Here is a 57,671-nt window from a genome sequence, read left to right as displayed (position 1 = left end):
GGCTTTTAAATTGGTGTGATCGATTAATCGGCTTAACTGCGCTAAAGAATATTTTTTCATGTTTTTTATGATCCTTCAATTCCAATATGTAAATACATATATTAGAAACAATCTTTCTTTTGTCAATCAATATTGCCACCAATTTGTGATAAACATCCCAAAATCAAACAAATAAAACATAATCTATTTGTTATGCCAAATTCAATATGTAAATATATATTTATACCGATCGTACAATCAATGGAGGAACGATAATGAAGATAGTAGTCACGTCACACGGAAATTTGTGCGAAGGGATTTTATCCAGCTACCAAATGATAGCGGGCGATAGCGCCTGTTTTATTGCGGTCAAACTCGATGAATCCGGCATTGGTGATTTTTCGGCAAGATTAACCCAAACCCTAGACCAATTATTAACGGAGCAAAATGGGGTTATCGTTTTAAGTGACATCGTAGGCGGTACGCCCTATAACGAAACGTTACGTTATGCATTAGCTCATCCGGATCGGGTGTTTCTTATTGCCGGTTTGAATTTACCGATGTTGATTCAGGCAGGGACAGCGTTAGAAGAGGCTGGCGATATTCAAGCGGCAGTTCAATCGATTGTCGAGGTAGCACAAAGTGCGGTAACACTTGCTAAAACGGCAATCGATAGTGATGACAGTTTAGATTTTTAATAGGTAATCAGATAGGAGTTTACAGCGATGACAATTACATTAACCCGAGTCGATGATCGTGTTATTCATGGTCAAATTATGACACGTTGGACTAAAGTGAGACCGGTCGACGGCATACTGGTTGTAGGTGACAATATTGCCGCCGATGAGTTACGCAAAAGGGTATTAAAAGCCGCTGCCGGTAATTTGAAAATTGGTATTTATACCGTCGCCCAAGGGGTTGATAAGATTCAGCAAGGCATGGAATCAACGAAAAATTTTTTTCTAATCAGCGATTCGCCGCAAACGTTTGAAAAACTCCTTAAAGCAGGTGCAAAACTCAATCCCACACTCAATATCGGCTGTATGAATACTCGAGCCGGCGCTAAGGTACTCGGTCGAACGGTTGCTATTGATCAAAATGACTACCAAGCTTTTGACTATCTGGAAAGCCACGGTATCACGCTCGAATTTCAACTGTTACCGGATGACGAACCGAAAAGCTGGTCGGTGATGAAAAAACGATATGACACCTTATGAGGCTCCATTTAAGAGGAAAACATCATGGAAACGATACTTTTTATTCCTGCCCTACTAACCGCCATTTTTTGCTACTTAGGCGCCATTGAATCCCCATGGCTTTTTGGGATGTCCGGTGGCTTTTATGTGGTAGGTAGACCACTGGTTGCCGGCTTACTTGTTGGCTTTGCCTTTGGGGATATTCAATCTGGGGTGGCGTGTGGCTTAGCGGTGCAGGCGGTGTTTATTGCTAATCTATCCACCGGCGGCGCCACCAACAGTGAAATTACCTACGCCGCTTATGGCGGTATTGGTTTAGCGTTAGCCACCACGAAAGAGCCGGCGGTTGCCGTCACATTATCGGTACTTATCGGACAGACTTTTGGTTTGATATTTTATAATACCCGCATGGCGCTTTATTCGTTTTGGAACAACAAAGCGCAACAAGCAGCACAAAACAATAATCCTCGAGGTATTGTGCTAAATCATCTTATCTATCCGCAAATTACCACCTTTTTGATTCGAGCCGTGCCGATATTTTTAGCTATTTTTTACGGTTCGGGTTTAGTTGACTGGTTATTAAGTCATGTACCGGAAGTTATCACCAAAATCATCTCAGTTTTAGGTGGCGTATTGCCGGCGCTGGGCATTGCGATGCTGATGAATATCGTCATTAAATCTAAAATTCAGTTAATTTTCTTCTTTGCCGGTTTTGTGTTACTGGCGTTTGCAGGCTTAAGCATGATCGCATTGGTGTTTATTTCCGCTTTGGTCGCTTACCTGTATTACATGGCAACTAACAAGCCAGCGGTTGCCAATAATAACCCAGCAAATGATACAAATTCAGACATATTTGAAGATGATGATCTGTTTTAATAGGAGTTGTACTAATGGATAAAGTCATTAACAATCAATCAAGATTGACAAAAAAAGAGTTACGCCAAATTTGGTACCGCTGGGGATTTACCCATTTATCCTCAATGAGTTATGAAAAGTTACAGGCGCATGCCTGGGCATTTTCTTATATTCCCTTTGCTGAAAAATATTACAAAGACGATCCGGAAGCGAAACGGCGGTTATATATTCGGCATTCAATGTTTTATAACACCGAACCGCAAACCGGGCAGATCATTAATGGTATTGTCGCTTCTATGGAAGAAGAGATAGCCTTAGGCAAAAATGTCCCCGAAGAGCTACCGATCAATATCAAAGCCACCCTTATGGGGCCATTAGCCGGTATCGGTGATTCGCTTATTCAAGGCATTATTGTGCCGATTCTATTATCGATTGCTATGGGTATGGCAGCAAATGGCAATCCGATTGGACCTCTATTTTATATTCTCGCTTATGGGATTTTAGGTCCGCTTATCTCTTATTTAAGTTTCTTTTATGGGTATAAGCTAGGCGTTAACGCGATCGATAATATTATCGGGGATAATGTTAAACGCATTACCGATGCCTTTAATATACTTGGCATTATGGTGGTAGGCGGGCTGGCCGCCGGTAATATTGTACTTAACTCTACGCTGGAAATCCCGATGGGTGAGTCGATGCGATCATTGCAAAGTGTGCTTGATGATATCTTCCCGAAAATATTACCGCTGTCAATGGTGCTTATTGCTTGGTGGTTGGTGTCGGCAAAACAGCTTAGCGCAACGAAAGTTATTCTTATTTTAACAGCGATTACCACTGTTGGGGTGGTGTTGGGGATTTTTTAAGTTCCTTGTAAATAATGGGGATATTTTGAAAATATCTTAAAATTTTTTTTATACTTAAATGTAGGTGTTTTCAGAAGGATCTTGACAAAAATTTGTGTTTTTTGCTTAAACACCTATGTTTTCTGAAACTTCTTGACAAGATTTTACTTTCGCTGAAAGTTTCGAGTTTTTGGTATGCAGGTTTCGGACGCTGTTAATTGATTGATATTTTCATTCCGGTGTCTGCGTCCGAATTAGGGGGATTTTTTGCGAAATCCCCCTAATAACCCCCTCGCAGCACCACTCAAAGCGGTCTTCGACTGACCTTACAACCTGCAATTGATTTAATTAGCTCAAACAACATGATACATTTTCCAACGCAAGAACAGTTAACCAACTATTTCACAATGAAATCAGGGAAAATGGCTGCAATTACAGGCTTTATTAACCATATGAAATTAGATTACAACCGAGAATTAGATATTGATCGAGAAATGATTCAGCAGATGAAAGCGAAGCAACTAAAAAAACGCTATTCTCAATGGTTAATTGAACTCTACAAAAAGCCAAACTTAACCGAAGATGAATAAATGGAACTTATTTGTGTAGTATTGTACAATTTGCATGACATCATGGTAAAAAGTCAAAACGAGATGATGTTGTACGAATTCATGGTATTACCTACTATCGTTGTGAAGATAAGAATTATCTCCAACCACAATATATTTATCATTGTTTAATCTCTAGTTTTTAATGTGGACGGACAATGAAGTTTGCAACTCTAGATCATGTAACTACATGATCTAAAGAATTTAGCACTCAATAAAGTATCATACAAGAATTTACTTCGAATATAGATTATAGAAATAAAACAAATATATGAATATCAGACCATTAAAATTCATCATATTCAAAAGCGTAATTCTCTAGTTGAGGCGTGGGAGATTTACCATTTGGAGCATACTTGCAATTAGGGCTTCTCATTCTTTCTGAAATTAAATGTAAATTTTTTCTTGCTCTAGATGAAAGCACATAGAGTATCTTTTTTGCATTTTCCTCTTTTAGTGAATCATGATCAGCAAAATGCGGTACATAATCATTTAAAAGAGCTATAGCAATAACAACATCATACTCCTCACCTTTTATTCCATGTATCGTAGAAACTGTAATCCCATCTTTTTGTCTAAATATTTTTTTAAAATTATATGTTGTATCAGCATCTGTAATGCCTTCATTACGCAATTTATCCAATCTATTATAAGCACTTTTAATAAATGCTTCTTGTTGCTCCAACAAAATTGGGAATACACTAATATTCAAGCCTAACCTTAAACAAAATTGTTTAAAACTTCTCTCCAAAAAGCTTATTCCTCTAGTCTCAACTATGTCTAGTGAATTACAAACCTTAAGTAATTGCTTTGGGGTTAAATCTACAATATGCATCCCATGTAGATTTAACTGCTCAAGTATTTCTTTAGACCATCTTAAACGCTTCAGATACATATCAGGGGATGGTTCTGTTAAAAAAATTTTTGTTAACTTGTACCAAAAATTTTCAATATCTCTAGAAAATGGGGCTATTCCTGGTCCATTAAAACTATAGTCAGGCATTTTCGCTATTAATTTTCGGGTTAGAGCTGAAACACATACCCATTGTGGAGCAGCAATACAAATCTCTGTAGGTAAGATTTTCTTTTCATTAATATTTAATAAAATCAGTCTTTCTACTTCATCTAATAAATTATCTAGCTTGACTGATTTATTGTAAGTAATTAAGCTCGGGTAGTCTCTATGAATTCCTGCTGCACAAATTGTATTTGAAGAAATTTTATAATTTTCAAAATAATTCACAATCCGTGAAGAAGAACGAAAGTTCATAGTTAAACTAAGTTCTTGAAAATTAATATTAAACAATATATCTAACTCTCTTTTACTTTTACATATCCCACCTAAACCGCCATAAATAGCCTAATTGGGATCTCCAACAATAAATATTTTTGTTTGTTTTGGATCTGATTTTATAATTAGGGCTAAAATATGATATTGAATATCTTTAGTATCTTGATACTCATCAACTAAAATGTATGAGAAAAGCTTATTTAATATCATAAGAATTTTAGGTTCTTGCTCTAATAACTTATAAGAAAACTTCAATATTTGTTCAAAATCAATCTGCTTGCTCTTTTCAAGAATATTGAAATAGTCTTCGTATATTTTATTCAATACATCGTGCTTTCGTGTGTTTGAGCACATAAGTTTATCGCCTGATGTAGTTGCTATATAACCACAATCCCAATAAGTTATCTTAAGTTTTTCAGAGGTATATGTGCTACATAAATCTGTTAAGATTTTTTCAGATTCATAAGAATTTATAACACTGAACCCATATTTTAAATCTGGTAAATATTGATGATATGGTCGTAAGATCCATTCCAAACAAAATGCATGTATTGTTCCAATCCAAAGTTGCTGAGTATCAACTCCTAGCAGTTCAATTCTATCTCTAATTTCATCTGCTGCATTATTGGTATAAGTAATTGCAATAATAAATTTCTTTTCTGAATCTAATTTACTCAGTTCAAGAGCAATTTTATAGGTTAGTGTTCTTGTTTTTCCACTCCCTGGGCAGGCCACCAAAAGAACGTTCTGATCACTTAAAATAGCATTCGATTGCTCCTGTATTAATTCATCTTGGCTCCAACTAAACATTTTTATTTATCTTCTCGAAAAAATTAATCAACTGATCCTCTGGAATAGTAATCTTTAACTTATGAATTATCTTTTTCAAATTATTATCCTCAAGATACGCTGTCAGCAGATTGTTAATATCGTTCTCGGATATCTCTAATTGCTTTAATCTATATCGAATTATTTGTGCTATCACTTTTGGTGAATATTCATCTTTAGCAAAGACTACAGCATCTAATATATAATTTGGAATTATAGTTCTATAGTCTATTATTCCTCCTACCATAATTGCAAACCATCCTTTACCAACTTGATTTGCCATGGTTAGAACTCTTTTTCCATAGACAGCTATTTTACCTGAGGTAATTTCCGTTAGAGACAATTGTTTTGTATCTTCATCAGTATAAATTTGCTCAACCAAACCAGATATTGCCTTTTTATTTAACTCGCTTGCTTTAGTAAAATCCACCTCAAAAGTATGTTCCGCATAATAAGCTCTCAACCAATGATTACCATTAATAAAAGCATCTAATTTTTTTTTACGCTCGATACCTTTCTTTGCTGAGCGCTTTACCCTATTTTTATATTTTTTCTTTTTATCGCTATCATCTTCAATAATATTGACATCACAAATAGCTGCATCTAAATCGGTTATAATTGCACACTTTCTTTGAATACGATCATTGTGAAATAACTGAGCTACATTTTGAAACCCTGTACTACCAATATTGATTAAACTAATTCCTAGCTCATCTAAACTAATACCAAAAACTTGTTTTACTAAAATAGGGATAATGATCTCTTCTGCATCTCCCTCTACTAAAATAACTCCTTTAGCAAACAATAAATTGGAACGGACTATATCTAGATATCTTTGAATCTGAGTAATATTTTTATCTTCTAATTTATGTGATGGTTGATATATCTCTGTTGAAACACCCTTTCTAGACAATATATTCATATTCTTCACATTGCTCACTTCTGATATTTGTGTTGAATGTGTTGAATAAATAATTTGGGTATCGGAATAATTAATACGGTCAAAAAGTGTTTTTTGTATATGGTTATGAATATGTGCTTCAGGCTCTTCTATTATCAAAAAATTAGCCAAAGTCTCTTTGGCTCTCTGATATTTAAATTCTAGTAGCTTCAAAGTCAAAAATATCAGGTTAGCTCCACCTAGGCTTAATTCGTGAATTCCACCTTCAAAATCCTCAGATGTCTCACCAATATACAATTTTAAAGACTGTAACATCTTCTCTGCTTCATCTGAAATACCTGATTTAATTGATAAAGATTTGGGGGTATAAGTTACTCCTGTAGTATCTAATAGTGTAGATTTGATATCTTCTCTAACTTCTTTAACCTTCTCTAACGCTTCAATTTCTTGATTTAACTCTTGTATTTTCCCACTGATTGGAACATATACAGACGTATCTAATTTCTCACTTTGATGCTTCATTAAAGTTAATAATGGATTATTTTTATTACTATGAAAATCACTAACTACATCTCTTAATGCTTGAATAAATGTAAAAGATAAATCCTTAGAGATAGACAGTTGATGTGGAATCTTAGCGCCAAATTTCGAGTCATCAATGTGTTCGGGAAAAATCACATTATAAAAGTCACCAACTAGTTCTAGATAGGTTTCTGGATCATTAAAATCGACAGTGCTTCTGCCCGTAAAATATACTTCATAGTCATTTTCGACTGATATATTATTTAATAATTCTTTAAGTGAATCTTGATCACCTTCTTGCAACTTTGATAATTTATATCTAATACTTTTATTAGGCCTAAAAAATAGATTGTAAGTTGCTCTATCTGGAGAGTCGATATTTTCAGCACCATGAGAAAATAAAGCCTGAATACCTTCATCATTACTCACATCCTTAAATTCAATACTGATAATAATCCAATGCCCACGCCAATCATTTCCTAATTCTCTATTGAAATCATTTTCATTTAATTTATAAGCTGAAGATAATAGCGAATCATCCAATAGTAATCGTATAGCTCTAAATAAATTCGTTTTACCTGATGCATTTTCACCAATTATGGTATTAATTCCTTTATTTAAAATCACCTTAGCATTTTTAAAATTTCTATAATTGACTAAACTTACTTTCGATATATACATTTACTCTTTTCCCACAATTTACTGCTTGATAACACACTTTTAGATTTAGGCTTCAATTTTTATTTTCTAACCATTTCCCCAGTCGTATTATCTATCCAATACTGGTTAATGGTACCATCACTAATAGCTTGCTCTCTTGTTATGTAATCAAGCTAGTTTATGATCATCATATCGCTAGGTTTCTCGCCAAGAAAAGTATACCGTTACAGAAATTCCTTAGAGTTAGTATTTAAAGTAATTTCTTAATACCATTCCAAACCCAGTTATTGTTCGTCTTTTTAGCTTCTACATGTCTAAATAGAGACATTTTTCCATTTTTAGAATCAACGTAATCGCTGCTTACCCCCTCGTTTGATATGATTTCAATAAGTAGCTTGAATAGGTTTTCATCTCGGCGATAAACGTCAAGGAATTGTTGAATATTTTGAGGTTCGTAAACGACACTACTAAAACCTGCATTCTCTTTTTCGTTTCTCACAGGAAAACTAAACACAAAGAATGTTCTTTGTTTAATATCTATACGTAATATCAACACACAAGAAGGATAATATTGATTCAATGACTCACAAACATCTTCCAAAGAAACCAGTGCAAAATCATCAAGTACATTAAAACCACGCTTAGGTGTGTACCAATAAACGTTAGCATCTTGTTCATTGCGTAGGCGTTTAGCATGCTCCCAAATTGTGTCTAGGCGTGACTTACCTTCAATTTCATCTTTATTCAAAATATCGTAAAAACAGTTAGCAATACCTGTATTACCAGTTTTTCCTTCTTTTTCTCCGACACCGTAGTTTTCAGGCTCATCGTAATTTAATAATTTAACATTACCGACTTTTTGAGCTTCTTGAGTAAGTTGAATTCGATTTATTTCTCGTTGTTCTCCAAGCAATTTCAGGTATTCAACAACATCTACTGTTACAAGGTTGTTGACGTTATCTAATGCAATATCAAGTTTTTCAAGTTCATGTTCTCGTTCGTACTTGCGTGTTCTGTATTGAGGTTCGTCATGGACTTGCTTTTTGCCATCTTTACTTACTTTTATTGGAGAATGGTAATAAAGATTAATTGGCTCGCCTTGCGGTTGGCTAATACCTGTAATCTGGCAGCAAAGTACGGAATTTCCTAACTCAATCCCATAGAATGAAAGCTTTATGAGTTGGTCGTGCCAGCAAGGAATAAGATATTTTGGATTTGCTTGACCTTTGGAACTAATGATTTTTTCAGTTACATCTTTCACTACTTTTTTTGTATAAGCATCGTATTTCAAATGATAAAGAAATACGGCATCTTTCGTGGAAAGGTGATTCGGTACAAATACGCCTTTTTCTTTGAAAGATTCGTTCAAACGTAACTTCTGCTCAACCTTGCTCCAGTCATCCGTAATCAATATACGTTTTAATTCGCTAGAATAGCCGTAGTGAGCCATAAAGAAATGTAATGGGTGAACGATATAGGACTTATTTTCGCTTTCAGGTTTGATGACAAGTAATTGATTTCCATCCCCTTTGAATGTATTCAGATAAGACGAATTAACATATTTATCCGCTTCAAAAGGGTGAGATATTTTATCCATCCAAAGAGGCTTATAAGTTAATCCCTCGTTCTTTGAAAAGGTAACTTTGAACTCTTTAAGTTTGAACTTATATTTCGATTCACCATTCTGCCAAATGCTGCCGAATGGAACTTTATGAAGGTAGTTGATAGGTAAAGTAATCTTAAAGAAACTCTGACATTCCTCGCCAGTTTTCGTGTTTATATAGGTGGGATCGGTTAAATTGATAAAAATAACTTCAACGAGTGTTTTAGATTTTTCGAGCGGAAGACGATTTGCATACCAAGTAGCAACATATTTATGGTTTTTATTGTAACGACCGCCAAGTGGTTTACCTTCAAAATACTTCTCTAAATTAAAAGAACAATGCCAGCGAGCTATCTCTAAACTATTATCGTTGAAATATGACATGATCCACTTCCTTTTTAGACCTTTAAGATAGGTAACTGAATTATAAATGATATGGTAGTTATGTGACAATTATTTGTCTGATTTAATAGATATTTGTAACTTTAACACTAAAACGCAGGGGGTTCTGAAAGTTCTTGTCAAGGTTTTGTGTATCTTTTAAGTTATTATTAAAGATAGCAATGTGGATTTTTCGATATTTTTGAAAATATCATGAACAGTTATTTTTATACTAAAACGTAGGTATTCTCTGAAAGTTCTTGACAAGGTCTTTTGTGCTCCTTTTAAGTTATTGCGAAAGATAACGGTTTGGGTTTTGGGATATGTTCAAAAAAATTTTAAAAATTTATTTTTATACTAAAACATAGGTGTTTTCTGAAAGTTCTTGTCAAAATTGGCTATGGTGTTGGGTTTTGTGGGGGGGGGAAAGCCGTCAAGGTTATTGACGGCTTGTTTTTTTTGGTGAATCGTGACTATTTTTTCACTGCTTTGGCATTAGGAAGGTCGGTGACTGTTCCTTCGTAGATTTCTGCCGCTAAGCCTATCGATTCGTGTAAGGTTGGGTGGGCATGGATGGTTAGGGCTATATCTTCTGCATCACAACCCATTTCAACCGCTAGGGTGATTTCACCCAGTAGTTCTCCGCCATTTGCGCCAACAACCGCTCCGCCTAATAGGCGATTGTCTGATTTGTTGAAGATCAGTTTGGTCATCCCTTCTGAACAATCTGAGGCAATTGCTCGTCCGGATGCTGCCCATGGGAAGATCGCTACTTCATAATCGATTCCCTTAGCAATGGCTTCTTTTTCGGTTAATCCAACCCATGCCACTTCCGGCTCGGTGTAAGCAATCGACGGGATAGTTTTTGGATCGAAGTAGTGTTTTTTACCGGCTATCACTTCGGCTGCAACGTGTCCTTCGTGAACACCTTTATGGGCAAGCATTGGTTGACCTACCACATCGCCAATAGCATAAATGTGCGGTACATTGGTGCGCATCTGTTTGTCGACTTCAATAAAGCCACGGTCGGTAACATTGACCCCAGCTTTTTCGGCGCCAATCAATTTTCCGTTTGGTGTGCGTCCAATTGCCACTAATACGGCATCATAAGTATGTGTTTCGCTTGTGCCGTCTTTTTTCTCCATGGTGACGTAAATTGCGTCATGTTTTGCTTCAACGGATGTGACTTTGGTTTCTAGTCTTAAGGTAAACTTCTTCTGAATCTGTTTTGTGAAGACTTTTACCACATCTTTGTCGGCTGCCGGAATGACTTGATCGAACATTTCAACCACGTCCACTTCAGAACCTAGCGCATGGTATACCGTGCCCATTTCCAGACCGATAATTCCGCCACCCATTAACAATAATTTTTTCGGAATGGTGGTTAACGCCAGCGCATCGGTTGAATCCCATATTCTTGGGTCATCGTGCGGTATAAACGGTAGTGTAATAGGACGCGATCCAGCCGCAATGATCGCATTGTCAAACGTAAGTTTAGTAATGCCTTTTGCTGATGTGATATCCATAGTATGGCTACCGGTAAATTGCGCTTCACCTTGAATCACATTGACTTTGCGCATTTTTGCCATGCCGGCAAGGCCATTAGTCAATTGATTGATGACTTTTTCTTTCCATTCACGCACTTTATCAAGTTCGAGTTTTGGCGTGCCAAAATGGATGCCATGAGCGGTTAAGGATTTAGCTTCATCCATCACTTTTGCCACATGAAGTAGAGCTTTTGACGGAATACAGCCCACATTCAAACACACACCACCTAAGGTTGAATAGCGTTCAACTAAAGTGACGTCTAATCCTAAATCGGCTGCTCGGAAGGCTGCGGAGTATCCCGCTGGCCCTGCACCTAATACCACAAGTTGGGTTTTAACTTCTTGACTCATATATGATAGCCTCCTTTACATCACTAAACGACGTAAGTCGGATAATACGTTAGCAATATGGCTTAAGAAGCGTGCACCATCTGCCCCGTCAATCACTCGATGATCGAATGATAGTGATAAAGGTAACATTAAGCGTGGTGTGAATTCTTTTCCATTCCATACCGGTTTCATACTTGAGCGTGATACCCCTAAAATACCGACTTCAGGCGCATTGACAATTGGTGTAAATGAGGTAGTACCAATACCGCCAAGGCTTGAAATGGTGAAGCATCCCCCTTGCATATCTGCGCCGGTTAACTTACCTTCACGGGCTTTTTTCGATACTTCAGCCAGTTCACGTGATAGTTCGATAATGCCTTTTTTGTTGACGTCTTTAAATACCGGTACGACTAAACCATTTGGCGTATCTACCGCAACACCAATATTGATGTATTTTTTAATGATGAGCGTTTGCGCATCTTCCGATAGTGAGCTGTTAAAGCGTGGATAAGCCGTTAAGGCACTAGCGACCGCTTTCATAATAAACACTAACGGAGTGATTTTAACATCAAGTTTCTTTTTGTCCGCTTCGGCGTTTTGTTGCTTACGGAATGCTTCAAGATCAGTGATATCGGTTTCATCAAACTCAGTCACATGCGGGATCATCACCCAATTTCGGTGTAGGTTTGCCCCAGAAACTTTCTGAATTTTGGTTAGCGGTAAGCTTTCCACTTCGCCAAATTTGCTGAAATCAACCTTTGGCCATGGCAGTAAGCCCGGTAATGCGCCGGAAGCTGCGCCGGTTTCCACTTGTTTAACAGCATTTTTAACGTAAGCTTGAATATCTTCACGTAAAATACGATGTTTAGGACCTGTCGGTGGTACTTTTGCTAAATTGACGCCAAATTCACGTGCTAAGCGACGCACAGACGGCGTGGCGTGAGCATAAGCGTCATTTTCAACAAAGTCATCAGCGGTTTTAACCGCAGGTGCCGTCGTTGCCGGAGCGCTGGCTACCGCAACCGGTGCCACATCAGTTTTTGCCGCAGGTGCTGGCGCTGTTGTTGTCGCTGGGCTTGCCGGTGCCGCTGTGGCTGTGACTTCAAACTCCATGATTTTAGAGCCGGTTTTGACTTTGTCACCCACTTTGACTGTAATATTTTTCACAATACCAGCTATTGTTGCCGGTACTTCCATTGACGCTTTATCGCCTTCAACAGTAATTAGCGAGTCATCAACCGCAACACTATCACCGATTTTGACTAAAATTTCAGTTACTTCAACTTCATCACCACCGATATCAGGTACAGTGACATCAACCACTTTGCTGGCTGTCGCTGCGCTGTTTGCCGGGGCAGCCGGTGTTGTAGCTGGCGCATCAGTGGCTTTGGTTTCAGTGCTGGCGGACGCTGCGTTAGCGCCCTCTTCGTCAAATACCATGATATTGACGCCAGTTTTAACTTTGTCGCCCACTTTAACGATGATTGATTTGACGATCCCGGCCTGTGGCGCAGGAATTTCCATTGATGCTTTATCACCTTCAACGGTTAATAACGACTGATCAACTTCAACCCGATCGCCGACTTTAACTAAAATTTCCGTGACTTCAACTTCATCACTACCAATATCAGGTAATTTTATTTCTATACTCATTATTGTTACCTCTTATGCGTTACGTGGGTTAAGTTTGTCGGCATTGATCTCAAACTTTTTGATCGCTTCTTCAACAACACTTGTTTCAATATCACCACGTTTAGCAAGTTCACCCAATGCTGCAACCACAACATAAGATGCATCAACTTCAAAATGATGACGTAAGTTTTCACGACTATCACTGCGTCCAAAGCCGTCGGTACCTAGTACTCGGTAGCTTTCAGCAGGGACAAATCCACGTATTTGCTCGGCATAAAGTTTCATATAATCAGTAGAAACCACAGCTGGATTATTATTCATAATTTGTGCAACATAAGGCACTTTTGGTGTTTCGCTAGGGTGTAACATATTGTAACGTTCACAATCTTGACCGTCTCGTGCAAGTTCAGTAAATGATGTGACGCTGTAGACTTCTGAAGTAATACCATAGTTCTTCGCTAAGATATCAGCCGCTTCTCGTACATGACGTAAAATCGAACCTGAACCTAATAACTGTACAGTTGGTTTACCTTTTTGCCCTTCTACGGTATCAAGTTTGTAGATACCACGGCAGATACCTTCTTCAGCTCCTTCCGGCATAGCAGGTTGTGCATAGTTTTCGTTTAGTGTGGTGATGTAGTAGTAGACATTTTCTTGCTCACCATACATACGACGTAAACCGTCTTGCATAATAACAGCAACTTCATAAGCATATGCCGGATCGTAAGCGATACAATTTGGAATGGTTAATGCTTGGATATGGCTGTGACCGTCTTGGTGTTGTAAACCTTCACCATTTAACGTAGTGCGACCAGATGTACCACCGATCATAAAGCCACGTGCTTGCTGATCACCCGCTGCCCACATTAAATCGCCGACTCGTTGGAAACCAAACATTGAGTAGTAGATATAAAATGGAATCATTGGTAAGTCGTTAGTACTGTATGAAGTTGCCGCTGCCAACCATGAAGCGGTTGCACCACATTCATTGATCCCTTCTTGCAGAATTTGACCTTTTTCATCTTCACGATAGTAAGCCACTTGCTCTCTGTCTTGTGGGGTATATTGTTGACCGTGAGGGTTGTAAATACCGATTTGACGGAATAAACCTTCCATACCAAAGGTACGTGCTTCATCGGCAAGAATTGGCACTAAACGAGGCGCTAGATCTTTATCTTTAAGCATGATATTTAATGCACGCACAAAAGCAATCGTCGTTGAGATCTCTTTAGATTGCGCTTCAAGTAGTGAAGCAAATTCGCTTAATGGCGGAATCGATACACTGCCGGTAAATTTGGTTAATCTTGAAGGTACATAGCCATGTAATGCATCACGGCGTTCATGAATATATTTATATTCCGGTGTATGCTCTTCAAATTTAATGTAAGGCAGTTTTTCAAGGGCTTCATCGGTAACCGGAATGTTGAAGAAATCACGAACATGACGCACGCCGTCCATATTCATTTTTTTCACTTGGTGAGCGATGTTTTTCGCTTCTGCCGCTTCCCCCATACCGTAGCCTTTAATGGTGTGAGCTAAAATGACAGTCGGACGATCTTTAGTCTCTTTTGCTCTTGCAAATGCAGCAAACATCTTAGCCGGGTCTTGACCACCACGATTGAGGCGGAAGATCTCTTCATCGCTCATGTCTTTAACTAATTCGGCTGTTTCCGGATATTTGCCAAAGAAGTGTTCACGGACGTAAGCACCGTCTTTTGATTTTAATGTTTGATAATCACCGTCTAAGGTTTCGTTCATTAAGCGGATTAATTTACCTGAAGTATCTTTCTGTAATAATTTATCCCAGCGATCGCCCCAAAGCACTTTAATCACATTCCAACCCGCACCGGCAAAGACGCCTTCGAGTTCATTGATAATTTTACCATTACCGGTAACAGGACCGTCCAAACGTTGTAAATTACAGTTAACCACAAATACTAAGTTGTCTAATTTTTCACGTGTTGCAACGGTGATTGCGCCTTTTGATTCCGGCTCGTCCATTTCACCGTCACCTAAGAAGGCATAGACAGTTTGTTCAGTAGTATCTTTTAAACCACGATGATTTAAGTATTTTAAGAAACGTGCTTGATAGATTGCACTAATTGGACCTAATCCCATTGATACGGTCGGGAATTGCCAGAATTCAGGCATTAATTTTGGATGAGGGTAAGATGATAATCCTTTACCGTGTACTTCTTGACGGAAATTGTCAAGCTGCTCTTCCGTTAGGCGCCCTTCAATGAAAGCACGTGAGTAGATACCCGGTGAGATATGGCCTTGGAAATAGATTAAATCCCCACCGTCTTTGTCGTTACGAGCACGGAAAAAATGGTTAAAACAGACTTCATAGAAAGTCGCCGCAGATTGGAATGATGCCATGTGTCCGCCAAGCTCTAAATCTTTTTTCGATGCTCTAAGAACCATCATAATGGCATTCCAACGGACAATTGAACGAATGCGCCTTTCAATTTCCCAATCTCCTGGGTATGCTGGTTGTTCTTCTACAGGAATGGTATTGATATAGTTACTGGTTGAAGAGCCGAAAAGTAATGGCACGCCGCCATCTCTTGCTTTGTTGACTATTTGTTCAATAATATATTGCGCACGTTCGACGCCTTCTTCACGTATAATTGACTCAATACTTTTCAGCCAATCTTGCGTTTCGACTGGATCGATATCATTCATTTGCATGTCCGACATATTAAAACCTCTTTTTTGTTTAAAAAAATGCAGTTTTGCTATCCTTAGCTACAACCTATGCCATAACTAACTGTATAAGCTTCAATTCTGCATTATGGAGCTTTATGACTATAAGTCTGCCATTTTCGATAGAAAAGTAAAGCAAACCTAAGCCTAGATGTGCATGTTAATTCCTATCAAATTAATCAACTATTTCAATAGATAATAAGAAAATCGCTGTAATTAATTGATATAAATCAAATTTAACTTGCGGGAGATTATTGAAACCAACTTATTTGGTTATACCTTGAAAGCACTGTAGTTGTCAAGCTATAGTAAAATCTGCTATATATTTGTTAATTAACTGTTAAACGGCGTTGGATTAAAGAATAATCATGATTGTTGATAATATCATCATTAAAGATCTTGGGATCACCCCTTACATGACAGCTTACCATGCTATGCATGAGTTCACGGTTAACCGTGATGCTAACACACCGGATCAAATTTGGTTTGTTGAACATCCTCCGGTTTTCACGCAAGGTAAAGTGGGAAAAGCCGAACATTTGCTAGTTCAATCCGAGATACCGGTTATTCAAACCGATCGGGGTGGGCAGATCACCTATCATGCGCCGGGTCAGCAAATTATGTATGTTTTATTCGATTTAAAAAGAGCAAAAATCGGTATCCGGGATATGGTCAGTTATTTAGAAAATAGTGTCATACAAACCTTAGCACACTATGATATTATAGCTTATGCCAAATCCGACGCGCCCGGTGTATATATTGATGATAAAAAAATCTGTTCGCTAGGCTTACATATCAAACAGGGTTGTACCTTGCATGGGTTGGCACTGAATGTTGATATGGATCTGAAGCCTTTTAATAACATCAATCCTTGTGGTTATGCAGGATTGCAGATGACTCAATTGAAACAATTTAAATCACAAATTGACCGTAATTTAATAAGGAAATTACTCGCTGATAATTTTCTCAGTCAATTACTCAACAAATAAGATATCTAATTATGCAAAATGAAGAAATGACAGTCAGAAGCTCAAAATATCGTGATGCTGACAAAACCCGTTTAATTCCAACAATCACCATAGAAGAAGCAGCACCATTAAAAAAACCCGATTGGATGAGAATTAAACTTTCAGCACATTCCGATAATATTGCGCATATCAAATCCACACTGCGTAAACATGGATTACACTCAGTGTGCGAGGAAGCCTCGTGCCCCAATTTGGCAGAGTGTTTTAACCACGGTACAGCGACTTTTATGATCTTAGGTGATATCTGTACACGGCGCTGTCCATTTTGTGATGTTGCCCACGGTAGACCTTTACCACCCGATCAGCAAGAGCCACTAAAATTGGCTAAAACCATTGAAGAGATGAAATTGCGCTATGTGGTCATTACCTCAGTTGACCGAGATGACCTTAAAGACGGCGGAGCAAGCCATTTTGCAGCTTGTACACAACAGATTCGCGCCTTAAGCCCGAATGTCAAAGTCGAGACCCTTACGCCCGATTTCCGTGGATGTATCGAGCAAGCGGTCGAGGTATTGAGCGAAGCACCACCCGATGTGTTTAACCATAATTTAGAAAACATTCCGCGTTTATACAAAAAAATTCGACCGGGGGCAAACTATCAAGGTTCGTTGAAATTACTGGCAGCATTTAAAGAGAAGCATCCGGATATTCCAACCAAATCCGGGCTAATGGTCGGGTTGGGCGAAACCAATGAAGAGTTAATTCAAGTGTTGAAAGATTTACGTACGCACGGCGTGACCATGCTAACTTTGGGTCAATATTTGCAACCCAGTCAGTACCATTTACCGGTTGAGCGCTATGTCTCGCCGGCTGAATTTGATGAATTGAAACAGATCGCTTTAGATATGGGATTTACTCATGCGGCCTGTGGTCCATTTGTTCGCTCATCGTATCATGCCGATTTGCAAGCTATGGGAAAAGAGGTGAAGTAATCTTCACCTTTTTTTATTTAGTTATCCACCACCATAAAGCGACGGTTTTCAGTCACAATCTGCAAAAATAGCGGTAAACTCATCTTTTCACTTTTTTGTAACTTGCCAGTTAAATTGTAGATTTTTGAACGACCAAAGGCATCAATAACAATCGTTTTATCGTCATACAAGGCTGCAATTGCATTTTCACCCCCAGCCACAACCCATTGCCGTGGGCTTTGATTAAATAAGTTTTTACCTTGACTGTATTGTTGTGGTGGCGTTGTTACATTCAATACGTCTTGCATTAATGTGCGTAAAATATCTGTTTGAGATGTAATATCAGTGATTTTTGCTTTATCTTTATTTGGCCATGCGATAATCAATGGCATTTTAAGCACTTCCCGATTAAAACGATCACCACTTTCACGGAAAACCAATTTTTTGCTTTCATCAATCGAAATATCATTTGAGCCGGTGATAATAATCACCGTGTTATCATAAGCGCCACTTTGTTTCAGATAGGCGATCAAGGATTGTAAATATTGATCTAACTTTTTAGCATCTGACGCTAATTCGGCAATGGTCATCTTTTTGTTTTTCACGCCAAGCGAGTAGTGGATCAATGAGAACAGTGGCGCGTGATTTTCAAGTTTATTTTGCTCATCGTGCCATGCCATCCAATAGTCGGTAGTTTGTTTATTGGACTGTTTTTTCGGTTCCGGCAGCGTAAAGTTAGACAGTAACGCATAACGGTATAAAGGCTCAACAAACCCGCTGGATGAAAACAATCCAAGATTGTAGTGTTGCTTAGCAACAGTATCAAATAAAACCGAAGTCTTATGGCTAGCCAAAATACTGTTGTAATAATTAGGATCTAATCCATAAAACAGTGAAAAGTTATTCAAATAGGCTTGATTGCTAGCACTAAAGTGGTTGTCGAACTGTAGATTGTCTTGTGCAAATTCTTTTAGCCAAGGCATATTGTTGGCTAATAGCTGTTCACTCCAACCGTCAATGACAACCATTAATACATTTTGCTTTGTTTGTGGCTCATCAAATACCACTCGTCCCAGTGGGTATTCGATAGCAATAGCAAATGGGTTGCCTTCTTGAATGGTGCGATTTCGGTAGTCGTTCTCTTCAATAAAGCCATATCGTTCAAGGAAATGACGAGCCGTTAACGGGTAAGATAACGGTAAACTCGAACGTTGCATTGTAATTGGACGATAAAAGTTCGCATCAGCCCAGATATGAATTAGGTGAGATGAAACAAAACAGAGAATAAAGCCGATAACAACTGGTTTTGCATAGCGCTTACGTTTACTTAAACTACGCAGTTTTTTCCAGCTCCATAACGAAAATAGAATTTCAATCAGTAAAATAAACGGAATTAAAATAAATGCTGTGCTTAAAAAAGAGGCTTTATTTGAACTCAGTAACTGCCAAATTGATAAGTTAAGGTGCATTCTGAAATGTGAAAAGACCTCTAAATCAATTAACAGTAAAGTAATTCCTAAAGTGGCAATAATAGTGGCGAAAATCCGCTGCCAACGTGAGGAATGGATAAAAAAACTGAGCGGAAAAATAAGTACCAAATAAGTAATAAATGTCAAATAACTAAAATGCCCCATTACACTAATAATGGCATAAAATCGCCCCATAAATGTACGTGGCCAATCAGCGATCACCAAATATTGACTACCCAGTATAATGACTACAAAAATATTAAACAGCGTGAACCAGTGTCCCCAACTGACAATCTGCGAAGCTTGGTCATCTTTGATGTGATTATTTTTGAGTTTGAGCATATATAATTGTTGATAATGATATTAAATGAAGAAAACGAAACATTAAAAATTCCCGACAGTTTACCCGATTTTGAAAAATCTTTCTGTAATTTTTTTATTTGTTAGCACAAAGATCCCTGTTATCTGTTGGCGTTGTAATCGATACTTGCTATAATTCAAAATATAATTTAGCTGATCAAATAAGATAATAATTTTGGCAATCAAACAACTCAAATCACAACAGATCCAACCCGATACAAATCTAATCGTAGAACTTGAAAAAAAGAACAAAACACAGACCGATTTACCGGATTTTGGATCAACAAATGTGCTCGCTTGGCAACCTCGTGTCGCCTCAGCGGTATCGCTTTTATGCAATAACAAGACATCAAAATATCGCTCTCGTTTTATGTTATTAAAAGCCACCGAAAGCGAGCTATTTTTTGATTTGTTAAAACAATCGGTTAAAACCAACTTAGCTGAGCCAGCGTTAGGGTATAGTTACAATATTAGTGAAAATAAAATCACTTTAACCACGGCCAAAACCCGTCAAGACAACTTTGCTATTGAAGATAATTGCTTAGCGCAAACTAGCGTTGATCTAGAAAAACTCTTTGGCTGTGTCAGGCAGCCGGACAATCGTCCAATCAAATTGCAAGCAGGGTTAGTTCATCACGCTAATGGTGGTGTGCTCATTTTAGGTTTGCGTTCGCTATTATCGCAACCTGCATTGTGGGTTAAATTAAAACAGATGATTAATAATGGCGTGTTTGAATGGTTTTCAGCCGATGATGCCCACCCTTTACCGTTAACCATTCCAGCCATGCCGCTAGATTTACGGTTAATTTTAGTTGGTGACCGGCTAAGTATGACTGAATTGCAGGAGTTTGAACCGGAGTTTTTCAATTCAGCTATCTATGCTGAATTTGAAAACGAATTAACAATATCATCAGACAAGCAAATCGATCTGTGGACGAATTATCTGCAATTTATTGCCCAACAATTACAATTACCGGCTATTGAACCGACTGCTTTTATGACAATATTTAAACAAGCAACCCGTTTTACCGGCGATCAAAACTGTCTTCCGTTATCGGTAGAGTGGGCACAATCGCTACTGCTTGAGGCAAGTTATTTTGCCGAAAATAATCAGATTGATAAACTTGCTGTGGGTAAAGCACTTGAACAAAAAGGATGGCGTGAGAACTATCTCACTGAGCGCTTTCATGATGAGTTTTTTACCGATCAAATCGTGATTAATACTAAAGACCAAGTTGTCGGGCAAATTAATGGGTTATCCGTTCTTGAATACCCCGGCTACCCAAAAGCAATTGGTGAGCCAACCCGAATAAGTTGCCTTGTGCATTATGGCGACGGTGAATTTATTGATATTGAGCGCAAAACCGAACTGGCAGGAAATATCCACTCTAAAGGTATGATGATTATGCAGGCTTTTATTATGTCTGAATTTGCCATTAATCATCAATTGCCCTTTTCTACATCGTTAGTATTTGAACAATCTTATAGCGAGATTGACGGTGACAGTGCATCGCTAGCCGGTTTATGCGCGATTATTAGCGCCCTATCCGGTCAAGCTATCGACCAGCAATTGGCAGTAACCGGCTCAGTGGATCAATTCGGTCATGTTCAATCAATCGGCGGGGTAAATGAAAAAATTGAAGGATTTTTTGCCGTTTGTCAGCATCAAGGCTTAACCGGCCAACAAGGTGTGATTATTCCGGCGAGTAATCAACGCCATTTAAGTTTAAGTGATGAGGTGATAGCTGCGGTTGAGCAAGATAAATTCTCGATTTGGACGGTAGAGCATATCGCTGATGCCCTGTATTTATTAACCGGCATTCCCTACAAAGATGAGGCGAATATCAGCCTATATAAATTGATTCATGCTCGTATGCAGTCACTGCTAGTGCAAGAAAAAAAGCAAGATAGTTGGTTTAGCAGGTGGCAAAAATATTGCAAAAAATAGCAATACACAATAAACTTTACCGCCAGGCGCCATTGATAAATGGCTAAGTAACTCACATTACACCGTTACTATTATGCGTAATATTTTAGTCAATAGTGATGTTTATAATCGTGTATGTAATGACAAAATAAAAGGCTTTTTTATGACATTTGAACGTAAATCTTCGTACGATAAAGCGGATCTCATTAAATCAGGAAACAATGAACTCTTTGGTCATGACGGTCCCCCATTACCTTCTGATTTAATGTTAATGATGGATCGTGTTGTTAACATGGATGAGCAAGGCGGTAACTTTGGCAAAGGTTATGTTGAAGCTGAACTTGATATTAACCCTGACTTATGGTTTTTCAAATGTCATTTTAAAAATGATCCGGTGATGCCCGGTTGCCTTGGGCTTGATGCCATGTGGCAATTAGTTGGCTTTTATTTAGGCTGGATTGGTGGTAAAGGTAAAGGTCGAGCGCTGGGCGTAGGCGAGGTAAAATTCGCTGGTCAAGTATTACCAACCAATAAAAAAGTCACCTATAAAATACATTTTAAACGTGTCATTAACCGTAAATTAATTATGGGTATCGGTGACGGTGAAGTTTATGTTGACGGTAAACTTATCTATCAAGCTTCTGATCTAAAAGTCGGGCTATTTCAAGATACTAACGCTTTTTAATTTTTAGTTAAGCTTACTCAGCCTTACAGTTAATCGGTAAGGCTGATCGATAGTTTAATTTTCCAATCTATCTCGCCACTCTGCCAAATCTGTATTTCTGACTATTTTGATATTACTAACCTATCTTCCATAAGTGATTTTAGTCAATCAATTCGCAATTCAGTGAAAAACGGATAGCTAGCAAACGAATCTAATTGATGAATAACAAGCTATTATTGGCTTGATGCAGCTTTACTCATTTAGTATTTTTGAAATTGCTACCCTCTCTTCCATAAATGATTTAGTCAATCAATCCGCAATTTAGTGAAAAACGGATAGCTAGCAAAGGAATCTAATTGATGAATAACAAGCTAGTATTGGGCTATATACACGCTTTGCGCATTTAGTATTTTTGATATTATCAGTATAATAATTTAAATTTTTGTAATTGTTGCCACTTATGAAATTAGTTAATCGTTTTTTCCTTGCAATTTTATTATTTTGCCTGTCAATTGGTGTAGTTTTTGCCGACTTAAATGGTGCGGTCATTAAGGTGCTCGACGGTGATACGATCGATTTACTGACAATCACAAACCAAAAAGTACGAATCCGTTTGCTGGATATTGATGCACCGGAGAAAGGTCAAGCATATGGTAATGCATCAAGAAAATATTTAGCCTCACTTATTGCCGGCAAATATGTGTTTGTCAAAGCAAACAAAAAAGATATTTACAATAGGACATTAGGCACGATCTTTTATAATAAAATGAATATTAATGCCAAAATGGTTGAAAATGGTTATGCGTGGGCATATCGATATCGAGGTAAAGCAAGCAATAAATTAATGGTTAAACGAGAAAAGCAAGCCAAATTAAACAACAAAGGGCTATGGAAAGACAAAAATCCGATAGCCCCTTGGCAATTTCGTTATCGTAATAAACAATAAACCTTAACTAAATATTATTTTTTAGTAGGCGTAGCTGCTTGAGCTTGTTTAAGTGCTTCAATACCTTGTTTACATGCAGATTCTTGAGTATCAGTAGGCATTGCCGCTACTTGTTGTTTGCTTTGCTCAAGTCCTGATTTCATCATTTCTAATTGTTCTGCTGTTAATCCTGCAGTTGGCATATCTTTGATATATTCATCGATGCTATCAAAGTAAGTTTGACAAGTAGCAGATAAATCAGCCATGGCAAAAGAAGATAAACTTAATAATACAACAGATAATGCTAACTTTTTCATTGTGTTTCCTTATAATCAATTAATTTTCATTAGATTGTTGTCAACATAAAACAACATTGCTTAAAAAGCAGGAATTATAATATAAAACAAAATGGTAAAAGTCTAGAAAAAAGAAGTAAAGAAATACTGAGGTGGGAACTTACCAGTAACAAGTTACTGGTAAGAAAATAATCAAAATTAGATTATTGTTACATCTGCAGCAGAAGGACCACGTGGGCTATCTTGAATTGAAAATTCAACTTGTTGACCTTCGCCTAAAGTTTTGAATCCGTCACCAGTAATCGCTGAGAAGTGAACAAATACATCTTTGCTGCCGTCAGCAGGAGATATAAAACCAAAACCTTTACTTTCGTTGAACCATTTAACTTGACCTGTTTTTTTAGACATAATAATTTTCCTATAAATAAATTTATCTCAGCCATTAAGGGCTATATTCAAATACATAAAACCTAGACTACTTAAGAACACTGAGAAGAAAAGATGAAGAAAACTAATACAAATCTTGATATCAAGTAAACTACAAACTACGCGAATCAAATGTTACAAAATAAATCTGCATGTTATATGCTGGTGACTATTAACGCACAAAATGTTAAACAACGCAAGCAATCTTTCAATTTATTTAGCTATCCTCGCTAAAAAATCATTTATCATAATTGATTAGTGAGGATACCTTGACCCCGATAATAAAATTCAATGATTACTTTTCAGCAAGCGCTTTTGATTTATTGATCGTTGCTTCAACTGCATCAATCACCGCTGCTCTAAAGCCTTTTTCTTCAAGCATCTGCACCCCTTCAATAGTGGTGCCAGCCGGTGAGCAGACCATATCTTTCAACTCGCCGGGATGTTTGCCAGTAGCGAGTAACAGTTTGGCTGATCCCATTACGGCTTGCGCTGCAAATTTATAGGCTTGTTTTCTTGATAATCCGGCTTTGACAGCACCGTCAGCTAGCGCTTCGATAAACATAAAAACAAAAGCCGGTGAAGAACCACTCGCACCAATAACGGCATCAATTAAATATTCGGGGACAACTTCAGTTTCGCCAATACAATTTAATAATCGTTGTACAATCGACAGCTCATCATCTGTCACTTCAGTATTTGGCGTAATGGAGCACATCGCCGCATTAACTAATGCCGGTGTATTTGGCATAACTCGGACAATTTTTTGTTCATAGCCGACACATTTGGCTATGGTTTTAATTGTCACGCCTGCTGCAATTGAGATCACAATAGTATTTTTCTTCAATTCTTTTTGAATATCGTTTAACACATCAACAATGACATTAGGCTTTACCGCAATAAAAACAAGATCGGATTCACGTGCGACATCTCTGGCTGACGCTAAATTATTGATTGCATGTGATGCATTTAATGCTTGCCCTTTTTCAAGGTGAGGATCATAAACATAAATTTGGTTTCCTTGCACAATATTACTGGTTAATATGCCTTGTAATATAGCATTTCCCATATTGCCCAAACCGATAATACCTATACGCTGTTCCATCTATTTTACTCCCCCATTTTTTGAGCTAAATTTGTAACGATTATAGATTACTTTATGCCTAAAACTCAAATCAAAAGCACAGGCATCATGCTCTGTAAATCCCTGCTTCGATGTTGCAATACCGCATCGCCTTTTATCAATATTTTACTCAGTGATTGAATGATGAGTATCAGGCATCAGTTGCATGCCATGTTGTTGTCCGGTCTGTATTAACGATAAAATCTGTTTGGTTTTGCCCTCTTTTATTAAGTTAGCAACTGCCGGAGTGTTAATCAGGACTTCAAAAAGGGCTTTACGCTGGTTATCAACCGTGATTAATTGCTGGCATACAATCGCTTGTAAACTATCGGATAATTGACTACGGATAAAGTTTTGCGCATTGCCTTCAAATACATCTATCAGACGATTTATCGTTTCAATCGCCGAACGGGTATGTAATGTTGCTAAAACTAAATGTCCCGTTTCAGCAACCGACAAAGCCGCTTCGATCGATTGTTTATTGCGTAGTTCGCCAAATAGGATAATATCGGGATCTTGTCTTAAAAGACTTTCCATTGCTTGATCAAATTGCGATAATTCACGTTGTTCAATTAATGACTTGTCATTTTGATAGATATACTCAATAGGATCTTCTAAAGTAATAATATGTTTTGCTTGGGTTTGATTTATATATTGGATTAAGGATGCTAATGTGGTTGATTTACCACTACCGGTTGCGCCGGTAATCAGAATGATTCCCGATTGTTGGTTAACAAGCGTTTTTAAAACAGCAGGGACGCCAATTTCAGACATGTCAGCAATGCGGTCATTGATAATTCGAAATACTGCCGATATGCCACGTTGTTGATAGAAAATATTAACCCGAAAGCGCCCTATTTCATTGTGAAATGCCAAATCAAGTTGGCCATATTGCTGCAACTTATTTACCTGACACATATCGAGCAAGGCAAACAGTTCTGTTTCCAGTTGCGTTGATGATAATTTGTTATCTGATACAAATTGCAATTGTCCGTTAATACGCATACACGGGAAAGCGCCGCTGGAAAGGTGCAAATCCGAGGCATTTTGCGCTACACTAAGTGACAAAATTGATTTTAACATTTACTTTAACCTAAAATTTAATTGAGAATAAACATGAATACTGTAACTGACAATTTAAAGACAATTAAAAATGAAATAATCCAAATCGCTCAACAATGCGATCGTGATCCCAATTCCATTGAGCTTATTGCTGTCAGTAAAACAAAACCTGTCGAATTAATCACACAAGCGATTGAAGCAGGACAATTCTCTTTTGGTGAAAATTATGTGCAAGAAGGTGTTGAAAAGATCCAATATTTCAAACAACATCAGCCAGCTACTGCATTGATTTGGCATTTTATTGGTCCGTTGCAATCGAATAAAACCAAATTAGTTGCGGAAAACTTTGATTGGATGCACACGTTAGATCGTTTCAAAATCGCACAGCGTTTAAATGATCAACGCCCCGATAACATGGCAAAACTTAATGTTCTTATCCAAGTCAATATTAGCCAAGAAGCCAGTAAATCCGGAATATTACCGCAGCAAGTTGAGGATTTAGTTGAGCAGGTTATCACTTTGCCTAAGCTAAATTTAAAAGGGTTAATGGCGATACCGGAAATAGAAAATGATGTTGAAAAGCAATTGGCTGTTTTTCAACAAATGCAACAGCTTTTACAATCATTACAGGTAAAATACCCATTTATGGATCAGTTATCCATGGGCATGAGTGGCGATATGAAAGCAGCCATTATGGCAGGCAGTACCATGGTACGCATTGGCACTGCGATCTTTGGAGCAAGACAATATTTATGATATATTGCTGGCAGATAATATATTAAGGAGTACTAAATGATATCACTTATCTTCCTGGGAAATACTGTTTTAACCGTTTGCTTATATGTCATCATTTTACGCTTGTGGATGCAACGAGTGCGGGTTAATTTCGATTTTCCATTCACACAATTTATTGTTCGCATTACCCAACCGGTAATTGCCCCGCTACGAAGATTGATTCCGTCAATTGGGCGGATAGATACCGCCACATGGGTTATCTTTTATATCGTTGCAATAATTAAAGTTATTTTCTTATTTCGCTTTAAAGTGATAAATGCACCACTGTGGAATTCTGCCTATTTATGGTATGCCGTTGCGGTTATGGCACATGCAATTGGACACTTACTATTTTGGTTACTATTTTTTAGAGCGCTTTTAAGTTGGATAAGTCGTGGTCAATCTTCTGCCGACCAGTTACTTGCTCAATTAACCGAGCCATTGGTTGCACCAATCCGTCGTGTCGTTCCACCGATTGGCATGATCGATATCTCATTTATGATAGTGATGTTTATCTTAATCTTTTTGAATTTATTCGCTATTGATATTTTTGGTAATTTTTGGTTAATGCTATAAGCATTTAAAAAAAGGGAGCAATGCTCCCTTTTTTATAGAATGTGATCTTCCCAAAAAATCACATCTTTTTCGTAAACAATCCTATTTCTGACCGATATTTTAAGTTTATGCATCATTTTTTTACTTCCCGTTATCAGCGGGTGCCACTCTGGCAGTTCGCCTGTTTGAGAAAAATAACGGTAGGTACATGTTAAAGGCAACCACTCAATAGTCAGCAGATTTTCACGGGTTAACTTGACGCAATCAGGCTCATAGTCAAAACGATTGTGATAATGTTTACATTGGCAAGTTTTTGAATCAAGTAAATTACACGCTACGTTGGTGTATAGGATTTCGTCAGTATCTTCATCCATTAATTTATTCAAGCAGCACTGACCACAACCGTCACACAGTTGTTCCCATTCATCATCTGTCATTTGCTCAAGTGTTTTGTGTTGCCAAAATGGTTCAATCATACTTTAAAGTCATCTTCATGTAACATTTGTAAGAAAAATCCATCGACCTTGATCTTTTCCTCTATCTCATCAGAAGTGCCAACAACAAACCGTCGTTTTCCGTCCAATAATACTTTCATAACAAATACAGGCTTGCCAAAAATTGACATTACATTTTCAGGAATTGCGGAAAAATCATTTTCATTTTCCATATATAAATAACAGTTCTCTTTTTTATCACTACGATAAATATAACACCACATCATAAAAATAAAACCTTACTCGACTACCTACTTAAGACTATTTTGTAAATAAACACCTGCGCCAAATAGCCCCGGGTCTTCATGCGTTATCACATAAACCGGTACTTTTTTAACCAGATAAGACATTCGTCCTTTGTGTTCAAATGCTTCTCTAAATGGCGATGTTTTAAAAAATTCAATAAAGCGTGGCACAATACCACCGGCAATATAAACCCCACCAAGTGTATTGAGGGTTAGCGCTAAGTTGCCACCAAATCGCCCCATAAACGTACAAAAATAGGTTAATGTTTCTAAACAAATCGGACAACTATTAGCAAGCGCTTTTTTGACGATAATATCAGGTGTCACATCTTCAACAGGTTGATTGTGGATCTGTAATAACGCTTGATAAATATTAACAATACCATTGCCCGATAAAAAACGCTCACTTGAAACACGCCCAAATTTTTTGCGCAACTGAGCTAAAATACGGTCTTCTGCGTCATTGGTCATCGGCAGTTCAGTATGTCCACCTTCACCGGGCAAGCTAATCCAGTTGCCATTGACTTTAATTAAGTGAGAAACGCCCAATCCGGTACCTGCGCCATAAATAGCTATCGGATAATCAAGGTCAGGCTCTTCGCCCCCTATTTTTACCAAATCTGATTTCGGTAGTTGGGGAATCGAACTCGAGACCGCCATAAAATCGTTAATCACTTCAAGTTTGCTTAGATTTAATTCTTTAATCAGCGCTGAACGTGAAAAGGATAAATTATTATTGGTCATATTAATGACATCATCTTCACCAATCGGGCAAGCGATAGCAATACAAGCCTTATCGATTGTCGTTGATTGAGACGCTAAATAATCTTTAATCAGTTTAAGTAAATCATCGTTTTTTGAAATCAGAATTTTGGTGATAGCGGAAAGCTCGTTAGTTGCTAAATTGTATAATGCGAAGCGGGCATTGGTTCCACCAATATCAGTGACTAGTGCGTATTGACTCATTGTATTCCCTTGTGTAAAAAATAAATTCTTTTTAATTGAACTGCAAGCTTTTACATCTATCAGTTGCCAAAAGCATAATAGCTTATATTATGAACTAATTATCTTAGTTTAACTAGTTGACTCTGATTGAATTTAATTAATCAATGACCGCTAACTCACCAGTTAGCGGTAAATATTTAATATGGCAAAATTCGAACTTATAACCACTTTTTCAGTTTAAAGTAGATATACGGCGCCACACCTGCTAATAGCATTAATAATAGTGAAAACGGGTAACCATACTCCCATTTTAATTCAGGCATAAATTCAAAGTTCATACCATAAGCAGAAGCGACCACGGTAGGCGGTAAAAATACCACCGAAACCACTGAGAAGATCTTGATAATTCGGCTTTGCTCAATATTGATAAAACTCGTTGCAGCTTGCATTAAAAAGTTTACTTTTTGAAACAATGACTCATTATGTGGGACGAGTGATTCAATATCCCGGATTACTTCACGTGCTTGCTCTAACTGGTCAACCGGCATTTTGGCTCGACGCACTAAATAGTTAACCGCTCGCTGGCTATCCATTAAACAGAGGCGGACTTTCCAAGCCGTATCTTCCAGCTCAGCCAGTGAGGTGATCGCTTCATCATAATGCTCTTGAGCGGAACGATCCATGATAATCAAACTTAACTCTTCAAGTTCACTGTAGATATTTTCGATTTGGTCGGCTAACTGCTCTACTTTAACTTCAAACAGATCGAGTAATACTTCATAAGGATTACCGTCGTTTAAATTTTGATAACGTGAGCGCATACGATACAAGCGAAAAGCCGGTAAATCTCGTTCACGTAATGTAAATAAACGGCCATTATGTACAGTAAAAGCTACCGTTGAGTTACCGGCACGATCTTCGGCATCTTCATAAAAAAAGAAAGAGTGGACATGCAATCCTTCATTATCTTCAAAAAAACGAGCCGAGGCTTCAATATCATCCAGTTCAATACTGGTCGCTAAGTTTTGACCTAAATGTGTCAAAACAAAATCACGATCCGCTTCCTCGGGCTCAATTAAATCTATCCAAGTTGCATTTTGTATATCGCCTTCATTAATTTTTACTAATTGTTTGTTTTTTAATCCAAACGCATTAATCATAAGGCCTCCAATAAGGGAAATGTTTTATAACTTTGCATCAACAAATGGCTGGCATTATACTCGTTATAGTCAAAAATTCCTATGACTAAGCAAATTTTTCTGTAACTTTACAATTTGGAGAGAAAATTCCAATATTAAATTAAATTCGATGATGTTAATTCTGTCTCATGTTACAATAGTCACCTTAAATATTTATGCAATTTTTAGGAGTTTATAATGGCAAACCGAGGAATAAATAAAGTCATTTTAGTCGGTAACTTAGGTCAAGATCCAGAAGTTCGTTACATGCCAAATGGTAATGCTGTCGCTAATTTTAGTGTTGCAACTTCAGAATCATGGAAAGATAGACAAACAGGTGAAACCCGAGACCGAACAGAATGGCATCGCGTTGTCGTGTTTGGAAAATTAGCTGAAATTGCTGGCGAATATATCAAAAAAGGCACACAAGTTTATCTTGAAGGTCAATTACAAACTCGTAAATGGCAAGACCAATCAGGCGCCGATCGTTATACGACTGAAGTTGTAATAAACCCAATTGGCGGTACATTACAAATTTTAGGTTCACGTAACAGTGGCGATAATAGCTTTAATGACGGTTCACAAAGTTGGGGACAAAGTGCTAATAACACTTCATCTGCGCCGGCAGCACCTCGCCAAGCGGCACCAACAGCGCCAGCAGCACAACCGGCTACACCTGAGCCACCAATGGATTTTGATGACGATATTCCATTCTAATCTTATCTTTTCAAAATATTATCCTTATATTGGGCGTAAATTTACGCCCTTATATCATTTTGTATTTATTTGAATTATACTGAGTCGCAGTATGTTGATTGGATCTGTATCGATTTTATGCTGGAACTTATTCAAACTGTCGGCTTTGGTTTAATTCTTTTTATTCCTTTAACCAATCCCTTGACCACTGTAGTGCTGTTATTAGGTCTATCTGGCGATATGACCAATGAAGAACGTAATTATCAGTCTAAAATGACCTGTATTTATGTTTTTATTATTATGATTGTATCGTTTTACTGCGGCCAATTGGTGATGAATACCTTTGGTATTTCTATTCCCGGATTGCGCATAGCCGGCGGTATGATAGTTGGCATTATTGGCTTTAGAATGCTTTTCCCTCAACAACCTTCTCACAAAACACTGGAAGCCGATGCTAAGAAGAAAGAAATTTCAAATAATATTGCTTTTGTTCCTTTAGCTATTCCCAGCACGGCCGGACCGGGTACTATTGCGATGATCATCAGTATGGCATCAACCGTTAAAGGGGGCGGATATAACGTGTCTAGCTGGGTTATCTATGCCTCGTCAATACTGGTACCACTTCTCCTGTGCCTTATTCTTTGGCTTTGTATGCGTAGTGCGGGCAGTATTATGCGTTTTATGGGAAAAAGTGGCATTGAAGCCACTTCTAGAATAATGGGATTTTTACTGGTTTGTGTTGGCACACAATTTATTATTAATGGTGTAAAAGAGTTGGTAATAAACTTTCCCAATATTTAATCAACAGGTCACAGGTGCTATAAATTAGGGATATTTTTAATCATCTCTACCCGCATTAAGTAATCGTAAAGCGGTACCAGTTGCTTAAATCCTTTAATTAATTTATTGGGTAGCTCACCATTAAGTACATCTTCAATGTTATTGTTGGTTACCATTACGGCCAAATTTTTTCGGTTATACCATGTGGCAATCTTTTCATCTTGTTCTTTGATTAGTGGTCGTTTGTAGCAATCACCAACCAGCTCAAATGGCTTTTTGACGCAACGTGTCATTTTTAAAAATTTGTCGGTATCATTAATTATTTCTTCACGAAATATATCCATTGTCTGCTTTGAAGCACAATAGTATCCCAGCCCGTATTGATAGTAATCGGGGCTAATTTCAAAAAAGTAAGCTGGTGCTTCTTTCCAATCCCGATTAGGACGTTTAAAGGTTAACCATAAACGGCTACGATAGAGCGATTTATCTTTCGAAAAACGGGTATCACGATGTATACGGGATATGGTTTTACCAATCGCCGGACGTGTTTCAAACCACTCATCGATTTTCAACATGTCGGGAGTTAACTGCTCGACCAATAGTCGAAACGGTTTAACTAAATCGTTATCATAAATAGCTCGATGTTGTTCGAACCATGGTTTACTGTTGTTGATCCAAGCATCTTGTAAAAAATTGAGTCCTGCTTGAGTAAAACCGCTAAACTTTGCCATTAATTACTCCTTAAATAATGCTCTGACTTTGTCTAAATCTTCTTGCGTATCAACCCCAATTGCCGGTGCCTGTTTTGCCACTGCAACATGGATTTTTTCACCATACCACAGTACGCGAAGTTGTTCTAGCATCTCTATTTGTTCTAAGCTAGACGGTGCCCAATTGATATATTGGCGAATAAAACCGGCTCGATAAGCATAAATGCCAATATGGCGTAAGTAAAAATCGCCAATACTTTGCCTATTTACATCAGTTGCCATTTGGGCAAATCGGTCTCTTTCCCAAGGAATGGTTGCACGTGAAAAATAGAGCGCATAACCGTCTTTATCTGTCACCACTTTTACCGCTCCGGGATTAAATGCTTCTGAGGCAGATTCGATCGGTACCGCCAACGTTGCCATACCGGTTTTATATTTAACTAAATTTTCTGCTACTTGGTCGATTATCACTGGTGGTATTAATGGCTCATCACCCTGCACATTCACAATCACTTCATCATCAGCTAATTGATAGTAGTTAATGACTTCCGCTAGCCGTTCGGTGCCAGAATTATGTTTGTCGCTGGTTAAAATAACTTCTCCACCATAACTACTCACGACATCAAATACTTGCTGATGATCGGTTGCTATAATGACATTGGTTGCACCGGATTTTTTGGCTTGCTCCATAACACGAACAATCATCGGTTTGCCGTGAATATCAGCCAGGGGTTTTGCCGGTAAACGGCTCGATGCGTACCTGGCGGGAATAATGACAGTGAATTTCATAACAGAAACCTTATATTTTATCTATTCTTGAACTGACTTAGGTTGTGCAATTGGCTTAGCTTCGGATTCAAGTAGTACCGGAATTGAATCCTTTATCGGATAAGCTAGCTGATCTGTTGTACAGATCAGCTGATGATTTTCACTATCGAGTTCCAACTTACCATGACATTTCGGGCAAGCAATAGCACTAAGAAGAAGTTCTTTCATTTTTTACTCTCTGTTAAGTTTTATATCTTCTAATAGGGAATAGATTTGTTCAATCGCTTTGGCGGGGATAACCGCATCTATCGGCAGATACCACCAATTTGGTAAAGCAAATTGCTGACATTTTACCGCATCTTTTTCCGTCATTAATAACGTTTGTTGCTTGTTTGCGATATCAGCTAGTGAAGATAAAGTAAAATGTTGATGATCGGCAAAAGCTTCAGTTTTCACTAAATCGGCATTCATTTGCTTAAGCATATCAAAAAAACGTTGCGGATGACTAATTCCGGCAATGGCGCAAATATTAGTTAGTGAAGATAAAGCTTTTTTCTCTTGCGTCAGCAAATTCACCGCATACAGCGGGGTTAATTGCATGGTGTAAGTTTTAGTCGGATATTGCTGCGCTATTTGATTGCCACCTTCGCCATTTAACACAATTAAATCTACCGACTTTAACCGATTTTTGCGCTCTCTCATGGGGCCAGCCGGGATCCACCAACCATTGCCAAATAGGCGTTTAGCATCGATAACCACAACTTCAATATCACGCCCTAAGGCATAGTGTTGTAAGCCGTCATCGGTTAAAATTACATCTAATTTATAGCGATTTAATAACGCTTGCACCGCTTCCACCCGTTTCGGCGATACCGCAATCGGCACTTGAGTACGTTGATAAATCAGTACCGGTTCATCCCCAGCTTGGTCAGTTGTGATGTAGTGATCTAAGATGAGTGGATAGCTTTGAGCCTTTCCGCCATAGCCTCTTGAAACCACGCCAACTTGTAAACCTTTAGCCTTTAATGCTTCAATTAAAGCAACCACCAGCGGGGTTTTACCGTTCCCACCTACTGATAAGTTGCCAATTACCATAATTGGCACAGGTGACTTCCACGACTTTAACCAGCCAATTTGATACAATTTCCGACGCACAAAAGCAATCAAACCATACAATAAAGAAAATGGTATCAGTAACCAATAAAGTTTATTTTTACCATACCATATTTTTTCAATCATCTTTTATTATCACTTAATGATGTTAATGAAACCTGTTTTACGATTTTACCTATGTTAACTGTTTAAGGCTTTCATCGTTATTGATAGCAAGTATTTTACTCATAAATCGGTAAACTACCAAACCAATCATGATACCATTTTGGGTTTATTTGTCCCCGCATTGTTTTCATTTGCCAGGTCGAATTATTAAAAAATAGACTAATTTGCCCGGTTTTAGCTGTTACATGATAATCTAATTTTAATGTCTTATATCGTGCTGTCACTTTATCAGACGGCAATTTCCATCCATTATAGCGAGACGTCGATGCGAACGAGAGTTTAGGGTTGATGTGATACAAAAAAGGATAACTTGACGAAGTATTGCTGCCATGGTGTGGCGTTTGCAAAAAGGTCGAGGCTAGCTTATGACGATAGTTCAACACTAGTTGATACTCCTGTTTTCGCTCTAAATCGCCAGTTAACAGAACTGAAAATTGACCGTCGGTAACTTGTACAACACAAGAATCTTGATTTTGGGCATAGTCTACCAATTTTTTTGGCCATAGCACGTTAAATGTTAGGTTTTGCCAGCTAAAACTATTCCCCGCTAAACATGGGTACCGATTGGCTAACTGGTTAGAACTGCTCATTAACCATGCTTTAGGGTATCGGCGGGTGATGAACGCTAATCCTCCTATATGGTCATTATGTTGATGACTGATAATAATGCCCTCAACTGTTAATCGATGCCGCTGTAAAAAAGGGATGATAACGCGCTCAGCTGCTGAGCCAGTTTGCCACTGTGCGCCGGTATCATATAAAATAGCACCTCGCCCGTCATGAATAACTATCGCCAAGCCATGCCCCACATCTAGCATATCCAAACGCCACTGATAATTAAGCGGTTGCAATAAAGGACAGGCAAGCATTAGCAGAATAATGCCAACGGTAAGATTAAACCGGCGCCAACATTCGGTGCGAATAACTATCACCAGCAGCCAACCACTGACGCTGAGCAGATAAAAATCAGCTGGCACCATCAACCACCCCAGATTGAATTGCGCTAAACCGTAAAATAATCCGCTTAGCGATGTTTGAGCAACATACCACCACCATAATGCCAAATGAAATAAATCAAAAATACTGGCTAATAATGCGATTAAAATAGCAGGAAACGTGACTAAAGTTATACAAGGTATCGCCAGTAAATTGGTTAACAATGAAATCACACTTATCCCTTGAAAAATCAACAGTTGCATTGGCAATAACAAAACCGTTAAGCCGAACTGCAAATGCAATAATCGAAATAGATAGTAACGCTTTTTACGTCGGCTAAATTTAGGTAACGGCAGCCATTGAGATAGGAAAATTAAGCAGATCACTGCATAGCAAGATAGCCAAAAGCTTTCGGATAAAATCATAAAAGGATCAAACACTAATAATATTGCGATAATCCGATTTACCTTTTGCCATGAGGTTAAATGGTAACACCTGTAACGCAGGTAGATCCAAATCGTTAACGCCAATATGGCTCGTAATGCCGGAGGATTAAGCCCGGTAAGCCATGCATAAAATAGCGCCCCACCCCATGCAACTAATGAAATCACAATGATATTATTTCCCCGTTGAGGAATAACAAACGTCATCAGTTTGATAATAAAAAAGCTAAAGTAAAACACGATTAAAATATGCATTCCCGATATCGCCATTAAATGGGCAATACCGGTTTGCATCATCATTAATCGCTGCTGCTCAACCAACTGTGAGCGATCACCCAATACCAAAGCGAGTAAAATCCCCCGATAACTAAATAGATTAATATAGGGCAATGCCCTGTCTGCTACCGTTTGTCTGAGAGACAATTTATCGTCTAATAAATTGGCATTAATTAATTTAGCCGTTAATAAATTTTTGTTTGCCATGGCAAAACGCTGGCTATCAAATCCACCTTCATTTAAATAACCATGTACAACTCGAGTTTTAACGGTCAATTGCCAGATCTGCCCGGCTTTGGGTGTTAACCGATCGCTCCACAGCACAGATAACGGAAAAGTGGAGGATAAGTCACTATCGGCAATATCAATCACCGAAAATTTTATGTAATACGCTGAGCGCTCTGCGGAATCCAAATGAGTATCAATGGTGTCAACTTGAGCGGTCACAACTAGAGTTTTATCGATATAAGGCTCAATACTATTTAAATATTGATTGGCATATTGGGTAGACCATAAAAAGCCTAAACCTAAAACATTAATAGCTAGCAGGACATTGCCCATTTTAATAAGTCTAAACAAGCTTAAGATCACCAGTAGCGATCCGATTAAATACCACTGTTTATCAGAAGGCAGTGATGCTAAGAACATTAAGGGTAAGCAACCGACTGAAAACATGATTGCGATTAAATCAATTGAATAACTTTGCCGCATAAGCAGTGAATAACTTATCGTATAAAACGATAATCTTAATTTGTCAGCGCTTTAGTAAAACTGACAGTAGAAGTAAATGGGAGCGATGTTCCAACTTTTTTTAACAAGTTGCAGGTTTGGCTGGGTAAATTTGAGGGGATTGAGTCTTAGCTATTCGGTTATTAATCAAGGAAAGATCAATACTAAGAAACACAAAAGGGATTTGTAGGAAATTGCCATTCAAATAATCAGAAAATAAAAAGCCTTTGATGTTAATCAAAGGCTTTTTTAACACAAGAGTGTAAAGTATTATGCTTTTGCAGCATTGTTTACGCGTTCACGTAATTCTTTACCCGGTTTGAAGTGAGGAATATATTTATGTTTAACATCAACATTCCCACCTGTTCTTGGGTTTCTTGCTTTACGTGGAGCACGGTAATTTAAACTAAAACTACCAAAGCCTCGAATTTCAACACGATCGTTACTTTCCATAGCTAATGCGATCTGCTCGATGATATCTCTAACAGCATCATCAACTAGTTGCACAGGAAGGTGTGCCCGCCAGTTGACTATTTTTTCTGCTAAATCGGATCTGTTCATGGTCACTCCTAATTTGTTTATGTGGCTTAGAACTTTTACATTTTATACCACAAAAGAAAAAGAGGGCAAGCCCTCTTTACTCTTTGCATAAATATTTTTTACTCAGTTTTTGATGCAGCTTTGAATGCTTCAGCCATTGCATTAGTAAATGAAGCATCTTCTTGTGTTGCAGTGTTATTTACCGCAGCAAGCGCTTCTTTTTCGTCAGCTTCATCTTTAGCACGTACAGATAAAGAAATTGCACGAGTTTTACGATCGATGTTAACGATTTTAGCTTCAACTTCATCGCCAACTTTTAATGCTGTAGTTGCATCTTCGATACGTTCACGAGCAATATCTTGTGCTTTTAAGTAGCCTTCGATACCGTCAGCAATTTCAACTGTTGCACCTTTAGCATCAACTGCCGTTACTTTACCTTTAACAATTGTGCCTTTTTTGTAGTTAGAAGCGAAGCTGCTAAATGGATCATCTTCAAGTTGTTTGATACCTAAAGAGATACGTTCACGCTCAGCATCAACTTGTAGTACAACTGCTTCAATATCATCACCTTTCTTATAAGCTTTAACCGCTTCTTCACCTGGCATATTCCAAGAGATATCTGAAAGATGAACTAAACCGTCAATACCACCATCTAAACCGATGAAGATACCGAAATCAGTGATAGATTTGATCTTACCGCTAACTTTATCACCTTTGTTGTGTGATTCAGCAAATTGTAACCATGGGTTTGGTTTACATTGTTTAAGACCTAGAGAAATACGACGACGTTCTTCATCAATTTCAAGTACTACAACTTCAACCACATCACCTAAGCTGACAACTTTAGATGGGTGGATGTTTTTGTTAGTCCAATCCATTTCAGAAACGTGTACTAAACCTTCAACACCAGTTTCGATTTCAACGAAACAACCGTAATCAGTTAAGTTAGTCACTTTACCAGTTACTTTAGTGCCTTCTGGGTAACGTTTAGCAATTGATACCCATGGATCTTCGCCTAATTGTTTTAAGCCAAGTGATACACGTGAACGGTCTTTATCAAATTTAAGAACTTTAACAAGTAATTCTTGACCCACTTCAACCACTTCACTTGGGTGTTTAACACGTTTCCACGCCATATCAGTGATATGAAGTAAACCATCAACCCCACCAAGATCAACGAATGCACCGTAATCAGTAAGATTTTTGATAATACCTTTAACTTCAGAACCTTCTTGTAGATTTTCAAGAAGTTGTTCTCTTTCTGCGCTATTTTCAGATTCGATTACCGCACGACGTGATACAACAACGTTGTTGCGTTTTTGATCTAATTTAATAACTTTTAATTCGATTTCTTTATTTTCGATATGAGAAGTATCGCGTAATGGGCGAACATCAACAAGCGAACCTGGAAGGAACGCACGCACGCCATTAAGATCAACCGTAAAGCCACCTTTAACTTTACCATTGATAACACCTAAAACTGTTGCAGCATCTTCAACTGCTTTTTCTAATGTCAGCCACGCTTCATGGCGTTTAGCTTTTTCACGAGATAGAATTGTTTCACCAAAGCCGTCTTCAATTGAGTCAAGTACAACGTCAACAACGTCGCCAACTTGAACTTCTAATTCGCCTTGGGCATTTTTAAACTGCTCTACTGGAATGGCGGATTCAGATTTTAAACCAGCATCAACTAAAACAACATCTTTGTCGATTGCAACGACAGTACCACGGATCATATTACCAGAACGAGTGTCTAGTTGATTTAAAGACTCTTCAAAGAGTTGAGCAAAAGATTCAGTCATATTTATATACTTAAGTTAAAATTAACGTCCACATCACTTCATGTTTTGTGGGGTTGTTTATGATACTCCACCTATATCCTTATAATGGAGCTATGTTCACACTGTAAGATCGTTTACAATGCAAGTTTTTCGTTTATATACGTAATAGATTGATTGAAAACATCTTGAATAGAAAGCGATGTAGTATCAATTATTAGTGCATCTATTGCCGGTTTTAATGGCGCAACAGCCCGATTACGATCACGCTGGTCACGCGCAGTGATTTCCTGCAAAATTTCGGCGAATTTAGCATGATTTTGCTTATCTTGCAACTGTTTCATCCTTCTTTCTGCTCTTGATTGGGCACTTGCATCAAGAAAAATTTTAACCGGGGCATCAGTAAAAACCACTGTACCCATATCTCGACCGTCGGCAACCAGACCCGGCGCCTGTCTAAAATCCCGTTGCCGCTGTAATAGAGCTTGTCTGACTTCCTCAATAGCTGCCACTTGCGAAGCGGCACCACCGGTTTGTTCAGTGCGAATCTCTTTTGATACATCAAGCCCATTTAAAAGCACTTTGACTTCATTACCCGTGCTGTCAAAGGTTAACGGTAAAGTTAACGCCAGTTGAGCAAGTGAACGTTTGTCATCTAGTGCAATATTTTGTTTAAGTGCCGACAGCGCTAATACCCGATAAATCGCACCGGAATCTAACAGATGCCATTTGAAGTGATTGGCTAACGCTTGGCATAAGGTGCCCTTTCCAACACCACTTGGACCATCAACAGCGATAACAGGGATGATTTTATTCATATTAATATTCGCTCAATCGTTTAAATTGTTCAAAATAATCAGGGAATGTTTTCATTGTGCATTTTGGGTCTAAAATTGTCACAGGGCTATCGGATAACGCCACTAACGAAAAGCACATTGCCATACGATGATCATTATAAGTTTTAATTTCAGCATGCGTTAAAGATTTAGGCGGCACAATAGTGATATAATCATGACCTTCTTCAACTTCTGCCCCAACTTTACGTAGTTCGGTTGACATAGCAGATAAGCGATCAGTTTCTTTAACTCGCCAGTTATAAATATTGCGGATAGTGGTTGCCCCTTTGGCAAAAAGCGCTGTGGTAGCAATGGTCATTGCTGCATCAGGAATATGGTTCATATCCATATCAATACCATTAAGCTCATTACAACTACACTCAATATAATCATCCGCCCACGTCACTTTAGCGCCCATTTTTTCTAATACATGGGCGAATTGAGTATCGCCTTGTAGGCTCTTTTTACCAATACCAGTGACCCGCACCGTTCCGCCTTTTATTGCAGCGGCGGCGAGGAAGTAAGAAGCGGATGATGCATCACCTTCAACTAAATATTGACCGGGTGATTGATATGTCTGATTACCTTTGATAACAAATTTTTGATAGTTATTATTTGTTACTGTTACCCCAAAAATCGCCATCATTTTAATTGTAATATCAATGTAAGGTTTGGATACCAACTCGCCTTTAATGGTAATTTCAGTATCATTTGGCGCCAACGGTGCAGCCATTAATAACGCCGTTAAAAATTGACTGGAAACAGAGCCGTCAACTTCAATGCTGCCGCCGCTAAAACCACCATGAATATGCAGTGGTGGATAGCCTTCATTTTCCAGATAATCAATTTTGGCGCCACCTTGACGTAGTGCATCAACCAGATGACCGATTGGGCGCTCTTTCATACGTGGTTCGCCAGTGAGAATAATATTATTCTCCGCTAAACATAACGCTGCTGTAAGTGGGCGCATAGCTGTGCCGGCATTGCCTAAAAACAGCTCTAATGCTTCACCGGAATGCAATTTACCGCCAATGCCTTGAATATCACAAATCGTTCGGTCATGGGATAATTGAAAGTTAACCTTTAATGCCGATAACGCATCAAGCATATAACGTACATCATCACTATCAAGTAAGTTGGTTAAACGGGTGTTGCCTTTGCTCAAAGCAGATAGTAATAACGCACGATTTGATACACTTTTAGAACCGGGCAGATTGATCGTGCCACTGAATTTTTTTATGGGCTGTAATGTTAAAGATAACATAATGACTCTCTTAAATATCTTGGATAATTCTTTAAAATTTTTCTAAGGTCGCTTTCAATAGATCGATAGCCTGTTGATCTTTAGCGCTATCTTGCCACAACTTATCAAATAATAAACGATAACGTTTAATTGCATCATAAGATGAAGTAATGGAAGCAATACCAGTTGTCACATTTGGCAATTCACCTAACCGAAACGGGCTTATCGCCAGCGATATCGGGTTATCGTTTTGATAAAAGATTTGAAAGGTGATCGACGGTATAGCATGCTGCGTAATAGCAATAGTTGGCGCATAAGATTGCTGTTCTAGTAAAGCAATGAGATGATAAACTTCTTCACGAGCTAATAACATCCTTTCTGACTTTCTACCCGGCGAAAGATTTAAATTGCCAACCAAACCAATATGTAAAAATCGTTCCACATTGCGTAAGCTAATTAAATTAATTACCTTCGGTACAGATTGATAAAACTGAGTTTTACGATCTTTTAGTATCGATAATGTGGTGGCATATTTTTGCAAATCAAGGGTTTGACTTGATTCGCCTAACATCATAGTTAAATGAGAAAGATAGTTTGGCGACGTCAATAAAAATGAGAAAGGATCAAAATGGGAGTAAATATGGGTTGATTGCTCTTCTAACTGGCGCATCCGTTCGAAAAAACCTTCGCCACTGGAGTAATACTCAGTATCTATCCCCAGTAAACTTGCTAAAGAAGTCTGTAATAAATTGGCCAGACGCTCTAAGGTTTCGATCTTAACAATTTCACCTTTTTCAAGCCGATATACCGCCGCTCTTGATATTCTGAGACTTTCAGCCACATCTTCAGCACGAAGAGAGGCGGCAATACGATAAGCTCGTAGACGCTGCCCAATAGCACAATAATCAATCGATCCAGTAATCATATTTCACTCAAACTATTTGAATTTTGGCAGTGTATCACAAGGTGATAACATTGCCAATTTTAAGCGAAGATGTTTCAGATTTTATCTGCGTTTGGGCTGATTACTCCATTAAGGCTTTTTGTAGTGCTGCGGCATTTTCATATTCAGTAAATTCCTTAATCGCAACTTTAGGTTTAGCTGCATCGTTACTGTTACCCAGTACTTGTGAGGCTAACACAAAGCCATTTGGTTCAATGATCGAATGTCGATAAAAATCGATTAAATCTTGCTGAGTCACCTTTTTCAATAGCTCAATTCTTTTATTTCTAGAATCGAAGGTAAATCGGGAGTTTCGATAATCTGATGAATAAAGATTAAGCTCTTCTTCCAGTGTTTGCGGTGGCATAGTCAGTTCATCGAGCACCGCTTTTTTGTATTGCTCGATATCCTGCGTTGTTAAGGCCTCTAACTTACTTAACATAGTCGGATATAACGCTTGATAACGTTTAAGCAAATAAGCGGTATCATACTGATTGCTTTGTACAATAAAACCTAATCCTAACGAATCGCCAACATAGACCGGAACGGCAAAAACTGCATAACCGAGTTGCTCATTAGTTCGTAACTGGTCATAAAACCATGGGGCAATAATTTTTGAGAGTGTGTAACTTAAAATGCCACTATTAATGCGATCATAACCCGCAGGAATATAACTCATTAATAAAGCATTATCAGAGCTTTTCGCTTGCTGAGTGATTTGCGCAAGTAATGGCTTTTTAATGACCAAATTGCTAAACGGCGTAAATTCGACATCTCCCGCTAAATCTTTTTGAATGGAATGATAAAGATCAAGTGAGTCTTGATTAGACAAATTGCCTAAACTGAGCATATAGAGCACTGAATGAGTCATCAACTTATCACGATAAGCGATAATGTCCTCACGAGTGATATTTTGCGTGATTTGGCGCTGTTCACTACGCTCAATATAATGTGGCAAATCCGATAGCCCATTTAATGGTTCAACCGCTAATCTTAAACTTCTGACGTGATCTAATTTATCTAACTTTTCAAGATACCATGATTTAGCTAACGCTAAGCTCTGATCATCAATGGCCACATTCCGATATCGATTAACAATGGTGGTTACCATTTCGGGTAAGTGCTGACTAAAACCGCTGGCTTTAATTAACAAACCGTTATCATAATCGGTTGATAATGACATGCCCGCCACACTAGCTTGAAATTGCAACTGATCCAAATCACGACCCACAATATAGTCTAACAGATCAAAAGCGACATCCGATTTAGCATCGCTAAATGCCTGATTGTTACGTAATGAAAGCAAAATAGCCGCTTTAGGCTCATTAGCAAAATATTTGCTGGCAAAATGGATAAAGTTACCACGTTTGCTAAATTCAGCCGGCAGTACTTGAGCGCTATTATTTTCAGAAATTGAAAAATCGTCCGGAATATAAGTATTTAATGCCGGCAAACTAAACGTATAGTGCGCACCTAAAGTTGCCCATTGCGATTTTTGCTCATCGGTAATATTTTTAATCTTATAAGGCGCATCTAAAAAATAGGCCGTTTTATCGGTAGATTGATTCGGTGAAATCACCCAAAGTCTTAAGTTATCCGGCGTTAAAGTCTGTAATCGTTGCGCAATAGCAGATTTATCAAATCGCTCAGCGATATAATCCGAATTTAACACGTGCGCTGTCGGATAGACCAGCATTTGATCCGATAGCCATTCCACATAAGACATATCACGTTCAATTGTTTGATATTTAAACTGCAATGCTAAAACTTTTTTCAGTTCATCATAATAAACCTGCGAAATTCCCTCTTTTTGGATTAAGTGCAAATAGTTAAAAATCGCGCCGATGACTTCATCTTTTTGTAAAAGACCTTCATCGGTCAAACTGACATTGATACTAAAAATACCACTATTACCAAATCGGGTAGGATCAAAAGAGGTATTGATACCTTCAATCAAGCCCTGTTTTTGTAACTGGGCAGAAAGAGTATTTGGGCTACTATTACTGACTAAATAGGCGATATACTCATCACTTTTATCAGCAAATTCGGCCAAATTGTTTTCCATAGGAAACTGTAACAGCAGCAATTTTTTCGGTTGTGCCGGCACCATGTCAATCTGTTTACTTACGCTATCAGATGTCATAGCCGATACATCAACTCGAGGGGCGATAATATTTTTATTGGGAATACGACCAAAGGTCTCTTTGGCTATCTTAGATAATTGGCTCATATCTTGGCTACTGTAGATGATGCCGACCATAATATTTGCCGAATAGTAATTATTATGAAAGCCAACTAATGCAGTTTGCAATTTACTGTTGCCTTTATCACTTAATGTTTCTAAATTTCCGCCAGAAAATTGCGCAGACGGATGAAGAGGATTAATGGTTTCTGCATTAACCTGCTCTATTCTAAATCCGTCGTTCGAACGCCCCATTGTCATTTCCGCATTGACGGCGTTTCGCTCTTTATCGGCAAATTTAGGATCTAAGTTTGGCTCAGCAATCGCATCCGCTAAATAGTCTAAGGCTTTATCAAACGCACTATTTTCAACCTCAAAATAAAATGCAGTGCGGTTTGCTGTTGTGCTGGCATTGTATTTACCGGCATGGCGATTTAAGAATTCGGAAAAACTCGCCGGCTGTGGGTATTTTTTTGAGCCCATTAAGACCATATGTTCGGTATAATGCGCTAGACCTTGTTGATCCTTCGGATCTTGCAATGAGCCAACCGGCAATGCTAAAGAACCCAGCGATTTTACCGCTTTAGGATCGGAAACGAGCAATACTCGCATTTTATTATCAAGTTCAATAACTTGATATTGGCGATCATCGCGTTCACTTTGTTGTACTTTTTCGTATGATATTGATTTTGTCATATTTTTATCTACAGCAAAGGCGGTATTAAAACTCATAACGCTTAATACCGTAATAACTATCAGGTTAAATTTCATCTTATCCATACCCGTTTTTATCCAAAAAAACCATTATATGTCGAACTTATAAAATAAAGCTAAAAGAAAATACCTATACATAAAGTTATAGCAACTTATGTGGAACGTATTGATAACTATTTGATGATTTTTTAATTTGCTTTAGATGCTGACAGGTAACAAACTGATTAAAGTCAATCAAATCATCATTTAAGGAAGGTAAAAACGTAATGAGTGTATCACAGATAACCAATAATACAAATTAACTAAAACAATATAATAAAAAAGAGCTGAACAGATCAGCTCTCATTTGGAAGTAGTGTGTAAGTTACGGGTTTAAGCGTAAATTAATGTTCACGAGTTTTTCTAAATTCAATATCCGGATAACGCTCTTGAGTCAGATTTAAATTGACCATACTTGGCGCAATATATGACAAGTTGTCGCCACCGTCTAATGCCAGATTTTGTTCGCATTTACGCTTGAACTCTTCTAATTTTTTCGCATCGGCGCATTCAACCCAACGAGCGGTGGTGACATTCACCGGCTCATAAATGGCTTCAACGTTATATTCTGATTTTAAGCGAGCAACCACCACATCAAATTGCAGTACCCCAACTGCGCCAACAATTAAATCGTTATTAGCAATTGGACGGAAAACCTGCACCGCACCTTCTTCAGATAATTGCACTAGCCCTTTTAATAACTGTTTCTGTTTTAATGGATCTTTTAAGCGGATACGGCGAAATAGTTCCGGAGCAAAATTAGGAATACCGGTAAATTTAAGATCTTCCCCTTGAGTAAACGTGTCACCGATTTGAATGGTACCATGATTGTGTAAACCAATAATATCACCGGCATAAGCTTGCTCAACATGATCACGATCGCCGGCCATAAACGTTAATGCATCAGAGATATTGACATCTTTAGCAATACGAACATGACGTAGTTTCATGCCCTTTTCATATTTACCCGACACAATGCGCATAAATGCTACCCGATCACGATGTTTAGGATCCATATTCGCTTGAATCTTAAACACAAAACCAGTAAATTTTTCCTCGCTTGCTTTGACTTCACGTTTATCCGTTTGCCGAGGTTGTGGCGCCGGTGCCCAAGCAGTTAAACCGTCGAGCATATGATCAACGCCAAAATTACCTAATGCGGTACCAAAGAAGACCGGAGTTAAATCGCCGGATAAAAACGCCTCTAAATCAAACTCATTTGACGCACCTTGCACCAGTTCAAGTTCATCCCGCAATTGCTGAGCTAAATCCTCGCCAACCGCTGAATCTAGCTCAGGATTAGCTAATCCTTTGATTATGCGTACTTCTTGAATAGTGTGACCTTGACCGGATTGGTAAAGATAGGTTTCATCTTTCGCTAAATGATAGACACCTTTAAATAATTTACCACAACCTATCGGCCAGGTAATTGGTGCACACATAATGTTGAGTTCACTTTCAACCTCATCGAGCAGTTCCATAGGATCACGAATATCACGGTCAAGTTTATTCATAAAAGTGAGAATCGGTGTATTACGTAATCGGGTCACTTCCATAAGTTTACGGGTACGATCCTCAACCCCTTTTGCCGCATCAATTACCATTAAACAGCTGTCAACAGCGGTTAAGGTTCGATAAGTATCTTCAGAAAAGTCTTCGTGTCCGGGGGTATCAAGTAAATTGACTAAACAGTCATTATAGGGAAATTGCATTACTGAAGTTGTAATTGAAATCCCACGCTGTTTTTCCATTTCCATCCAGTCAGATTTAGCATGCTGCGCATTAGCACCTCGACCTTTTACCGTTCCGGCAGTTTGGATAGCGTGACCGAATAACAACACCTTTTCCGTAATGGTGGTTTTACCCGCATCCGGGTGAGAGATGATCGCAAAAGTGCGACGAGTATTTACTTGATCTAAATAAGCTTGTTCTGTCATAAAGTTTACTGTGTCAACCAACAAAAATAATCGGCTATTTTAACAGGTATCGCTATACATTGCTATTTAAGTTGTTTATCTTATTTGCCTTATTACGCTATCTATGCATAATAATTGCATTGCGAGAAAATCATCCATTAGCATCACTGTGTTGACAAGATGTTTCAGATTTACCTAACGTTTTAGTATAAAACGGAATAAACAATGAATATTCGTGACTTAAAGTTATACTTACATTTATGTGAAACTTGCCATTTTGGTATGACCGCTGACGCTATGCACGTTAGCCCTTCGACCTTATCCAGACAGATTCAACGGTTGGAAGAGCACTTTGGTCATCCGCTGTTTATTCGTGATAACCGTCAAGTACAAATTACCGCTGAGGGTGAAAAAGTTAAACGTTATGCTCAGCAGATGATTAACTTACATCAGCAACTTAGACTAGAATTAGATCAAAGTAAACATCAGCTAGTGGGTGAACTGACACTTTTTTGCTCAGTCACCGCCGCCTATAGCCATCTACCCGAAATCCTCGATAGATTTCGTATTAACTACCCTTTAGTGGAAATTAAATTATCAACCGGCGATGCGGCGGATGCAGTTGAAAAAATACAATCCAACCAAGCTGATTTAGCCATTGCCGGTAAACCAAAACAACTACCGTCCGGAGTTGAATTTTTAAAGTTTGGTGAAATAGACATGGTGCTACTTATCCCGAAACTCAATAGTTCATTTAGCGATAAGCTTCATCAAAAAGTCCCCGACTGGCATCACATTCCGTTTATTTTACCGGAACATGGGCCCAGTCGGCACCGCATTGACTTATGGTTTAAACAGCAAAAAATTACCAGCCCCAAAATCTATGCGACTGTCTCAGGCCATGAAGCCATTGTCTCTATGGTCGCGTTAGGTTGTGGTGTGGCACTGTTACCGAAAGTGGTTATGGATAATAGCCCGGAAAGAGTCAGAGAACGAATCATCGAATGGTCAACCAATTTAATGGAACCTTTTGATATAGGCATCTGTGTGCAAAAAAGGCGGTTATCTGAAAAGATTATTGCAGCCTTTTGGGCACTTTGTAACTTAAATTTACCACAAAATCAGTAAAATATTGTGTATAATTAATAGATTGAATCCCTTAATAGATGTAAAAAGGATAGGATATAATAGTAATGAACTTACCAATAAAAAAGATAAAAACAAAAACGATTGCATCATTAATATTTTTCTCATTTGTTGCCAATCCCGTTCTTGCCGACACTGAATCAAATTACCATAGAGATTTTAGCCATAAAAATATTCCGGGAAATCCAATTCCAGGCGGTCTGACTATTAACAGTGTAAATTACTATGACGGTGACAGTGATGACTTAGTCACAGGCGGAATTGGCTTTACTGCATTAACGCAATCTTATAATGCCCCAACCTTTGCCGATCCAACTAATCCAACCACCCAAGAGCTGAGACAAGCGAAACTCAATCGATTTATTGATGCTAAAACTGCAGAAGGCTCACTATTTGGTTTCCAACGTGAAAAATTAACGCCACTATTTGACGGTAAAATCGCCGGAAGTGAAATATTAGCGACCTATCATGTCAATGAAAGAGTTGGCATGTTATTACAAATTCCGCTGGATTTTGATAAAAACAATCCATGTATCGTTGCAGTGCCCGCCACCGACTCAGACGGGCTGTATAATGCCAAAGATGTGCAAATCCGTGGGCTTTGGGGATTACGCCATAACTGTGCAGTTGTCTATAACGATAAGGGATTAGGTAATGGTGTTTATGATATTACCACCGGACAAGGCTTTACAGTGGACGGTAAAACCGATAAAGACAATATCTTATTTCAACCCCAAATTAGTAATCATGAAAGTTATATTAAAAACTATCCAAATCGTTACGCAATAAAACAACTTCACTCCAAAATGAACCCGGAACAGCGTTGGGGTGAATATGTTATCAAATCGATTGAATTTGCATTTTATGAACTCAATAATTTATACCCGAGTAAGAAATGGATCACATTTCATAAAGATAACACCATTGTTTTAGTTTATGCTGCCGGTGACGGAGCGGGCGCCGCATTAAAAGCCGGCGAATTAGATCGCAATAATATTATTAATGGGATTGTCGCTGTCAATCCCCAAATACAACCGTCAATTGATAACAACCAATTAATTATTCAAAAAGGAAATAAAACCAAATCGCTGATGCCAAAATCCTTGATCGACTATAGCACACAAGCAGCGCTATATATTCCTTGTGCCATTTCCGCTATCAAACCAAGTAAATTCGATGATAATGTACCTTATGCATCAAAATACCTCTATTCGCTTAATCGCTGTGAAGCATTAAAAAAAGCCGGTTTACTTAAACAAGGCACGCCGGAAGAAGCGTTGAAACAGCTTGAGCCATACGGATTTACAGCAGATTTAAACTACCAGCTACCCTATTTTTACTATACCGAATCAATCGGCTTTCCTTATCAATATATCAGCGCCTATGGTCGATATGATGTGACTGAAAACATGTGCGATTATTCGGTCGCAAGTACTCAACAAAGCCCAATCATGTATCAAGGCAAAGTTGAAGCGTTACAAACAATCCCATTTGAACAAATATGGGGGCTGTCCAATGGACACTTGCCGGTTTGGAATGGAGATGATGCCACTATTTTAGATCTGGTGGAAAACAAAGATCTCTTATCACCTCGTCGTGAGTTTTATTCCCAAACAGAGACCCAAGGAAAAATTGATTATGGTACCAAAGGAGCAATTTGCTTACGGGAAAAAATAAACGATCCAAGAGTCATCAATGGGCATAAGCAAGTGTTAGCTACGGGTGATTTACGCAATAAAAAAACGATTATTGTGCATGGTGCCAATAATGTTAAACAGTTACCAAATGACACCTCACGGGCATATGTGGCTTTAAATAGTAAGATTGAAGGCCCGGCATCACAACTGCGTTATATTGAAGTTGAAAACGCCGGTTATTTAGACGGTACCGCACCATTTGATAATACATTGCTTGCGATAGATTACTATGGTGAAGATGCCATGGAGTGGTTATGGGCTAACGTGACCTCAGACAATAAAACAGCTTTGCCGGAAAGCCAATTAGTTCGAGCCAAAGCCCGAGGGGGTAATTCTGGCCATGCGCCACAAGCCACATCCAAAAATCTAGTCCCTATTTTACAAACGCCGGACACAAAAGATTTGATCAAAATAGAAAACGGGAAAATAACACTTCCAAATTAAGCGACCATGACATCACGCTTTGCTATCGGTTTTACTCAGCTTTATTGAGCTTAGACCGATAGCATTAAATTTAACGGGCTGACAATAGCTTAACATGGTCACACATTTTCGGATAAAGCTGAAAAAATAGCGAGGCTAATGCATCATAGTGTTGACCAATATCGATAATGGTGTCTTGCAGACTTGCTAATTTTGGTCTTCTTGACGCCATGCCAGTTAATACCTGCGCAACAAAATCGAGCGACGCATAATTTACCAACCACTCCCCTCGCCACATTGCATGCATAAAATGTTGATATTCGCTAGGATAGGCACTGATAGAGGGTTGTATCTGCTGTTTAGCATATTGGTTAAACTCGGACACACTGATACTAAACCCATATTTTGCCCAATATTTTGATAAAAAATGGTCCCAGACAATATCCAGAGCAATTGGCGCTACACGCCGATGCGGCGAGCAAAAGAGTTGTTTGGCTTGTTGCACTTCCGGCAAGCTATCAATCAGGCTATCAATTTTTCGATGCAGAATAATGCCGTCAGCAATCGTCTTAGGATACGCCAAATAGGGATCACCTTTGACAAAATCGGCAACGGTATTACCAATTAACGAACTATTAGCCAAGGTGGCTAAATGTAAGTGAGCTAAAATATTCATTACGTAAATAACGGATTAATCACGATGTTTAAACTCCCCTTCCGCATAACCTTCTCGCCAATAGCTGATCATATGTATCGCATCCGGTGATAAATCACGATATGTATCTTTAAGCGTTTGCCGCATAAGCCGAGCCAAATTGCACTCCATTCCCCCCCAAAAAAACAGATCAGAACTATTGGGGATATCTGCACCTTTTATTGCTTCGATAAACTCATCGGGTTGATGAGAATTAGCCACCAACCAAGTGACTTTAAAATCAGCGCTGAAAGACAAGGGCAAAATATCGCTTTTATCATTCACCGCTAAAAAAGCCTGCACTTTCGCTTGAGCGGGTAAATTTTCCAATGTGTAGCTAATAGCTGGCACGGCTGACACATCACCAATTAAAACTAAATTTTGTTGATGATAAGCAAGTTTACTTGCTGCACCAACAAGACCAATCTGATCCCCCGCTTTAGCCTGCTGAGCCCAAACCGATGCCAGCCCGGTTGGGTGAATGACAAAGTCGATCACTAATTGGTTAGTGACAGCATCATAATGGCGGATACTATAGCTACGGGCAAGTTTGCGGATCTTATCGTTAACAACAATCTTATTATTTTCATCTAGCTTAGGAAAAGTAATCTCACCTGTTGTCGGTTCGGCAAATAGCAATTTGACATGCGGGCAAATCCATAAAGGGTCCACTTCCAGCGGTTTTTCACAACGAAAATGGAGTCGTAAATAACTTTTTGATAGCTGTTCAACCTTCAATACCGTTAAAAGCGCATTGACGATAGTCCTTGTAGAAGATTTTGGCATAACGGGCATTCCTTATTTTCAGTTAATCAACTTGATTTAACTATCATACCCCAAATTCATTCGATAAGATGCTATCTTTTTAATCGGAAAATCAGATAAGCCCATTTAACGTTGTAAGCAGTTAAATAGGCTATATCTCATGATAAACATCAATAAGTTAAGGCGCCAAAAGCTTTACACCAATCCTGATCAAATTTGGCGATAGCCGCATCAACAGCGGGATCGGAAATAAACAGCTCAGCGACATCGACCGGCAAAGTAACGCCTTGACAGCCGGCTAACAGACAATCTAACGCTTGTCTTGGTGTTCGGAAACTGGCCGCCAAAACGATTGACTCCGGGCAATGCAAATCCAGCAGTTTTTGCAGTTCCTGCACGGTATCTTTGCTGTTTCCACCCTGTGCATCGATTCGGTTAACGTAAGGAGCAATATATTTTGCCCCAGCTAATGCCGCCAAAAAGCCCTGCCCGGCGCCGTAAACAGCCGTGCCTAATGTTGCAATTCCTTGCTCGCTTAACGCCTTAATCGCTTTTAAACCTTCGGCATTGACCGGAATTTTTGTCACAATATTAGGCACCACTTTTCTGAGCTGCTCTGCTTCTTTTATCATTGCTTTAGCATCACTTGAAAGTACTTGAGCAAACAGCACTTTATCGGCGCCTAACAGATCTTGTAGCTCAGTTAACAACTCAAATATTGGCTTACCTGATTTTGCTACAATGCTGGGATTGGTGGTTACCCCTTTTATCGGTAAAATTGCGGCTAAACGTTTAATCGCATCAACATTTGCGGTATCTAAATATAATTCCATGCGTCACTCCTAATTAACATTTTTCTCATTAGTCAATGGATAGTGAGCATGGTAAAAAATAGTGAACTCTAAGCCTAGATGACAATGTTGATCTTTACTGGATTTTTGTACGCTCAATGAAAAATTGCGATCCAGATCACACAATAAATTAAACGGTAAAATAGCGCCAATGAAAATCGTTTTTTATCGTTTTTAATCAAGATAACAAAATTATATAATTGTCATTATTCATTGCTTGATTCATTTACGGTTTAGCCATATGAAGAAAGATATCAATCAAATATTAGCTGATTATGTCAATTGCGCACAGCAGATCAAACATCGCTACTTTGCCAATAAAGCGCAAGCGAAACCTTTACACGCTTACCAAACCGAAGTGCCGAAAATTGAGATCGTATTAGCGGGCAAACTTTTGATACAGTGGGCAGATAATGACGGCAATAGAATTGAAAAAACCTTATCGACTGACGATCTGCTCTATATTACCGCACATAGTTGGTATAAACCGTTAAAGACCAGTGCCTGCACCAGCTTAAGTATTTTGTATGATAAACAACAAATTTGCCTGAGTTTAACCCGTTGGGACGGTAGCGATGCAGTGCCTTATAGCCAAATTACCCTGCCCAGACGAGGCCCTCGCATCGGCACTTTTATCCTGCAATCACTGGCAGAGCTAACCTGGCATAATCAACCATCTGTACAAAATCAAACCGCCTATTTTCTGATTCAAAGCTTACTGAGCGATACATTAGATTTACTCAATGCCGATGTAAAAACCAGCTCCAAAACAACCAGTTTATTTCAAGCGATTCGAAGCTATATTGATAGCCATTTTCGCGAAGATATCAGCCGTGATGTGCTGGCAAACTTATTTTATATTTCGCCCAACTATCTATCTCACTTATTTCAACGGGAAGGAAAAATGGGATTGAATGAATATCTTAACTATATTCGATTAGAATATGCTAAATCGCTGCTTAAAGAGTATGATCTCAATATCAAAGAGGTCGCTTTAGCATCGGGATTTAAAGACAGTAACTATTTTTGCCGAATTTTCCGAAAACAGACCGAACGCTCACCAACCGAATACCGACGCCAATATCACAGCAAATTATTGCAAAAATAGTCATCTTTTTACCTTCGCTAGTTCGCTACGTTCGCCGGTATCCTACTAAATAGTTAAGCTGGGTTTTAACTTGTTGGTATTGACACTTATCACAATTGTTCAGCAACCAATCGAAGCAATGTTCTTGCTTGAAGTAAGCTAGCAAAGGCGAAAGTAGTTTAGGCAATCAAGTAAGAAACTTTAAATTGTCGTTGGTTAATCTTGTCAAGAAGTTTCAGAAAACACCCACGTTTTAGCAAAAAAACACCCGCCAACCTAAACTAATGACTTGTTTGAATTAAACTAACAAAGGCGAAAGTAGTTTAGGCAATCAAGTAAGAAACTTTAAATTGTCGTTGATAAATCTTGTCAAGAAGTTTCAGAAAACACCCACGTTTTAGCAAAAAACACCCGCCAACCTAACCGAACAACTTGTTTGAATAAAACTAACAATGGCGAAAGCAGTTTAGGCAATCAAGCAAGAAAATTAACTTGTTGCTGATAAATCTTGTCAAGAAGTTTCAGAAAACACCCACGTTTTAGTAAAAAGAATACCCGCCAACCTAAGTAAACAACTTGTTTGAATTAAACTAACAAAGGCGAAAGCAGTTTAGGCAATCAAGTAAGAAACTTTAAATTGTCGTTGGCAAATCTTGTCAAGAAGTTTCAGAAAATATAGGTGTTTCATTATAAAGAATACTTACCAGCCTAAGCAAACAATTTGCTTGAAGTAAGCTAGCAAAGATGAAAGTAGTTTAAGCAATCAAGCAAGAAACTTTAAATTGTCGTTGATAAATCTTGTCAAGAAGTTTCAGAAAACACCCACGTTTTAGCAAAAAATACCCGCCAACCTAAGCTAACAACTTGTTTGAATTAAACTAGCAAAGGTGAAAGCTGTTTAGCCAATCAAGCAAGATAATTAACTTGTTGCAAATAAATCTTGCCAAGAAGTTTCAGAAAATACCTACGTTTTAGCAAAAAAATACCCGCCAACCTAAACTAATGACTTGTTTGAATTAAACTAACAAAGGTGAAAACAGTTTAGGCAATCAAGTAAGAAACTTTAAATTATCGTTGGTAAATCTTGTCAAGAAGTTTCAGAAAACACCCACGTTTTAGCAAAAAACACCCGCCAACCTAACCGAACAACTTGTTTGAATTAAACTAACAAAGGTGAAAGCAGTTTAAGCAATCATGCAAGAAACTTTAAATTGCCGTTGATAAATCTTGTCAAGAAGTTTCAGAAAATATAGGCGTTTCAGTATAAAGAATGCTCACCAGCCCAAGCGAACAATTTACTTGAAGTAAGCTAGCAAAGGCGAAAGTAGTTTAGGCAATCAAGTAAGAAACTTTAAATTGTCGTTGGTTAATCTTATCAAGAAGTTTCAGAAAATACCTACGTTTTAGCAAAAAAATACCCGCCAACCTAAGCTAACAACTTGTTTGAATTAAACTAGCAAAGGTGAAAGCTGTTTAGCCAATCAAGCAAGATAATTAACTTGTTGCAAATAAATCTTGCCAAGAAGTTTCAGAAAATACCTACGTTTTAGCAAAAAAATACCCGCCAACCTAAGCTAACAATTTGTTTGAATTAAGCCAGCAAAAGCGAAAGTAGTTTAGGCAATCAAGTAAGAAACTTTAAATTATCGTTGGTAAATCTTGTCAAGAAGTTTCAGAAAATATAGGTGTTTTAGTATAAAAATAGTGTTTTATGCTGTGAAGCCAATTAAAAGTAATAAATTACATCATGCCTGTATGATTAAATACTTAAACCACTGATAGCCGATTGGCACAATGATAAACAGGTTATATCGATTTTAATGGTGAATGATTAAACAGCCCATAATTTTACCTATCATTTGATCAACCGGCTCTTTTAGCTCACTGATAACTATTCGATAAATCAATTCGGATTTGTTATAATTTTGCCCTTTTAAGCCAATTGACAATGCCATGAAAAAGCCTATTTACCGCTCCTTGTTACCAATTATGTTATTACTGTTTATGCCATTTGATCTTTATGCGGCACAATTTAATGGCGATAGTTTGTCGTTATTTTGGGGCGTGCCGTTTATTGGTATTTTGTTGTCGATTGCTTTAATGCCACTTTTTTTACCGCAATTATGGCATCACCATTATGGTAAAATTATTTGCGGTTGGACGTTGCTATTTTTAGTTTCCGCACTGTTTTCATTCGGTCTACAATCAACGATTTACTTAACCGCTCATGCCATATTAGAAGAGTATATTCCGTTTATTTTGTTACTGCTGGCACTGTTTACCGTGTCCGGTGGTATTTTAGTTAAAAGCCCGATGAAAAGTACCCCTAAATTCAATGTTGGCTTATTGGCGCTGGGCACTTTGCTAGCGTCGATCATGGGTACAACTGGGGCGGCCATGTTAATGATCCGTCCTTTAATTCGAGCCAATCGAGAGCGCCAATATACCGTTCATACCATTATCTTTTTTATCTTTCTAGTGGCAAACATTGGCGGCGGATTAACGCCATTAGGCGATCCGCCGTTATTTATTGGTTTTTTAAAAGGCGTAAGCTTTAGTTGGACAGTACAACATATGTTACTGCCGGTATGGCTAACTACGGCAATATTATTAGCGATTTATTATATGATTGATCGCCACTATTTTTGCCGGCAATATGGCAAGTTAGCAACAACGATGACCGCTAAAAGCAAAGAGCCAACGAAAGTTTATGGCATAAATAATTTGCTGTTATTAGTGGCGATTATTGCTAATGTATTGGTTTCGGGCATCTGGCAATCGTCTATCAGTTTTACAATTTTAGGTGCCCATATCACACTGTCCAACTTAATACGGGATCTATTCTTTATTGTTATTACCCTTATTTCAATCCGCATCACGCCAAAGCAGGTGCGAGCGGGTAATGAGTTTAATTGGGATCCACTGATTGAAGTGGCAAAATTATTTATCGGCATTTTTATCACTATCGTTCCGATGCTGGCTATTTTACGGGCAGGCAATAACGGCGCTTTAGCTTCACTGGTTTCGCTGGTCAATACGTCACAAGGCGAGCCAATAAATGGAATGTATTTTTGGTTTACCGGGTTGCTTTCCGGCTTTTTAGATAATGCGCCGACTTATTTGGTCTTTTTCAACCTAGCCGGCGGCGATGCACCAATGTTAATGACCACGCTGACAAACACGCTGTTAGCCATATCAATGGGATCAGTATTTATGGGCGCACTGAGCTATATTGGCAATGCCCCTAATTTTATGGTGAAAAACATAGCCAGCCAAAACAACATCGCCATGCCCGGCTTTTTCGGTTATATGAAGTGGTCAGTGGCGATTTTAATACCAGTGTTTATCGTTAATCATCTGATATTTTTTTAATCAATCGGCATAATGGGTTAGTTTACGGCTATCACAGTTAAGCTAATCCATAATTACTTGTTAGTGGGATCGAAATGTTAAATCCTTAGGCAACACGATCCTTTTTCGGTTTGCTTTCTGTTTGCTTTGAATAAGCCCTTAAAACCAATCGTATGCTGCAAATTAAAGCATAAAGCAAGGCCGGTTTGATTATGACCTTGCTGTGTGAATTAATTGGTTAATTTAGTGAGATTTACTTAGAATAGATATTTAAATCGCAATCTTGCACCATAGCGATTATCGCTATCACCGCCTTGCTTTTTATCCCGATCAAGATGTGACCAATAAGTCCCTAGATAAAGATTAAAATTATCCATTTCCATCACATTTGGGATTAAATAAGAGGCATTAATAGTATGTATTTTATATTTGCCTTTGGTTGATATTCCGCTTTTATCTTTATAGTTAGGATTAAACGTTTTAATATCATTTGCGGCAAAAATATAACCCAGACCAATGTTATTCCAAACACCATTTAAGCCTGCGGTAAAATCTTTTTCTTGCTCAGCATCTAAATATGCCAAGCT

General features: G+C 38.3%; 52 protein-coding genes (2 of these 52 running past the window's edge). 18 read left to right on the top strand and 34 right to left on the bottom strand.

All coding sequences use genetic code 11. From position 1 onward, the window contains the following. Positions 1-60, bottom strand: the 5' portion of a protein-coding gene (gene deoC / locus GYM74_RS04630) for a deoxyribose-phosphate aldolase (RefSeq protein WP_220219320.1). 663 nt of this gene lie to the left of the window's left edge; 60 of the gene's 723 nt are visible here — the first part of the coding sequence; its start codon is at positions 58-60; its stop codon lies off the left edge, out of view. A gap of 194 nt (positions 61-254) precedes the next feature. Here deoC and GYM74_RS04625 point away from each other — a divergent pair, with 194 nt between their 5' ends. The 5 genes from GYM74_RS04625 to GYM74_RS04605 all read left to right on the top strand — a co-directional run bounded on the left by GYM74_RS04625 (position 255) and on the right by GYM74_RS04605 (position 3,462). Beyond that, positions 255-677 carry a PTS sugar transporter subunit IIA gene (locus GYM74_RS04625; RefSeq protein WP_220219319.1) on the top strand — a complete coding sequence of 141 codons (423 nt, stop codon included), beginning with the start codon at positions 255-257 and terminating at the stop codon, positions 675-677. Between the two features lie 27 nt (positions 678-704). Continuing rightward, complete coding sequence (locus GYM74_RS04620; RefSeq protein ID WP_220219318.1) at positions 705-1,196, top strand: PTS sugar transporter subunit IIB; 492 nt, start codon at positions 705-707, stop codon at positions 1,194-1,196. Positions 1,197-1,220: 24 nt separating this feature from the next. Further along, a complete protein-coding gene (locus GYM74_RS04615) occupies positions 1,221-2,051 on the top strand; it encodes a PTS sugar transporter subunit IIC (protein WP_220219317.1) in 831 nt (276 codons plus the stop codon). A gap of 14 nt (positions 2,052-2,065) precedes the next feature. Next, positions 2,066-2,893 carry a PTS system mannose/fructose/sorbose family transporter subunit IID gene (locus GYM74_RS04610; protein ID WP_220219316.1) on the top strand — a complete coding sequence of 276 codons (828 nt, stop codon included), beginning with the start codon at positions 2,066-2,068 and terminating at the stop codon, positions 2,891-2,893. 341 nt (positions 2,894-3,234) lie between these two features. Then, complete coding sequence (locus GYM74_RS04605; protein ID WP_220219315.1) at positions 3,235-3,462, top strand: hypothetical protein; 228 nt, start codon at positions 3,235-3,237, stop codon at positions 3,460-3,462. 304 nt (positions 3,463-3,766) lie between these two features. On the opposite strand, the gene GYM74_RS04600 is transcribed toward GYM74_RS04605, so the two are convergent. The 7 genes from GYM74_RS04600 to aceE all read right to left on the bottom strand — a co-directional run bounded on the left by GYM74_RS04600 (position 3,767) and on the right by aceE (position 15,875). Continuing rightward, entirely contained in the window at positions 3,767-4,786 is a 1,020-nt protein-coding gene (locus tag GYM74_RS04600; protein ID WP_220219314.1) for a 3'-5' exonuclease, read from the bottom strand. 54 nt (positions 4,787-4,840) lie between these two features. Then, complete coding sequence (locus GYM74_RS04595) at positions 4,841-5,581, bottom strand: UvrD-helicase domain-containing protein (protein WP_220219313.1); 741 nt, start codon at positions 5,579-5,581, stop codon at positions 4,841-4,843. After that, a complete protein-coding gene (locus GYM74_RS04590; protein WP_220219312.1) occupies positions 5,574-7,703 on the bottom strand; it encodes an ATP-dependent endonuclease in 2,130 nt (709 codons plus the stop codon). Before GYM74_RS04590 ends, GYM74_RS04595 begins: the two co-directional genes overlap by 8 nt. A gap of 229 nt (positions 7,704-7,932) precedes the next feature. Further along, positions 7,933-9,669: a hypothetical protein gene (locus GYM74_RS04585; protein ID WP_220219311.1), complete on the bottom strand. Its 1,737-nt coding sequence runs from the start codon at positions 9,667-9,669 to the stop codon at positions 7,933-7,935. A gap of 470 nt (positions 9,670-10,139) precedes the next feature. Then, positions 10,140-11,564: a dihydrolipoyl dehydrogenase gene (gene lpdA / locus GYM74_RS04580; protein WP_220219310.1), complete on the bottom strand. Its 1,425-nt coding sequence runs from the start codon at positions 11,562-11,564 to the stop codon at positions 10,140-10,142. Between the two features lie 15 nt (positions 11,565-11,579). Further along, the gene (aceF, locus tag GYM74_RS04575; protein WP_220219309.1) at positions 11,580-13,196 is read right to left on the bottom strand and encodes a pyruvate dehydrogenase complex dihydrolipoyllysine-residue acetyltransferase; all 1,617 of its coding nucleotides are present in this window, start codon (positions 13,194-13,196) and stop codon (positions 11,580-11,582) included. Positions 13,197-13,208: 12 nt separating this feature from the next. Continuing rightward, positions 13,209-15,875, bottom strand: a complete 2,667-nt coding sequence (gene aceE, locus GYM74_RS04570; protein ID WP_220219308.1) for a pyruvate dehydrogenase (acetyl-transferring), homodimeric type — start codon at positions 15,873-15,875, stop codon at positions 13,209-13,211. Between the two features lie 374 nt (positions 15,876-16,249). On the opposite strand from aceE, the gene lipB reads away from it, so the two are divergent. Both lipB and lipA read left to right on the top strand, forming a co-directional pair. Then, positions 16,250-16,870: a lipoyl(octanoyl) transferase LipB gene (gene lipB, locus GYM74_RS04565; protein ID WP_220219307.1), complete on the top strand. Its 621-nt coding sequence runs from the start codon at positions 16,250-16,252 to the stop codon at positions 16,868-16,870. An 11-nt stretch (positions 16,871-16,881) separates the two neighbouring features. Continuing rightward, positions 16,882-17,841 (top strand): lipoyl synthase, encoded by a 960-nt coding sequence (gene lipA / locus GYM74_RS04560; protein ID WP_220219306.1) that lies wholly within the window; start codon positions 16,882-16,884, stop codon positions 17,839-17,841. Between the two features lie 17 nt (positions 17,842-17,858). Here lipA and GYM74_RS04555 read toward each other — a convergent pair whose 3' ends face one another. After that, positions 17,859-19,631, bottom strand: a complete 1,773-nt coding sequence (locus GYM74_RS04555; protein ID WP_220219305.1) for a DUF3413 domain-containing protein — start codon at positions 19,629-19,631, stop codon at positions 17,859-17,861. A gap of 193 nt (positions 19,632-19,824) precedes the next feature. Here GYM74_RS04555 and GYM74_RS04550 point away from each other — a divergent pair, with 193 nt between their 5' ends. The 3 genes from GYM74_RS04550 (at position 19,825) to GYM74_RS04540 (ending at position 23,186) form a co-directional block, all read left to right on the top strand. Next, on the top strand, positions 19,825-21,597 hold the full coding sequence (locus tag GYM74_RS04550; RefSeq protein ID WP_220219304.1) for a Lon protease family protein: 1,773 nt from the start codon (positions 19,825-19,827) through the stop codon (positions 21,595-21,597). A 142-nt stretch (positions 21,598-21,739) separates the two neighbouring features. Next, entirely contained in the window at positions 21,740-22,261 is a 522-nt protein-coding gene (gene fabA / locus GYM74_RS04545) for a bifunctional 3-hydroxydecanoyl-ACP dehydratase/trans-2-decenoyl-ACP isomerase (protein ID WP_220219625.1), read from the top strand. A gap of 439 nt (positions 22,262-22,700) precedes the next feature. Beyond that, positions 22,701-23,186: a thermonuclease family protein gene (locus tag GYM74_RS04540; RefSeq protein ID WP_220219303.1), complete on the top strand. Its 486-nt coding sequence runs from the start codon at positions 22,701-22,703 to the stop codon at positions 23,184-23,186. 14 nt (positions 23,187-23,200) lie between these two features. Here GYM74_RS04540 and GYM74_RS04535 read toward each other — a convergent pair whose 3' ends face one another. The 4 genes from GYM74_RS04535 to GYM74_RS04520 all read right to left on the bottom strand — a co-directional run bounded on the left by GYM74_RS04535 (position 23,201) and on the right by GYM74_RS04520 (position 26,093). Then, the gene (locus tag GYM74_RS04535; protein ID WP_220219302.1) at positions 23,201-23,482 is read right to left on the bottom strand and encodes a DUF5339 domain-containing protein; all 282 of its coding nucleotides are present in this window, start codon (positions 23,480-23,482) and stop codon (positions 23,201-23,203) included. A gap of 177 nt (positions 23,483-23,659) precedes the next feature. Next, complete coding sequence (locus GYM74_RS04530; RefSeq protein ID WP_220219301.1) at positions 23,660-23,869, bottom strand: cold shock domain-containing protein; 210 nt, start codon at positions 23,867-23,869, stop codon at positions 23,660-23,662. Between the two features lie 313 nt (positions 23,870-24,182). Beyond that, positions 24,183-24,992 carry a pyrroline-5-carboxylate reductase gene (gene proC, locus GYM74_RS04525; RefSeq protein ID WP_220219300.1) on the bottom strand — a complete coding sequence of 270 codons (810 nt, stop codon included), beginning with the start codon at positions 24,990-24,992 and terminating at the stop codon, positions 24,183-24,185. Between the two features lie 144 nt (positions 24,993-25,136). After that, complete coding sequence (locus GYM74_RS04520) at positions 25,137-26,093, bottom strand: type IV pilus twitching motility protein PilT (RefSeq protein ID WP_220219299.1); 957 nt, start codon at positions 26,091-26,093, stop codon at positions 25,137-25,139. A gap of 33 nt (positions 26,094-26,126) precedes the next feature. Here GYM74_RS04520 and GYM74_RS04515 point away from each other — a divergent pair, with 33 nt between their 5' ends. Both GYM74_RS04515 and GYM74_RS04510 read left to right on the top strand, forming a co-directional pair. Then, positions 26,127-26,828, top strand: a complete 702-nt coding sequence (locus GYM74_RS04515; RefSeq protein WP_220219298.1) for a YggS family pyridoxal phosphate-dependent enzyme — start codon at positions 26,127-26,129, stop codon at positions 26,826-26,828. Positions 26,829-26,864: 36 nt separating this feature from the next. Next, the gene (locus GYM74_RS04510) at positions 26,865-27,422 is read left to right on the top strand and encodes a YggT family protein (protein ID WP_220219297.1); all 558 of its coding nucleotides are present in this window, start codon (positions 26,865-26,867) and stop codon (positions 27,420-27,422) included. 32 nt (positions 27,423-27,454) lie between these two features. On the opposite strand, the gene GYM74_RS04505 is transcribed toward GYM74_RS04510, so the two are convergent. From GYM74_RS04505 to corA, 4 genes are all read right to left on the bottom strand, one after another. Then, positions 27,455-27,877 carry a YcgN family cysteine cluster protein gene (locus GYM74_RS04505; RefSeq protein ID WP_220219296.1) on the bottom strand — a complete coding sequence of 141 codons (423 nt, stop codon included), beginning with the start codon at positions 27,875-27,877 and terminating at the stop codon, positions 27,455-27,457. Next, positions 27,874-28,122, bottom strand: coding sequence for a YcgL domain-containing protein (locus GYM74_RS04500; RefSeq protein WP_220219295.1), 249 nt, complete (start codon positions 28,120-28,122; stop codon positions 27,874-27,876). The genes GYM74_RS04505 and GYM74_RS04500 overlap by 4 nt, the downstream gene beginning before the upstream one ends. A gap of 24 nt (positions 28,123-28,146) precedes the next feature. Then, positions 28,147-29,106, bottom strand: coding sequence for a glucokinase (glk, locus tag GYM74_RS04495; protein WP_220219294.1), 960 nt, complete (start codon positions 29,104-29,106; stop codon positions 28,147-28,149). A 197-nt stretch (positions 29,107-29,303) separates the two neighbouring features. Further along, on the bottom strand, positions 29,304-30,245 hold the full coding sequence (gene corA, locus GYM74_RS04490; protein WP_220219293.1) for a magnesium/cobalt transporter CorA: 942 nt from the start codon (positions 30,243-30,245) through the stop codon (positions 29,304-29,306). Between the two features lie 216 nt (positions 30,246-30,461). Between corA and GYM74_RS04485 the strand changes: the two genes are divergently transcribed. Both GYM74_RS04485 and GYM74_RS04480 read left to right on the top strand, forming a co-directional pair. Beyond that, positions 30,462-30,980 (top strand): single-stranded DNA-binding protein, encoded by a 519-nt coding sequence (locus tag GYM74_RS04485; RefSeq protein ID WP_220219292.1) that lies wholly within the window; start codon positions 30,462-30,464, stop codon positions 30,978-30,980. 117 nt (positions 30,981-31,097) lie between these two features. Further along, positions 31,098-31,760: a MarC family NAAT transporter gene (locus GYM74_RS04480; protein ID WP_220219624.1), complete on the top strand. Its 663-nt coding sequence runs from the start codon at positions 31,098-31,100 to the stop codon at positions 31,758-31,760. 17 nt (positions 31,761-31,777) lie between these two features. On the opposite strand, the gene GYM74_RS04475 is transcribed toward GYM74_RS04480, so the two are convergent. From GYM74_RS04475 to prfC, 12 genes are all read right to left on the bottom strand, one after another. Further along, positions 31,778-32,470 (bottom strand): DUF2461 domain-containing protein, encoded by a 693-nt coding sequence (locus tag GYM74_RS04475; RefSeq protein ID WP_220219291.1) that lies wholly within the window; start codon positions 32,468-32,470, stop codon positions 31,778-31,780. Between the two features lie 3 nt (positions 32,471-32,473). After that, positions 32,474-33,238, bottom strand: a complete 765-nt coding sequence (gene kdsB / locus GYM74_RS04470; RefSeq protein WP_220219290.1) for a 3-deoxy-manno-octulosonate cytidylyltransferase — start codon at positions 33,236-33,238, stop codon at positions 32,474-32,476. A 21-nt stretch (positions 33,239-33,259) separates the two neighbouring features. Next, positions 33,260-33,445, bottom strand: a complete 186-nt coding sequence (locus tag GYM74_RS04465; RefSeq protein WP_220219289.1) for a Trm112 family protein — start codon at positions 33,443-33,445, stop codon at positions 33,260-33,262. A gap of 3 nt (positions 33,446-33,448) precedes the next feature. Continuing rightward, positions 33,449-34,456, bottom strand: a complete 1,008-nt coding sequence (lpxK, locus tag GYM74_RS04460; RefSeq protein ID WP_220219288.1) for a tetraacyldisaccharide 4'-kinase — start codon at positions 34,454-34,456, stop codon at positions 33,449-33,451. Between the two features lie 95 nt (positions 34,457-34,551). After that, positions 34,552-36,861 (bottom strand): DNA internalization-related competence protein ComEC/Rec2, encoded by a 2,310-nt coding sequence (locus tag GYM74_RS04455; RefSeq protein WP_220219287.1) that lies wholly within the window; start codon positions 36,859-36,861, stop codon positions 34,552-34,554. Between the two features lie 288 nt (positions 36,862-37,149). Further along, entirely contained in the window at positions 37,150-37,440 is a 291-nt protein-coding gene (gene ihfB / locus GYM74_RS04450) for an integration host factor subunit beta (protein WP_220219286.1), read from the bottom strand. A gap of 98 nt (positions 37,441-37,538) precedes the next feature. Then, positions 37,539-39,221, bottom strand: a complete 1,683-nt coding sequence (gene rpsA / locus GYM74_RS04445; RefSeq protein ID WP_220219285.1) for a 30S ribosomal protein S1 — start codon at positions 39,219-39,221, stop codon at positions 37,539-37,541. Positions 39,222-39,334: 113 nt separating this feature from the next. Beyond that, positions 39,335-40,015 (bottom strand): (d)CMP kinase, encoded by a 681-nt coding sequence (gene cmk, locus GYM74_RS04440; RefSeq protein ID WP_220219284.1) that lies wholly within the window; start codon positions 40,013-40,015, stop codon positions 39,335-39,337. Between the two features lies 1 nt (position 40,016). Further along, the gene (gene aroA / locus GYM74_RS04435) at positions 40,017-41,297 is read right to left on the bottom strand and encodes a 3-phosphoshikimate 1-carboxyvinyltransferase (RefSeq protein ID WP_220219283.1); all 1,281 of its coding nucleotides are present in this window, start codon (positions 41,295-41,297) and stop codon (positions 40,017-40,019) included. A 31-nt stretch (positions 41,298-41,328) separates the two neighbouring features. Continuing rightward, positions 41,329-42,201, bottom strand: coding sequence for a helix-turn-helix domain-containing protein (locus GYM74_RS04430; protein ID WP_220219282.1), 873 nt, complete (start codon positions 42,199-42,201; stop codon positions 41,329-41,331). A 100-nt stretch (positions 42,202-42,301) separates the two neighbouring features. Further along, positions 42,302-45,181, bottom strand: coding sequence for a pitrilysin (ptrA, locus tag GYM74_RS04425; RefSeq protein WP_220219281.1), 2,880 nt, complete (start codon positions 45,179-45,181; stop codon positions 42,302-42,304). Between the two features lie 317 nt (positions 45,182-45,498). Beyond that, positions 45,499-47,091, bottom strand: coding sequence for a peptide chain release factor 3 (gene prfC / locus GYM74_RS04420; RefSeq protein WP_220219280.1), 1,593 nt, complete (start codon positions 47,089-47,091; stop codon positions 45,499-45,501). A 204-nt stretch (positions 47,092-47,295) separates the two neighbouring features. On the opposite strand from prfC, the gene ilvY reads away from it, so the two are divergent. Together ilvY and GYM74_RS04410 are read left to right on the top strand one after the other, a co-directional pair. Further along, positions 47,296-48,198 carry an HTH-type transcriptional activator IlvY gene (gene ilvY / locus GYM74_RS04415; protein ID WP_220219279.1) on the top strand — a complete coding sequence of 301 codons (903 nt, stop codon included), beginning with the start codon at positions 47,296-47,298 and terminating at the stop codon, positions 48,196-48,198. Positions 48,199-48,263: 65 nt separating this feature from the next. Then, the gene (locus tag GYM74_RS04410) at positions 48,264-50,357 is read left to right on the top strand and encodes a D-(-)-3-hydroxybutyrate oligomer hydrolase (protein WP_220219278.1); all 2,094 of its coding nucleotides are present in this window, start codon (positions 48,264-48,266) and stop codon (positions 50,355-50,357) included. A gap of 70 nt (positions 50,358-50,427) precedes the next feature. Here GYM74_RS04410 and GYM74_RS04405 read toward each other — a convergent pair whose 3' ends face one another. The 3 genes from GYM74_RS04405 to fsa form a co-directional block, all read right to left on the bottom strand. After that, on the bottom strand, positions 50,428-51,012 hold the full coding sequence (locus GYM74_RS04405; RefSeq protein ID WP_220219277.1) for an ACP phosphodiesterase: 585 nt from the start codon (positions 51,010-51,012) through the stop codon (positions 50,428-50,430). Between the two features lie 15 nt (positions 51,013-51,027). Further along, positions 51,028-51,816 (bottom strand): siderophore-interacting protein, encoded by a 789-nt coding sequence (locus tag GYM74_RS04400; RefSeq protein ID WP_220219276.1) that lies wholly within the window; start codon positions 51,814-51,816, stop codon positions 51,028-51,030. A gap of 149 nt (positions 51,817-51,965) precedes the next feature. Beyond that, entirely contained in the window at positions 51,966-52,628 is a 663-nt protein-coding gene (gene fsa / locus GYM74_RS04395; RefSeq protein ID WP_220219275.1) for a fructose-6-phosphate aldolase, read from the bottom strand. A gap of 259 nt (positions 52,629-52,887) precedes the next feature. Between fsa and GYM74_RS04390 the strand changes: the two genes are divergently transcribed. Continuing rightward, positions 52,888-53,754 (top strand): AraC family transcriptional regulator, encoded by an 867-nt coding sequence (locus tag GYM74_RS04390; protein WP_220219274.1) that lies wholly within the window; start codon positions 52,888-52,890, stop codon positions 53,752-53,754. 1,796 nt (positions 53,755-55,550) lie between these two features. Here the strand turns inward: GYM74_RS04390 and GYM74_RS04385 are convergent. Beyond that, on the bottom strand, positions 55,551-55,688 hold the full coding sequence (locus tag GYM74_RS04385) for a hypothetical protein (protein WP_220219273.1): 138 nt from the start codon (positions 55,686-55,688) through the stop codon (positions 55,551-55,553). Here GYM74_RS04385 and GYM74_RS04380 point away from each other — a divergent pair. Continuing rightward, complete coding sequence (locus GYM74_RS04380) at positions 55,687-57,105, top strand: sodium:proton antiporter (RefSeq protein WP_220219272.1); 1,419 nt, start codon at positions 55,687-55,689, stop codon at positions 57,103-57,105. The two genes, GYM74_RS04385 and GYM74_RS04380, sit on opposite strands and share 2 nt — an antisense overlap. 236 nt (positions 57,106-57,341) lie before the next feature. Here GYM74_RS04380 and GYM74_RS04375 read toward each other — a convergent pair whose 3' ends face one another. Then, positions 57,342-57,671: the final stretch of a carbohydrate porin gene (locus GYM74_RS04375; protein ID WP_220219271.1), read on the bottom strand. 855 nt of this gene lie beyond the right edge of the window; only the last 330 of its 1,185 coding nucleotides appear in the window; its start codon lies beyond the right edge, outside the window — the gene reads right to left on this strand; the stop codon is at positions 57,342-57,344.

It is taken from the genome of Gilliamella sp. ESL0405 (assembly GCF_019469205.1).
Lineage (GTDB): Bacteria > Pseudomonadota > Gammaproteobacteria > Enterobacterales > Orbaceae > Gilliamella.
This window is presented reverse-complemented; position numbering and strand designations above follow the sequence as displayed.

Excerpts from the sequence above, each read along its gene's own strand:
- GYM74_RS04625 (WP_220219319.1), top strand. The coding sequence starts at position 255 with ATGAAGATAGTAGTCACGTCACACGGAAATTTGTGCGAAGGGATTTTA.
- GYM74_RS04620 (WP_220219318.1), top strand. The coding sequence starts at position 705 with ATGACAATTACATTAACCCGAGTCGATGATCGTGTTATTCATGGTCAA.
- GYM74_RS04615 (WP_220219317.1), top strand. The coding sequence starts at position 1,221 with ATGGAAACGATACTTTTTATTCCTGCCCTACTAACCGCCATTTTTTGC.
- GYM74_RS04610 (WP_220219316.1), top strand. The coding sequence starts at position 2,066 with ATGGATAAAGTCATTAACAATCAATCAAGATTGACAAAAAAAGAGTTA.
- GYM74_RS04605 (WP_220219315.1), top strand. The coding sequence starts at position 3,235 with ATGATACATTTTCCAACGCAAGAACAGTTAACCAACTATTTCACAATG.
- GYM74_RS04595 (WP_220219313.1), bottom strand. The coding sequence starts at position 5,581 with ATGTTTAGTTGGAGCCAAGATGAATTAATACAGGAGCAATCGAATGCT.
- GYM74_RS04590 (WP_220219312.1), bottom strand. The coding sequence starts at position 7,703 with ATGTATATATCGAAAGTAAGTTTAGTCAATTATAGAAATTTTAAAAAT.
- GYM74_RS04585 (WP_220219311.1), bottom strand. The coding sequence starts at position 9,669 with ATGTCATATTTCAACGATAATAGTTTAGAGATAGCTCGCTGGCATTGT.
- lpdA (WP_220219310.1), bottom strand. The coding sequence starts at position 11,564 with ATGAGTCAAGAAGTTAAAACCCAACTTGTGGTATTAGGTGCAGGGCCA.
- aceF (WP_220219309.1), bottom strand. The coding sequence starts at position 13,196 with ATGAGTATAGAAATAAAATTACCTGATATTGGTAGTGATGAAGTTGAA.
- aceE (WP_220219308.1), bottom strand. The coding sequence starts at position 15,875 with ATGTCGGACATGCAAATGAATGATATCGATCCAGTCGAAACGCAAGAT.
- lipB (WP_220219307.1), top strand. The coding sequence starts at position 16,250 with ATGATTGTTGATAATATCATCATTAAAGATCTTGGGATCACCCCTTAC.
- lipA (WP_220219306.1), top strand. The coding sequence starts at position 16,882 with ATGCAAAATGAAGAAATGACAGTCAGAAGCTCAAAATATCGTGATGCT.
- GYM74_RS04555 (WP_220219305.1), bottom strand. The coding sequence starts at position 19,631 with ATGCTCAAACTCAAAAATAATCACATCAAAGATGACCAAGCTTCGCAG.
- fabA (WP_220219625.1), top strand. The coding sequence starts at position 21,740 with ATGACATTTGAACGTAAATCTTCGTACGATAAAGCGGATCTCATTAAA.
- GYM74_RS04540 (WP_220219303.1), top strand. The coding sequence starts at position 22,701 with ATGAAATTAGTTAATCGTTTTTTCCTTGCAATTTTATTATTTTGCCTG.
- GYM74_RS04535 (WP_220219302.1), bottom strand. The coding sequence starts at position 23,482 with ATGAAAAAGTTAGCATTATCTGTTGTATTATTAAGTTTATCTTCTTTT.
- GYM74_RS04530 (WP_220219301.1), bottom strand. The coding sequence starts at position 23,869 with ATGTCTAAAAAAACAGGTCAAGTTAAATGGTTCAACGAAAGTAAAGGT.
- proC (WP_220219300.1), bottom strand. The coding sequence starts at position 24,992 with ATGGAACAGCGTATAGGTATTATCGGTTTGGGCAATATGGGAAATGCT.
- GYM74_RS04520 (WP_220219299.1), bottom strand. The coding sequence starts at position 26,093 with ATGTTAAAATCAATTTTGTCACTTAGTGTAGCGCAAAATGCCTCGGAT.
- GYM74_RS04515 (WP_220219298.1), top strand. The coding sequence starts at position 26,127 with ATGAATACTGTAACTGACAATTTAAAGACAATTAAAAATGAAATAATC.
- GYM74_RS04510 (WP_220219297.1), top strand. The coding sequence starts at position 26,865 with ATGATATCACTTATCTTCCTGGGAAATACTGTTTTAACCGTTTGCTTA.
- GYM74_RS04505 (WP_220219296.1), bottom strand. The coding sequence starts at position 27,877 with ATGATTGAACCATTTTGGCAACACAAAACACTTGAGCAAATGACAGAT.
- GYM74_RS04500 (WP_220219295.1), bottom strand. The coding sequence starts at position 28,122 with ATGATGTGGTGTTATATTTATCGTAGTGATAAAAAAGAGAACTGTTAT.
- glk (WP_220219294.1), bottom strand. The coding sequence starts at position 29,106 with ATGAGTCAATACGCACTAGTCACTGATATTGGTGGAACCAATGCCCGC.
- corA (WP_220219293.1), bottom strand. The coding sequence starts at position 30,245 with ATGATTAATGCGTTTGGATTAAAAAACAAACAATTAGTAAAAATTAAT.
- GYM74_RS04485 (WP_220219292.1), top strand. The coding sequence starts at position 30,462 with ATGGCAAACCGAGGAATAAATAAAGTCATTTTAGTCGGTAACTTAGGT.
- GYM74_RS04480 (WP_220219624.1), top strand. The coding sequence starts at position 31,098 with ATGCTGGAACTTATTCAAACTGTCGGCTTTGGTTTAATTCTTTTTATT.
- GYM74_RS04475 (WP_220219291.1), bottom strand. The coding sequence starts at position 32,470 with ATGGCAAAGTTTAGCGGTTTTACTCAAGCAGGACTCAATTTTTTACAA.
- kdsB (WP_220219290.1), bottom strand. The coding sequence starts at position 33,238 with ATGAAATTCACTGTCATTATTCCCGCCAGGTACGCATCGAGCCGTTTA.
- GYM74_RS04465 (WP_220219289.1), bottom strand. The coding sequence starts at position 33,445 with ATGAAAGAACTTCTTCTTAGTGCTATTGCTTGCCCGAAATGTCATGGT.
- lpxK (WP_220219288.1), bottom strand. The coding sequence starts at position 34,456 with ATGATTGAAAAAATATGGTATGGTAAAAATAAACTTTATTGGTTACTG.
- GYM74_RS04455 (WP_220219287.1), bottom strand. The coding sequence starts at position 36,861 with ATGCGGCAAAGTTATTCAATTGATTTAATCGCAATCATGTTTTCAGTC.
- ihfB (WP_220219286.1), bottom strand. The coding sequence starts at position 37,440 with ATGAACAGATCCGATTTAGCAGAAAAAATAGTCAACTGGCGGGCACAC.
- rpsA (WP_220219285.1), bottom strand. The coding sequence starts at position 39,221 with ATGACTGAATCTTTTGCTCAACTCTTTGAAGAGTCTTTAAATCAACTA.
- cmk (WP_220219284.1), bottom strand. The coding sequence starts at position 40,015 with ATGAATAAAATCATCCCTGTTATCGCTGTTGATGGTCCAAGTGGTGTT.
- aroA (WP_220219283.1), bottom strand. The coding sequence starts at position 41,297 with ATGTTATCTTTAACATTACAGCCCATAAAAAAATTCAGTGGCACGATC.
- GYM74_RS04430 (WP_220219282.1), bottom strand. The coding sequence starts at position 42,201 with ATGATTACTGGATCGATTGATTATTGTGCTATTGGGCAGCGTCTACGA.
- ptrA (WP_220219281.1), bottom strand. The coding sequence starts at position 45,181 with ATGGATAAGATGAAATTTAACCTGATAGTTATTACGGTATTAAGCGTT.
- prfC (WP_220219280.1), bottom strand. The coding sequence starts at position 47,091 with ATGACAGAACAAGCTTATTTAGATCAAGTAAATACTCGTCGCACTTTT.
- ilvY (WP_220219279.1), top strand. The coding sequence starts at position 47,296 with ATGAATATTCGTGACTTAAAGTTATACTTACATTTATGTGAAACTTGC.
- GYM74_RS04410 (WP_220219278.1), top strand. The coding sequence starts at position 48,264 with ATGAACTTACCAATAAAAAAGATAAAAACAAAAACGATTGCATCATTA.
- GYM74_RS04405 (WP_220219277.1), bottom strand. The coding sequence starts at position 51,012 with ATGAATATTTTAGCTCACTTACATTTAGCCACCTTGGCTAATAGTTCG.
- GYM74_RS04400 (WP_220219276.1), bottom strand. The coding sequence starts at position 51,816 with ATGCCAAAATCTTCTACAAGGACTATCGTCAATGCGCTTTTAACGGTA.
- fsa (WP_220219275.1), bottom strand. The coding sequence starts at position 52,628 with ATGGAATTATATTTAGATACCGCAAATGTTGATGCGATTAAACGTTTA.
- GYM74_RS04390 (WP_220219274.1), top strand. The coding sequence starts at position 52,888 with ATGAAGAAAGATATCAATCAAATATTAGCTGATTATGTCAATTGCGCA.
- GYM74_RS04380 (WP_220219272.1), top strand. The coding sequence starts at position 55,687 with ATGAAAAAGCCTATTTACCGCTCCTTGTTACCAATTATGTTATTACTG.
- GYM74_RS04385 (WP_220219273.1), bottom strand. The coding sequence starts at position 55,688 with ATGGCATTGTCAATTGGCTTAAAAGGGCAAAATTATAACAAATCCGAA.